This is a genomic window from Chitinophaga ginsengisegetis (genome assembly GCF_900168065.1).
In the GTDB taxonomy this organism is placed as follows: Bacteria; Bacteroidota; Bacteroidia; order Chitinophagales; family Chitinophagaceae; genus Chitinophaga; species Chitinophaga ginsengisegetis.
This window is the reverse complement of the sequence record NZ_FUZZ01000001.1, coordinates 1-57,671: the sequence shown is the minus strand read 5'-3', so window position 1 is coordinate 57,671 and position 57,671 is coordinate 1. Positions and strand designations below refer to the sequence as shown.

Here is a 57,671-nt window from a genome sequence, read left to right as displayed (position 1 = left end):
TTGAAGTCGTCATCTTCCGGACCAACCAGTACCAGCTGCCATCCCGGTCTTTCACTGGCTATCTTTACCAAAACGGAGATATCCAGCCGCAGCGATTTAAGCGCGCCCACATAACCAATGATGGGGCCTTTTCCTGTTGGCACATCATCCGGAACAGGATGTTTGTCGGCCGCATTGAAAAGCCGGAGGTCACATCCCTGTCCAACATAATAGCTGGAAGGATTATACTGCTGCAGCATTTCTTTGAGATATAAGGAATTGGCTACCGCGGCATCGGCCTTGGCGATGTGTTGTGGTTCAAGCCGGAGCCCGTGCTTTTTCCAGTAAGGCACGCCCAGGAGGTAGTCCCTGCTGTAGTATACATAACTGGAAGGCCGTAGCATTTCTTTGAGATAAAAGCCCCGGAAGATGTCGTTATCATTAAATAAAATGATGTCTTTGAAATTCATTTCCCGGACAGCCTCCATAATACTGTCTGCAAACTTTCTGTTATTCCGCTTGTTAAACCAGGAAAATAATGGTGTAAAAGGGAGCCAGTTAATAGACTCCAGTATGGCAGATGGATAATAGTTCCAGAGGTTGTCACTGATGGGAACAATACCCGGAACTTTTTTATGGATGGCATTCAGCTGGTATTGCACATGCGGATCTTGTCTCCCCGTCATAAGGGTATTTCTGTCCAGCGGAGCATTAACATATAATACCCTGTTATGCCGGGCAAATTCCAGCGCAATATTTTTACAGTTGCTTCCAATAGTGGTGTACCATTGTTGCAGCCCTATTACAACGATATCTCTGTTTTGAATTAAAGGCACGATAGCAAAGGTGTAGATGATGTATAACGGTTTCTTGAATTAAATGTGCAGGTCTGCCGTTGGGGATGGTTAAATATTGAAGTTGCTAACTTAAATACAAAGTAAATAAAAAAAATCGATATTATTGAAGTATTACGATAAGAATCGTTCTATAAAAAAAGAGGCTATGTCAGAAACAGTAGAAATAAGAACATTGACCGTCGAGGATTACCTGGACCTGAAAGAATCTATGGTGTCCGCTTATGCCGATATGGCTGGCAGTTACTGGCGGGAGCCAACTATACAGCGGCTCATCAAGCTTTTCCCGGAAGGGCAGATAGCGGTTACGGTCAATGATAAAGTAGTAGGTTGCGCGCTGGCTATTATAGTGGACTATGAAAAATTCGGGGATAGTCATACCTATGAGCAGATCACCGGGTACTATACTTTTAACACACACAACCCCAAAGGGGATACGTTGTATGGAATCGAAGTTTTCGTACATCCCGATTATCGGGGGAAAAGACTGGCCCGCCGGTTATACGATGCCCGTAAAAATCTCTGTGAACAATTAAACCTGCAGGGGATAGTGGCCGGTGGACGCATACCCAATTTTGAAAAGTTCTCCGACCGGATGTCGCCCAGGGAGTATATCGAGAAGGTACAGGACCGGGAAATTTATGATCCCACGCTCACTTTCCAGTTTTCGAATGATTTCACCGTAAAGAAGATCCTGAAGAACTACCTGCCCAACGACGAGGCCTCCAAAGGCTTTGCCACGCTGCTGCAGTGGTTCAATATCTATTATGAAAAGGACCAGGACACTATCCGGTACAACAAATCAACGGTACGCATAGGGCTGGTACAATGGCAGATGCGCGATTATGGCAGCCTGGATGGTTTCCTGCAACAGGTGGAGTATTTCATTGACGCGGTAAGCGACTATGGATCAGACTTTGTTGTTTTCCCGGAACTCTTCAACTCCCCGCTGATGAAAGAGTTTAACCAGATGGACCCCGCCGGGGCTATCAGGGGAGTGGCCCAATACACGGAGCAGTTAAGGGAAATATTCCAGCAGCATGCAGTAGCCTATAATGTAAATATCATTTCGGGGAGCATGCCCATTGTGATCGATGAGGTACTCTACAACATTTCCTACCTCTGCCGCCGGGATGGTACTTACGAGCAATATATCAAGATCCATCCAACTCCCGGTGAGGTAGCTGCCTGGGGAATCAAGGGGGGAAGTGATATCAAGGTGTTTGATACGGATTGCGGCAAAATAGGGATCCAGATCTGTTATGATGTGGAGTTCCCGGAGCCCTCCCGTATCCTGGCGGAACAGGGTATGCAGATCCTGTTCGTTCCTTTTATGACCGATACGCAGCATGCCTATAACCGGGTGCGGTTCTGCGCACAGGCAAGGGCCGTTGAAAATGAGTGCTATGTTGCTATAGCCGGCTGTATCGGTAATTTGCCGAAGGTAAATAATATGGACCTGCAGTATGCGCAATCCTGCGTGTTTACCCCATCGGATTTTGCGTTTCCCGTAACCGGTATAAAAGCAGAATCAACGCCAAACACCGAAATGGTGGTTATCGCTGACGTGGACCTGGTATTGCTGAAAGAATTACACGCCTTTGGAAGCGTACAAACTAAAAAGGATATCCGGCGGGATTTGTATGAAGTGAATTATAAAAAGAAGTGATAATTAGATATATAAATAAGGAGGATTTTTGAATTATAAATGGATGTAATTTGAGTCCTGAAAATAAATAGGGTAACGGCTTGCGGAGGCTTGCTGTTATCCTTTTTTAGTTTTAAATTCAGTGTAAAACCCCTAAGTTATGAAAGATCAAGCCTATTATCCTTCCTGGAAGAATGTATCCAAGTACAGGCAGTATCTTGCCTATTTTAGTGAGTATATCCGGTATAACGACTGGAAATCCCTTCAGGCGTCCCTTAAACTCGTTTTATTAAACAAACCCTCTCTGAGCGAGTGGAAGGCAAAATCAGCGATGGGACTTTTCCGGATCCGCGGAGGTACTACCGACTTTCAGTTTATTAATTACGCCTACGAGAAGCGGGTACGCGACTTCCTCAAGGAGCAGGTGGAAAACAGGAACATCGACGGGTTCATTGATATTGGCGCCTGCATCGGGGAGTATGATGTCTGGCTCGCCGGAAAAGGAATCCCCTGCGTTGCCTTTGAACCTGTAAATTATAAAGCCGTTCAGGAAAACATCGGGCTCAATCATGTGGAAGGCAAGGTGAAACTTTATGCCTGCGGTCTTGGCAGCAAGCAGGAAAAGGTGAACTTCAATATTATGAGCACCGTTACCGGGTCAAGTTATATCGACAGGGATTGTGACAAGGAAGGTAATATTCCTATCGAAAAACTCGATGACCTGATCCCCGAACTGGGATTTGACCTGCGCGGTAAGATCATTGTAAAGCTGGATGTGGAAGGAATGGAGACAGAAGTGCTGGAAGGAGCACGGAATTTTATCAGCAAAGCTGAACACCTGCGTATCATTTTTGAGCGCTATGAAGGTGACAATACTGTAAATGATAAGTTGAGCTCACTGGCCAATTTTACTTTCGACCGGATAGACCAGTTTAACTACCTGGCTACAAAAATATAATCAGTTTCTTTAGGATGATAAGGGCAATACATGTTCATTTGTGTATTGCCTTTCGTAGTTTTACCACCTTATAGGCGTTAAACAGATATTTTTTATTTGTTATGTATAATGAAACATACAATGATTTTAAATAATGAAAATCATGTAAAACATTTCTTCTTTAGTTATTGATAATTAATAAATTGAGAGATTTAATTAAATGAACGCTATAACTAAAACAACCTGTTTTCCATTGTTTGTAATAAATTACACCTGGAAAATGTAGGTTTTAATTGAACCATCACTGTAGATATATTGTTTTAATCAGCTGATAACCATAAAATTAAAAAATAGTAAAAAGATGAGCCATAAGATCAATTTAGCACTGCAAATCATTCCTTCAGTGCCTTCAGAACAGGTATACGCGGTAGTTGACGAAGCAATTGCAGTGATTAAAGATTCCGGTGTAAAATACAGGGTATGTCCTTTTGAAACGGTGATGGAAGGAACCTATGATGAGCTGATGGAAGTAGTGCGTAAAACCCAGGAAGTATGTTTTAAGGCCGGTGCATCCCAGTTATTAGTGTATATAAAAATGCAGATAAGAAAAGACGGGGATGTTACCATTGAAGAAAAAACAGGGAAGTATGACAGCATATAACCATTTTTTTTTATCTTACTCACCGAACTAAAGGAGAGCCATAATATGAGATACGCCGCCCCGTTGGATGATAACTCGAAGATTGTAACGAACCTGGTCATCATTATCACGCTAGTGTTTTTATGCAGACAGATGACGGATGTTTCGCATGATGCCGTTACCACTACCATGTTTTTGTTTATCCTGGTACCAGCCATCCTGGTGGCCTGGTGTCTGAGCCCCCGGTATTATATTCTAACGGCTACGACTATACTTATCAAGCGACCGCTGCATAGCATCACTATCCAGCTGGAAGATGTGGTAAGATTGAGAAGCGTTACGGAAGAAGATCTCGGCACAAGCTCCCGCTTACTGGGAATAGGAGGTATTTTCGGGTACCTCGGTACCTACCGTTCCAGTGAAATAGGGAAGTACCAGCGCTGGTGTACCAGCCGGGAAAACCTGGTGCTGATAGAATCACTCAACAGGAAATGGCTGATCAGCCCTACCGGTGCAGATGATTTTGTAAAGCGGGTGAATGCCACTATTAATGTACCTGCTTAAAATAGCCGGGCTGAACTGAAAAGGGTTCCGGCGCCATCACCTGGCTACCCGGGAGTGGGACCGCCCTTACTTGCCGAATGCTTCTCCAGTGCCCCGGACTTGCGTATATCATGGATCATCCATGCACTATCCATACACTCCTCATGCACTATTAATGCACTCCTCATGGACTCCTCATGCACTATCCATGCACTATCCATGCAAATAGCGTAAAAAAGAGCGGCTGACCCTCAAGCCTCATTTGACTTTTGGATCAGCCGCTGCAATACTCCTTATCATATTATTTAATGGAAGAAGAGATATCCGAGTAATATTGCGCAGAGCATGCCAAAGAAGTCGGCAATCAGCCCGGCGGCCAGGGCATAACGTGTAAGCTTGATGTTTACCGAGCCGAAGTACACTGCCAGTACATAAAAGGTGGTTTCCGTGGTACCCTGTATAATGCTGGCCAGTTTGCCCGCGAAAGAATCCGGTCCGTGCGTTTTCAGGATATCCACCATCAGCGCGCGGGCGCCTCCGCCACTCAGCGGCTTCATGAAAGCTACAGGCAGGGCAGGCACAAAATCCGTATTGAACCCCATTGCCGCAAACAGCAGCCCGATTCCGTTGGTGATATAGTCCAGGCAACCGGTGGTCCGGAATACGCTGATCGCTACCAGCATACCCACCAGGTAAGGAATGATTCTCACAGATACCTGGAATCCCTCTTTCGCCCCTTCAATAAAGGCATCATATACATTGATCTTTTTCACGATTCCCGCCACCAGGAAAATAATGACGATGCTGAAAATGATCGCGCCACCGAGGGAAGCCGTCTTTGGGCCTATCTCCGCAGGAGGTAAACTACGTACCCAAAAATATAAAGCAGCCATGATCCCCGCAAACAGGGTCAGGAATACCAGCACAGGTAATTTAAAGAGATTGATTTTTTGGTAGATGGAAACCACAAACATCCCCATGATAAAAGCCATGAACGTGGATATCAGGGTAGGGATGAAGATGTCTGCCGGGTTAGCCGCGCCTGCTGCCAGCCGTATGGCAATAACAGAAGTCGGGATCAATACCACGCCGGCAGTATTCAGTACCAGGAACATGATCTGCGGATTACTCGCTTCTTCGGGCTTAGGATTGATTTCCTGCAGCTCTTTCATGGCTTTCAGTCCCATTGGCGTGGCGGCGTTGTCCAGCCCCAGCATGGTGGCGGAGAAGTTCATCATCATGGACCCCATCGCCGGATGCCCTTTGGGCACTTCCGGGAACAACTTGGAAAAGAAAGGGTTTACCAGCCTGGAAAACCGGTTGATCATCCCGGCTACCTCGCCAACCCGCATGATGCCCAGCCACAAAGTCATGATACCAGCCAGTCCCAGTGAGATCTCCGCACCGGTTTTGGCGCTGGCAAACATGCCATTCATGATCTCCCCGAAAATAGACGCATCATGTAAAACTACTGACTTGAAAAGTGCTACAACAAATGCAATAAGAAAAAATCCCAGCCATACGTAGTTTAATGCCATTAGATTATTGGTTTATTCAATCAACAAATAAACTAAAATAAACCTATCTTTGCGCAAATTTTAAAAAATGGCTTTGCAAGTTGGAATTGTAGGATTGCCGAATGTAGGAAAATCGACTTTATTTAATGCGGTGAGCAACAGCGCTAAGGCGCAGGCCAGTAACTACCGCTTCTGTACTATAGAACCTAACGTTGGCCAGGTGGACGTACCTGACGAACGTATGCATAAACTGGCAGAGCTGGTAAAGCCTGACCGTGTGGTGCCTACTACCATCGAGTTTGTGGACATTGCCGGCCTGGTAAAAGGCGCCAGCAAAGGAGAAGGTCTGGGAAACAAGTTCCTGGCCAATATCCGTGAGGTAGATGCTATCGTGCACGTGATCCGCTGTTTTGAAGATGAAAACATTCTTCGCGAAGAAGGCGACATCAACCCTGTCAGCGATAAGGAAATCATTGACACCGAATTACAGCTGAAAGACCTCGACAGCGTGGAGCGTAAAGTAGCCCGCACCGAAAAAATGGCTAAAACCGGTGGCGATCCAAAAGCAAAGATCGAATTTGAAATACTGAAAAGATGCCAGGAACACCTGGAGAAAGGCCGTAACATCCGCGAGCTCGGTCTTAGTAAAGAAGAACGGGTAGCCATTGCCGACCTGTTCCTGCTCACCGAAAAGCCGGTACTGTACGTTGCCAACGTAGATGAAGCCTCCCTTCATACCGGTAACAAATTTTCACAGGCCCTCCAGGAATCTGTAAAAGCAGAAAATGCACAGGTAATTATCATGAACAACACCATCGAAGCACAGATCTCCGAAATGGAAGATCCGGCCGATAAAGAATTGTTCCTGGGAGAATATGGTCTCACTGAACCTGGATTGAACCGCTTAATCCGTTCTGCCTATAACCTGCTGGAACTGATCACTTACTTCACTGCCGGCGTGCAGGAAGTACGTGCCTGGACGATCCACAAAGGCTGGAAAGCACCACAGGCCGCCAGCGTAATCCACACCGATTTTGAAAAAGGCTTTATTAAAGCCGAAGTAATTGCCTACGAAGATTACGTGAAATACGGATCTGAAGCTGCTGCCCGTGATAACGGCCGCCTGCGTATTGAAGGTAAAGAATACATCGTTGCCGACGGAGATGTAATGCACTTCCGTTTCAACGTTTAAAAATACTTCTGGATAAGATCCACGAAGGTTACAACAAAAAGACGGGCCGGCCTTCCGGCCCGTTGCTATGTTATCCCTAACGTATATGCATATATTAATTATATAACCCCCGCGCTCCGAATTCAAAATTCTTTTATTAGCTTAGCCACCTATTTTTAATGTTAGCTCATGCGTATTGTCAGGAACGTAAAACTTTTTTTCCGGGAAGGAAACTCGGATAAGACCTATGAAATCGATCTTTGTGAAGTTGGCCCGGAACAGTATATTGTTAACTTCAGATATGGTAAACGCTTTGGTACGCTGAAAGACGGCACCAAAACAGTAAGCCCCGTAACACTATCTGCCGCCACCACTATATTCGATGGTCTTGAAAAAGAAAAAAGAAGTAAAGGTTATCTGGGAGAACAGGAAGCCGTTCAGGATCTGTCGTTTACACCGGTAGACACTACCCTCGTGGAAAATGTGAAGCACCGTGCCATCCTGAAAAGATTACAGGATGCGGTAGAAGGGAAAAGCAGCTTTAAAACTGCCTGGAGAACCTCCCGCGTAATATGGCGGGCCGGTGAAGAAAAGATAAAGGAAGCAGTGCCCTACCTGATCAAGCTCGTGGAAAAAGGCGACGGACTGCAACGCTATGCAGCCCTTTGGGCGCTGGGCAAGTCGGCCGATCCCGCCGCAGCACCGGTGCTCCGCTCTTATGCCGATAACAGCTCCCGCCCGCTGAACATCCGGATGCTGGCCGCCAACGGCCTGTTACTGGTACTGCCGGCGGAAGAACGCGCAGAACATGTGCGTTCCTACCTCCAACGGCTACCCGAAGTTTTCCAGCAGGCGGTTGCCAAAGGAAATACAGAAGAACTGCTGGCACTGCTGCAGCAACGGGTGATCACACAACAGGAGCAAAGTTATCCTTTGCTGGAAGACTTATACATCGTAGCCTTTGAACAGCCCGCAGTAAGGATTGCCATTGGCAATCTCCTTATGCACCTGCCTTTGAGGCCATCCTGGTTCCAGCATATCCGTCATATCTTCAAACAGGCGGAACTACGAGGCGATCAGGGAATCGTTGCCATCCTGGCCGCCCGTTTTGAAAGGGAAAACGCCATGTTTAAGAATCCGGGTACAAGAATAGATTATAACGATAAACCGTTTGTTCCTGCCACTTACATACACGAACTGGAAGAATCTGTACAGGCAGATAAGGAACTGAAAAAGCCCACCAGCAGGGTAGCATTTTCAGACAGAACCCGTAATTACCTTCACTACCGTGTATTCCGTAACCTGCGCCAGTTCGGGGAACAAAACGACGACCATTACGTTCGCCTCGCCACGGCCCTGTTGCTGCAATATGAAGAAAGCAGGGATGCAGCCAAAGAATACCAGACCCGGGAACATACCTGGGTGAATGGCCGCTACGTGAGCTTCTACCGCCAGTTCCCGGCTAACTCGAAGTTGGTATACCTCAACTATATCCTTCGCGGAAACGCCGCCAACCTGCAACTAACGCCTGATCGTAAGGAATGGGTTTTCAAAGACGAAGGAGCACCTAACGCACAGGGACAAACGAAACCGGTACTCGGTGCCAACCCCGACGCTGCGAAGGACAAAGGCGGCCTGCTGAAAAAACTCTTCGGCTGGCTGGGTGGGGAGAAGAACCTCACCGCATCCGCCGTACCGCCCGAATATAAAGCCACACAGGCATCTTCACCTGCAAAACCGGTGAGCGATGTACCTTTTCTGCCGCTATGGCAAAAGTTACCACAGGCTTTTATTCAGCTGCTGGTATCTGCCCGCATGGAAGTGATCCACATCTTTGCGATGGAGCAACTGAAAGCCCACCCGGATTACAATGCCCTGAAAGATAAAATGGATGAAGGCGTGATTGCCGGACTCCTCGCCAACGCATTCTCCATTCCATCTATGTTTGGTCTGGAACTGGCCAAAGAAAGATATGATCCCGCCAATCCGTCGTTGCGGTTATTATATATACTGGTGATGAGCCCACTGGATCTGGCCCGCCTGCAGGGTTTGCAGTGGATCAACGACAATGAAGCCGTTTGCTTTGCAGACATGGACTTCCTCATGCAGCTGGTATTCTCACCATATAAAGAGGTGCGTAATTATGTCCGTAAACAACTCAAACCGGTGCACTTGCCACTGGATAAGATGCGGGTTCTCAGCGCAAAAGCAATTACTGCACTGCTGGCGCTGAAAACATCCACACCAGCGGGTAATGAAAACCTCAACGACGGCTGCGATATCCTGGAACAATATTGCCGCGAGGCACTAACGGAAACGGGTATGCCGGATATAGAAGCATTGCTGCAAAGCCCCGTGCCAGCCGGTCAGGCTTTCGCTGCGAGGTTGCTGCTCCTGAAACAGGGACAGTTTAACTTCAGCGAAGTATCTGACGCTATGCTGAAGCGCCTCATCAGCAACGAGTTCCAGCCGGTAAGAACCGCTGGTGTGAAAGTGCTGGAAGCAATCGGCACGGATGAATTGTTGAGAAGACCGGAACTGGTACTCCATATATTATTAAGTACGTACACAGATGTACGAAACGCGGTGCGTCCCCTCATCAGCCGGTTGGTGCAGCAGGATAAACGCCTCGCTGTTTACCTGGTAAATGAACTGGTGCCGTTGCTCATGCGTAAGGAAACTGCCGAGGGCATGCATGCGGATATTGAAGCCACCCTCAGCAATGAGCTGGTAGACTATTTACAGGACATCGACACGGCTACTGCTTTACGCCTGCTGTACGCCAACTACAGGTCGGCACAGCAGTTCGGATTGCTGGTGCTGGATAAATATATCCCGGCATCGGCTTTATCCCTGAAACAGGTGATTGCCGCCGGTAACCACGAGTTGCTGAAAGTAAGGGAGTGGAGCTGGCATTTCTATTACAACAACGCGGCGCGTATCCGTTTTGAAAGGGATGCCGCCATCGGTATGCTCGATGCAAAATGGGACGACACCCGGCAGGAGGCCATGGAGTTTTTCCGGACGCAGTTTACAGATAACGACTGGTCGCCGGAAACACTGGTGGCAGTGGCGGACAGTGTACGCCCAGATATACAGGCATTTGGCAGGGAACTGCTGCTGCGCTTCTTCCGCGAACAGGACGGGCAAACTTACCTGTTGAAACTTAGCCAGCATCCAAGTGAAAGCATGCAGTTATTTGCCACCAACTACCTGCAGCAATATGCCGCCGGCAACCTGGTGTTTTTGCAGGAGCTGGAACATTATTTCCGGGTGGTACTGAGCCGGGTAAATAAGGCCCGCGCTGCAAAGGAACGGATCTTTGCATTCCTGGAGAAGGAAGCTATGAAATCCACAGAGGCAGCCACTTACATCGGTCATATTATTGCGCATATATCTGCTACAGTAGCCATTGGCGACAAAGCCCGCTGTATCGCCATCATGCGCAGTATACAGGAACGGTATGCCGTGGAGCTGCCTATTGAAATAGTGCCAACAGCGATTAGAGTATCCTAAAAAGTAATCCATTTATGTTATTCAACTACAGATACAGCGGAAACTCCAACGTGTACAGCAATGCCACTGCTGCGGGCATTTCCTTTGCACCGGATACCCGTCGTGATCCCACTTTTTTTGTGGGCAAGCTGCATAAAAAAATAGCCTTCCGGGAAGCCATTTCCGCCCTGCACGATGTAGTGGTGTCTGATCTGCGCTTTAAACCGAAAGATAAAACAGCCTATAAGGAATGGGCCGCCCAGCAGGAAACGGTGTGGCTGGCGGAATTCATGAACGGCTATGACATGCAGGCCGCTGATCAGCGGATAGAGGCCCTGAGGGGAGAGCTCAACAGTATTTACCAGGAGCAGGATAAAGTGATGGCTCCGTTTTATAAAGCCCGCAAACATTATTTCGATTATTTATACCAGAAAGACCGCGACACATGGTTTGTGCTGGACCCGGTAATCAGCGTGCATCCGGATGAACTGTTCTTTGAATGTTTCAGCCAGGATGAATCTACCTACGGAAAGCTGAGTGCCAGTTATAATGTTTTTAAAGAAGTGAACGAATTTGAATGCGGTACTACCAACATTGATTATTCCGCTTCTTTATATAACGAGTTCCAGAAGATCCGTGATTATAAGGAAACAGATTTTAAGATTGATCCGGGAGGCTTCCAGGTGCAAACCTCGCAGGAAGAACTGTATCATGAAGTAAAGATCGACTTACCCGATAGCTGGGTGAGGGGATTTCTGCAGGTAAGCTCTGCGATGACGCTGCCCGCGGCAACGTTTGACCTGCACCCGATGGATGTATATAATTTCTGTTCCTGGCTGCGGCGGTTCAAAGAAAAACGCGGTCCCCGTTCCATCCGTTTTATACTGGAACCAGGCAAGCCGGTACGTGCCGTGTTTGAACCGTGGAACCAGGAAATCGTATGTGCGAGATCGTTATACACCGGCCCGCAAAGCAGGGAAATCAGGATATGGGGGAGAAGACGGTTGCTGATCCTGGAAAGGCTGATTCCAATTGCAAAGAAATTCACGGTGCATCTTACCGGCAACGGGTTGCCATCCTTTTATGTGGCGGACCTCGGCGATATGCAGTTTACACTGGGGCTCAGCGGATGGACCGCCAACGACTGGTCGCGCGCCGGGCAGTTCGACCTCATGGCGCCGAGAGCTGATGTGAATGATCTGGCAAAGCTCACCGTTTATGAAGACCTGAAAACCAGGTGGATGGCCAAACCGGAAACAATTGTGGCCGCCACTGGTCTGGACAGGGCTACGGTATTGGGCGCACTGGGAATTTATACCCAGGCAGGCAAAGTAATTTACGATCTGCACACGGGCTTTTACCGTCTTCGTGAGCTGAGCCGTGAACCATTGCCGCTGGACCAGCTGCGCTTTGCCAATCCACAGGAGGGGGAAGCCACGAAACTGGTGCAGGCCGGAAAAGTGGAGCTAACGGCTACCGACATCCCGGGAGTAGGTTTGCAATTGAAAGGAACTATAAAAGGTGCGCAACGTATATACCATCCCGTTATTACCATTGATGCGGATGAAAGATTGAGTAATGCGCACTGCGATTGTAATTTTTATAGTACGAATAAACTATACAAGGGGCCGTGCGAACACATGCTGGCACTGCGTATAGCGCATTCGGAAAATAAAGCGGTAAAATAATTTAAGGAGGTGTTTTATTTCCGGAAATTATTTTCTACCTTGCTGACTCGTTAATAACAAAGATCTTTGTAAAGAGGAATTGATTGCACTTGCGCCCGAAAAGGGACGAATGATGTTTCGTCATTCAGGTATTCTGACTATACATGCTTCACTAAATGCAATCTTTACTTTGGGAGGGGCCTACTGTACGCATATTTCCAGTAGAAGCCCCGGGGGCTGAAATATGCGTACAGTAGGCCCCTCCCTGGAGTTGATTGATTTAGTCAATGGTTTGCACGAAGGCCTTTTCCTCTTTACAGAATTTTGTTTTCCCCTCTCAGCAGGGCTGCACCGCCGGCCATTTTCCACCTCCTTTTATTTTATACACCCGGATATTTATTACGGATATACTCCGTTATCAAAGTCATGAAACTGAATAAATACAAACATATTTATCATGTCCTTAACCCGTCAACAACTGTACGATAAGATACGTGCATCCTCTAAAGAGGAATATATATTACAGGAAATGACACGCCTGGGTTTCTGGGCCGAAAACGTTGCGCAGCCTTCACCGGCGGCTACGCTCATCCAGAAGGAAAAGGAGGTGCGCCGGCAACTGAACGATCTTCTCAGCGAGCGGCAGAAATACCGCAACAAACGGGCAATGCTGGAAGACATGCGCAAAGCCCGCATGGCAAAAGCCAAACTGAAAAGAGAAGAAACAAAACAACGCCGCGAAGCTGCCCGGAAAGAAAGAGCTGCAGCATGGGCCATTACCAAAGAGCAACAGATTGTATATCTCGGTGAAGAGGTATCTGCCGGCTTAAATAAAGTGACGCCGGATGTAGCGCAACTGCAAAAGTTCGGACTGCCTGTATGGGCCGACGCTACTGCATTAGCCACCGCAATGGGAATCACCATCGGCAAACTGAGGTATTTATCTTTTAATCGTAAAGTGGGGCACCATACCCACTACCAACGTTTTCAGATCCCCAAAAAATCCGGCGGCGCCCGCACCATTTCTGCGCCCATGCCACAGCTGAAAGCCGCACAACACTGGATCCTGGAAAATATTCTCTATAAAATAAAAAATGATGAATCTGCCCACGGCTTCGTACCGGGTAGATCCATTGTTACCAACGCGGCGCCACATACCGGTCAGGATATCGTGATCAACATCGATCTGCGCGACTTCTTCCCATCCATCGCATACAAACGTGTAAAAGGATTATTCTGTAAACTCGGATACGCTGAACAGGTAGCTACCATACTGGCGCTTATTTGTACAGAACCCGAAGTAGATGAAGTATTGCTCGATGGCCGCAAATATTATGTGGCTAAAACAGCCAGGCATCTCCCGCAGGGAGCCCCTACCAGCCCCGCTATTACAAACCTGATCTGTTATAAGCTGGACAGGCGTTTTGCAGGTTTGGCGGCAAAATACGGGTACGCCTATACGAGATATGCAGACGATATGACTTTTTCCGCCAAAGGACCCGCTGCAGATAAAGCTGGGCAGTTACTGCGCGCGGTGAAAATGTTTGTAAAGGAAGAAGGCTTTACCATCCACCCGGATAAATTAAAGGTGATGCGTAAAGGAGATAAGCACGAAGTAACAGGCATCGTGGTAAATGAAAAGCTGAGCCTGGACCGTACTACCCTGCGTAAATTCCGTGCCCTGCTGCACCAGGTTGAAAAAACAGGTTTAGCTAACAAAAGCTGGGGCAAAGGAAAAAATATTATCAGCAGTATGGAAGGCTACGCCAACTTTGTATACATGGTGAAACCCGAGCTGGGCGCAAAGCTGAAAGCCACGCTGGGCACATTGTTACAAAGGGAAGATATTAAAGCAGAAGCCCGTGGTTTGTGGACCGGAGAAAGCACCTCGAAAAAAATTACGCCATTGGTAAATATCACACCGCTCAACAATCCAACCGCCTCATCAGACAAACCCTGGTGGGATGTAGTATAGCAACTGACTAACAAACATAAAAAGCCCCGGGTATTATTTTCTGATCAGAAAACAGTATCCGGGGCTTCTTCTTTTTATAAATTTATAAATTATAACCGATAGAAATATAGCCTTGCATGCCAACAGTAGGATTACCCCACGACTGCACATATTTCTTGTTCAGGATATTGGCGGCGCCCAGTTTTACCGTGGTTTTAGCCTTCGGGAAAAACTTGCTCACCATCGCATCCAGTGTGCCATAGGCAGGAATTTCACTAAGACCTGCAGCATTTAAATTAGGTCCTACAAAAGACGATTGCCATATGAAGGACTCCTGCCATTTCCATAATATATTAAAAGCAAAATTGGAATTGGCAATGTTGCGGTTACCGAAATTCAGGCTGTAGCGCACCTTTGGTGTGTTGTACATGGTCATGAACGAACCCAGGTCCTTTTCATTGGTGAGTTCATTATAAGAGATGTTACCACCGGCGGTGAAATTAAGCGGCAGGCTGTAATCCAGTCCCAATGCCCATCCCCAGGAATGTACTACTTCTGTGGCGCTTACCGGCACAGAGAAGATATTGTTTACGGCAGGATCGTTGGTTGGTTGTACCAGCACCTGTGTACCATTCATATTTTTGAAATCATTTTTATAGATATAAGCATCCACCAGCAATTGTTTTGCGATCACTGCTTTATAACCTATTTCATATGCCTGGATCCTTTCCGGGAGGAACTCACGGAAAACATACTGTTTAGGAGCGCCCGCCTGTACTGACTGGAGGGAGAACACCGGTCCTTTATCCAATCCATAACGTTCGCGGAGGAAAGGTAATCCGCCGATGAGGTGTGCCTGCGGCGTTACGAGATCGATATACTGATCCTGGTTGTGCGGGATGCGGAAACCTGTTTGATAGGAAGCGCGGATATTGTGCGTACCGAGGAAAGTATATACTGCCGACAAACGCGGACTGAACTGGCCTTTGAAGTTCATGTTCTTGTCATAACGCAGGGAGCCGGTCAGTTTTACGTGATCGTCTATCAGCTTTTTCATGATCTGTACATAGCCGCCATATTCATTGATGCGGAATTCCTTGCCGTTGTCGTCCACTGCAAACAGTGTTTTTTCGGAGTTCAGCGCATAGCGGCGGTAGTTACCGCCTACCAGTATTTCTGCAAAGTGAATCAGGTTATGAAAGTTGTACATGAACTCTGCCTGATACAGGTTGGTTTTATCGGTAAACTTAGCGCCAACGCCGGAAGCGTCGCCGGGGATGGGTTTGTTCTTCACCTTATCTGCGGCAGCATCAAACTCCGGTGTGCCGGGAATCAGGCGGCCCTTGTCGGCGTTGGTTCTGGCAGCGCCGATGAAATTGGCCTGTTGCGACTGAACGGCGGCCTGGGCGGCAGCAAATGCGGCAGGAATTCCTTGTCCGAGGTTATTGGTAAAAGTTGTTTTAAAAAGATTGCCTGCGGCAAGGCCGTAAGTACCGAAGTATTCAGTATACCATTGCTGGCTGGTTTTCCAGGCTTCATTGATACCGGAAGCCAGCGTACCACCGGCGTAGCTGTCGCCCGCCCTTTCCTGCGTAGTATATAATCTTACATAGAAGTCAGGGCTCTTCAATTCCACTTTATACTGACCCATGTTGAAGTTTTTCAGGGAATAGCGGTCAGCTCCCGTGTACACGGTGGTACCGGAACCATAGCTGCCCTGCAAAATGGCTTCGAGATTGGTGGTTAGCCGGTAATGCAATGCTGCGTTGAGTTTCAGGTTTTTGGTGGTATAATCTACTACGTCCGCTTCATTGTAACCGGTGCGGGTTACGTTCGACATATTCTGCGGAGGCAGGATAGCGTTATATAATTGATCCGGTGTAAGGGCGCCTCCCAGTTGCTGTGATAATGCAATCATTTGTGGCATCAGGGAAGGTTTCAGGCCGGTGTACATATTTACCGTATTCTCATCTCCATACACATTCACCCCGTTATAGCCTTCATTATTGGCGCGGGTACCGTTTTCGAGGGTATGACCGTTTGCCAGGCTCTGATCCCGGTGGTCATATGCCTGCCAGTCCTTCGCCTGTAAATAGCCTACGTTCAGCTTAAAGGCCACCTTATCACTAAAGGCATGTGCGTAACGTACAGACACATCGTAATAGCCGGTAGTGGCGGTGGAGCGGCCGGCATCGTTCAGAAAGCCGGTTTTTACGAGGGCGCTTAATCCCTGGTACTGGAAAGGGTTTTTGCTGTTCATCAGCAGGATGCCGTTGAGGGCATTGGGGCCATACAGTGCGGAAGCCGCGCCGGGAATGAGTTCCATGTTGTCGAGGTCCACTTCAGGAATACCCACCATGTTGCCCACCGCGAAATTGAGGCCAGGCGCCTGGTTGTCCATTCCGTCGTTCAGTTGCAGCACGCGGGTGTTACCATTGCTGTTAAAGCCGCGGGTGTTCACTGATTTAAATGTTAAGCTCTGGGTGCTCATTTCAACGCCTTTGAGGTTAGCCAGCGCATCGTAATAAGAAGGTGCGGGAGAGGCTTTCAGGGCGCGGGTGTCCAGCTTTTCGATAGACACCGGTGATTGCAGGATGCTTTCCTGTGTACGGCTGGCAGCAACTACTACTTCCTGGCCGAGGATTTCGGTGGAGCTGAGTTCTATCGCCACTTTATCAGTAGCGGAAGAAATTTGCTGTTCCTCCGTTTTAAAGCCTACGTAGGAAAATACCAGTGTTAACGGGAACGCATGTGTGGTTCTGAGCGTGAAAGCGCCTCCGCTGCCGGTGATCGTACCGGTATTGGAGCCTTTAACTGCTACGGTTACACCAGGCATGACGTTGCCGGAACCTTTTTCGCGTACAGTACCATTAATGGAGACAGGGTTTTGGGCCGAAATTATCTGGGTTAGGGATAATAAAAGCACCAGACAGCCAATGAAGGCTTTGATTAGAATGCTTCTCATACACGATGGATTTATAAAAGGTTTAGACTCGGTTTAAATAAATATAACGAAAAAAAACCGCATATAGCCATCGGGAGTGCAGGGGATTAAAATAATAATGCAGCAGGGGCATCCTGCTGCATCTATCTTATTATAATACCTTAAAAATCAATGTGCTGTTATTGCATCCATTCCTGTAATATGTTCCCGATTTTTTCAAATTCTATCAGGAAACCATCATGCCCGTACGAAGAATCTATTTCATGATAAGTAGCATGTGGCAGATGTGCGGCCATGAACTGCTGTTCTTCCGGCGGGCACAGAATATCGCTGCTGATACCTATCAGCAGGGTAGGTTGCTGAATGTGCGAAAGGGTAGTGGTAATATCTTCATGACGGCCACGGGCAATATTATGACTGTCCATTGCTTTTGTGAGCAGCCAGTACGACTGTGCATTAAAGCGTTTCACGAGTTTGTCGCCCTGGTAAATGATATAGGAAGAAGCCCTGAAATTATCGGTCTTCTCTTTATCTTCATCGGATTGGGCGCGCACAAAGGTCCGGTAGTTGCGATAGGTGAGCATACCGATAGCCCTGGCGGCTTTCAGCCCTTTCGATCCTGCGCTGTGGCAGTTGTCTTTCCAGGTATCATCCGCTTCAATGGCCAGTCGCTGTGCCGTATGAATGGCAATACCCCAGGCGCTTTCTGCAGCTCCGGTACATAACAGGAACAGGCGATCAATAACAGCCGGCTCCTGCAACGACCATTCCAGTGCCTGGTAACCGCCCATAGAACCGCCGATCAGCAGGTGGATACGGGGAATTTCCAGGTGCTGCCTGAGCAGGATATGCGCCTGTACCATATCGCGGATAGTGATGGTAGGGAACTGCCGGTACCACGGATGGCCCGTTTCCGGGTTGATAGTATGAGGGCCGCTGCTGCCATAGCAGGAGCCAATGATATTGGCGCACACAATGAAGTGCCTGGCAGGGTCAATCGCTTTGCCGGAACCAATTAAGCCGGTCCACCAGTCAGCCACATCACTGTTGGCGGTTAAGGCATGACATACCCAAACCACGTTACTGCCATCTTCTTTCATCGTACCATATGTATGGTACGCGATATGTAATCCCGGTAATACTTCCCCGGATTCTAACCGGAATGCTGTTTGACTGTGAAATACCTTTGCCGACAATGCTTCTTCGAATTTGCGCAAAACTACAATATCAGAATTAAAAATTACAAAATACAGCCGATGAATTACGAATTAGGGAGGAATGACGGCCACTGCATAAATCCTGATGGTTTTATTTTATCTTTGTTGAAGATAACCTAATAATCATGAAGATAGCATTACAAAGAGTAGATGACGGATTTAATATGGAGGCAGTAGATGAAGGCGGCCACAAAGTACTGATGGACTCATCTCTGGAAAATGGCGGTAAGAATAACGGAGTAAGACCTATGCAAATGGTGATCATGGGCCTGGGTGGTTGCTCTGCCATTGATGTGATGATGATCCTGAAGAAACAACGCCAGGAAGTAACAGATTTCCGTATTGAAATAGACGCAGAAAGAGAAAAAGGAAAAGAACCTTCTCTCTGGGAAACAGCTCACCTGGTATTTCATCTCAAGGGTAATATTGATCCCGATAAAGCAGCACGCGCTGTAGAATTGTCTATGAACAAATATTGTTCTGTAGCGGAAACCCTGCGTCAGGGTAATACCAAACTGACCTGGGAAGTGAAACTGAACGCTTAAAATGCTGTAATTACCATATCCATGAGCAAAGATAGAAATCAATACCAACCGGATACCAATGCGGTAAGAATGCAGACGCCAAAAACGGACCAGATGGAACATTCCGTACCCATGTTCCTGACCTCCAGTTTTTGTTTTGATAACGCAGAAGAAATGCGCGCTACCTTCGCGGATGAAACAGACTTTAATATCTACAGCCGTTTCAGCAATCCCAATGTAGACGAATTTGTACAGAAGATGTGTGCCCTCGAAGGGGGAGAAGCCGGGTATGCCACCGCATCGGGGATGAGCGCTATTTTTGCCAGCTTTATGGCACTGCTCAAAGCCGGCGACCACCTGCTGTCGGCCCGCTCTATCTTTGGATCTACCCACACTGTGATCACGAAGTTCCTGCCAAAATGGGGTATTGAAACTTCTTATTTTGATATGACCGATCCCGCCGGTATTGCCGCCATGATAAAGCCCAATACCCGGATGATCTTCGTGGAAACCCCGTCCAATCCCGGTCTTGAGATCATTGACCTGGAACTGCTGGCCGGCATTGCCAACAAGCACAATATCATTCTGAACGTAGACAACTGCTTTGCAACGCCTGTATTGCAACGTCCTATTGAATACGGCGCCCACCTGGTTACCCATTCGGCTACCAAATGGATCGACGGGCAGGGACGCGTACTGGGTGGAGTAGTAGTTGGAAAGGCAGAACTGATTAAGGAAATCCATACTTTTTGCAGAAGCACCGGCCCGGCCATGTCGCCATTCAACGCCTGGGTGCTGAGTAAAAGCCTGGAAACCCTGTACGTGAGGATGGAGCGTCATTCGGCCAGCGCCCTGAAACTGGCGGAGCGCCTGCAAAGTAACCCGCACCTGCTGTCGGTGAAATATCCTTTGCTGACCAGTCACCCGCAATACAACATTGCAAAGAAGCAAATGAGCGGCGGTGGCGGTATCGTATGCTTTGAGCTGAAAGGCGGTCTGCAACAGGGCGTTCGTTTCCTGGATGCATTACAACTCCTTTCGCTTACTGCTAACCTGGGAGACAGCCGCAGTATTGCTTCCCATCCTGCCAGCACTACCCACGCAAAGCTTTCTGAGGAAGAACGGGCAATTGCCGGTATAACGCCAGGGCTGATACGCATTTCCGTGGGACTGGAAAATATTAAGGATATCGTGGAAGATATAGAACAGGCATTAGAGAAGAGTAAATAAAAATAATCACGGAGCTGGCTGAAAGGGAACACGGGATAACAATCCTGTATAACTTTTTAGTCAGCTCCGGTTGCAAAACCCCCACAGTACTGGCATGAATGTCCCGATGCACCGGCATGTGAATAAAGAGCCCCTTCAACCATTTGAATAAATAGTTTGTAGTATCACTGTGAACACAGCATCTTTCCCCACGGATTTTTAAAAGGTGCAGAAAACAATTCCTTTATTGCAACTAACCCTCCTCATTTTTGAACTTTTCTACTTATATTAGAATCATGAAATCCTTTGCCCATTTTCTCCTGATCCTTCTCCTGGCTTATGTAGCAGGTATGGTGCTGCCCTGGTGGAGCGTAGCGCTCGTGGCCTTCCTGGTAACGTTGCTGATGCCTTTATCACCGGGTAAATCATTCTTCAGCGCCTTCATGGGCATATTTGTGTTATGGATGATCCTGGCTTTTTATATGGATGTAAGAAATGATCACCTGCTGGCCAATCGGATGAGTGAAATGATATTGAAGGTACGGAGCGCGCCGCTTATGGGTGTAGTGGGTTCGTTTATCGGCGGACTCGTAGCCGGCTTTGCCGCCAGTTCTGCTGCGTTTATCCGTGCCGCAAAAAAGCCCGCCTGATTACTTATCCAGGCTGTTAAAATTCTGATAAAACAGTTTATGCAGATACCCCGTAAGCTGTTCGCCGTTACATTTGGAATATGAAGAATTACCTGTCTGCCCTGTTTTGCATTTTCATTTCCAGCTACTGCCAGGCTATTGCGGTGAAAGGCCGCGTAACGGATGATAAAGATCAACCGCTCCCATTTGCTACCGTTTTCATAAAAGGAACCACCACCGGCACTACTACCAACGCTGCCGGCCAATACCAGCTTGACCTTGCACCCGGCCAGTATACCGTGGTATGCCAGTATATCGGTTTTAAAAGAACAGAACTGCCACTTAACGTAAACGCCTCAACGCAGATACTCGACTTTCACCTGCAGCCCGTTAATATGCAGATAAAAGAAGTAGTGGTGAAAGCCAACGGAGAAGATCCCGCCTATGCCATCATCCGGCAGGCCATTAAGAAACGGCATTTCTACCAGGAACAGGTGAAAGAATATACCTGTATGTCTTATATCAAAGGCACCATCGGGATGAAAAATGTTCCGGGAAGATTCATGGGACAGAAAATAGATAAGAAAGAAATGGGGGTAGACAGTACCGGTCAAGGCATGATATTCCTGTCGGAATCTGTCACTAAAATATCGGCACGGTTGCCGGATAAAATAAAACTGGAAGTAATTTCCTCCCGCAAAAGTGGCGGCGGATTTGGTTTAAGCTTCCCTGCCATCATCAGCTTCTATGACAACAATGTTTCCGCCGTTATCACGCAAATGGGCCCCAGGGGCTACATTTCTCCCATTGCAGAAAACGCATTGGCCTATTACAAATACAGGTTGGAAGGCACTTTTACAGAAGAAGGTAAAACCGTAAATAAAATACAGGTGATTCCCCGCCGGAAGCAGGAGCCCCTGTTTTCAGGCTATATCTTTATTACAGACGACGACTGGCGCATTCACAGCACAGACCTGATCCTCACCAGCGAATACCAGCTGGAACTGATGGATACACTGGAGATCCGCCAAACCCATGTACCCGTTACTGCCGACATCTGGCGCGTAAAAGACCAGGTGATGCACATCTCATTTAATAAGTTTGGTTTCCGCATGGGTGGCAGCTTTGTAAATGTATATTCCGGTTATAACGTACATCCTGATTTTCCTCCTAAGTTTTTCGATAATACTTTCCTTAAATATGACTCCGCTTTTGATAAACAGGGACATACCTACTGGGACAGCATCCGGCCGGTGCCGCTGGAAACCGCTGAGGTAAAGGATTACCACGAAAAAGACAGCACCGCCAAAGCCGCGCGCGACTCTTCTTTTTCCCGCTATCACCTCGACTCCCTGCAACGCAAACAGAAACCGGTGAAAGCAATGGATGTACTCTGGAACGGCGTAAAACATAAATACTATTTCCGCCGCGACAGCTCCATACAATATCATTCCCTCGGCGTAAAAGGACTGCTGAAATCGCTGAAGTATAATACCGTGGAAGGACTGGTCATTGCACTGGAACCGGATCTCAACATCTATACCGGGGAAGAAAGCAGTTTACGTATCACCCCTTTTTTACGGTACGGATTGAGTAATACTCACTTCAATGCCTATACGCAAATTGACTATAGTAACAGGAGTAAAGTACAAAAGCGTTATGGCCGTAACGACTGGTCGCTGGCAGGAGGGAAGCGCGTTTCCCAATTCAACCAGGACAATCCCATCGACAATATTGCCAACGAGTTTTATACCCTGTTCCTGAAGGAAAACTATATGAAGCTGTATGAAAACTGGTTTGGTAAACTACGCTACACACGTACATTCCAGACCAATGACCGCCTGTCGCTCGGCGCTACCTATGAAAGCAGGAACCCCGTAGAAAATACCACCGACTTTGTAATCTTTAAAAACGACCGTAAACAGTTTACGCCCAATCATCCTTATGAGCTGGCCAATGTGCCCTTTGAAAAGCACCAGGCGTTGATACTGGATGTGGATTTTACCTTCCAGCCCGGTCAACAGTTTGTGGAATTGCCCGACCGCAAAATTCCCTTTGGCTCCAAATACCCCACGTTCAAAGTGGGCTATAGCAAGGGGATACCCAATGTGGCAAACAGTATTGTTGATTTCGATAAATGGAGTTTTTCCGTGCAGGATAATATGAACTTTAAGTTGCTGGGTGAATTCCGCTACCGCCTCGGAGCAGGTGGATTCCTGAACGACCGGAATGTACAAATACCCGATTACCAGCACTTCAATGGTAACCAGACCTTCTATAACATGAAGTACCTGAACAGTTTTCAGCTGGCGCCGTATTATCAGTATAGTACTACCGCTCCGTTTTATGCTACCGCCAATGTGGAACATCATTTTAATGGTTTACTCACCAATAAAATTCCATTGTTCAACCGCCTGAAATGGAACCTGGTAGCCGGCGCCAACGCATTTTATGTAAACAGCGATAATAACTATGTAGAAGTTTTCGGGGGTATTGAAAATATTCTGAAGATGATCAGGGTAGATGTGGTAGCGGGTTATCAGAGTAAAGAAGATACCCGTATAGGCGTCCGGGTTGGCTTTGGTGGTATCCTGGGTAATATGGTGAAGTTTAAAAACTAACCGGCACTGATTCCGGGGACCTGTTACCACCTGTTATTGCTTGCCAGGTAACAAAATCCCCGTATCTCATCATTCACAAGACCGGTTCTAAAATTTCTTCCTGCTCTTTATTTCTTTCTTTTCGTCAAAGAAATATGCCAGTAACCTGTAAATCCAGATACCAACAACTGCATAAATAAAGTAAGTAATGTAAATACTCATAAAATAACATTTTCGGGTTAAACAATATTGCTTCTCTTAGTCAATTTTCAAAAAGGGTGCCAATTGGGGTTGTAACGTGTCCGCAAAGATATATACAATAATTATCAAATAGTTATAAAAAGATAAATATTTTTTAGATCTCCGGTGAACCTTTGGTTGAGTTAATTCGTTAGTAAGGTAAGTATATTTTGGCCCAGCGTAGTACACATTTTACTCACACGTTGGTGCCAGAATGAAGCGTCATCCTTTGAACCATCCGGTATGAGAAAAATCGCCCTCATTGTGCTGTTGTCGGGAATTATCCTGGCGGTAGCCGCCTACATTACGGAAACAAATGACCTGCCCGGTGCGGCAGAACTGAGAACTCCCGGCTTTATCGGTTACATCTTCATTATCAGCGCAATAGCCTGGTTTTCCTTACATATTCTTTACCAGTGGGCGAAGAAATCAGATCCTTATCACTACTGATATTCAGTGAATTTTGCTACCTTTGCGGCCTAAATCAATTGTTCTTTTACGATTAAAGAGGGTTGATTGGAGTTTTGTTCGCGACGCAGGCGTCCTTAAAATTTCAAGCAATTATGGCATTACACAACAGAGTATCTGCCGCCGAACTGAAAGTACGGCTGGCCAATGAAACGTTTAAACGCGTCACTGTTTCTTTCTACCAGTACGCAAAAATCCCCGATCCACAGGCATTCCGTGATCAACTGTACGAATCGCTTTTCCAACTCGGCACTTTCGGACGTATTTATGTAGCACACGAAGGCATTAATGCCCAGGTGAGCGTTCCCGAGCATCACTTTGAGGCATTTAAGCAACAACTGTATGCTATCGACTTCCTCAATGGCATCCGGCTCAACATTGCCGTGGATGATGACGGCAAATCCTTTTTTGTGCTGAAAATCAAAGTCCGTGAAAAGATCGTGGCCGACGGCATTGAAGATCCCACCTTCGATATGGCCAACCGTGGCCGTTATGTGGATGCCGGTACCTTCAACGAACTCACCGCCGATCCGGATACCGTGATCGTGGACATGAGAAACCACTATGAGTATGAAGTCGGACATTTTGAAGGCGCCATAGAAGTGCCCTCAGATACTTTCCGTGACCAGCTGCCGATGGCGGTGGACATGCTCGCAGATAAAAAAGACAAGAATATCATCATGTACTGCACCGGGGGAATCCGCTGTGAAAAAGCATCGGCTTACATGCTGCACAACGGCTTTAAAAATGTATTCCACCTCGAAGGCGGTATCATTGAATATACTAACAAGGCCCGTCAGCAAGGACTTCCCATTAAGTTCAAAGGCAAAAACTTTGTATTCGACGACAGGCTCGGGGAACGCATCAGCGATGATATTATCAGTCAATGCCACCAGTGCGGAGCGCCCTGCGACACACATACCAACTGCCTGAATGATGGCTGCCACCTGCTGTTTATTCAATGCGAATCCTGCGCAAAAAAGTATGATGGCTGCTGCAGCGAATCCTGCCAAACCACCCACGCATTACCTCCGGAACAACAGGCGGAACTGCGCAAGGGAGTGGAAAAAGGACTGATGTTCAACAAATCCAGGAGAAGAAAAATAGAATAAAAAAATCCGCCCCGCGTTGTTTCTTCTCGGCAGGGCGGAGTAGCTGACCATAAAATTGAATCGGCCGGATCACTCCGGCCTTTTCTTTTCTATGACCATTCTATCAACCTATATGCGAACTAAAAATGTAAGCGTGTAGCCCTCTGCGTTATAAAGTACTAAATGAAACGACTACACGCCATTCAATCCATTACATCTGATCCTTCTTATTTTTATAAGCACCGTAGAAAATGATCGGGAATACCAACAGCGTAAGTACCGTTGCGGTAATAAGCCCGCCAATTACTACGATGGCCAGTGGCTTCTGTGTTTCAGATCCGATACCATGTGATATAGCTGCCGGAATCAAGCCTATGGCGGCCATCATGGCTGTCATCACCACCGGCCGTATACGGCTCTGCACACCCAGTTTAATCGATTCATTCAACGATAGTTTTGCCTCCAGGTTTTTATGGAATACGGAAATGAGGATCACTCCATTCTGAATACAGATACCAAACAATGCAATGAAACCCACACCTGCGGAGATGCCAAAGTTCATATTGGTAACATGCAATGCCAGGATACCACCTATCAGTGCAAACGGCACGTTCATTAACACCAGCCCTGCATCCTTTACACTGCCCAGCATAATAAACAACACCATAAAGATGGCAATGATACTGATAGGCACTACCTGTCCCAGTCGTTGTGTGGCGCGCACCTGGTTTTCAAATTCACCCGTCCAGCCAATGCTGTAGCCTTTCGGTAGTTTCACCACCCGGTTGATTTTCGCCTGCGCTTCAGCAATGGTGCTGCCGAGGTCGCGGTCACGAACAGAGAACTTCACGCCGATAAAACGTTTGTTACTGTCGCGGTAAATGAAAGCCGGTCCGGTAATGGTTTTGATCTCTGCGATCTCTTTCAGCGGTATTTTATTGTTGTTGATTGTAGGCACCATCAGGTTGGCCAGGTCATCTTCCGTTTTGCGATAGTTCTCATCATAACGGATACGGATATCGAATTTTTTCTCGCCTTCATACAGCTGGGTAGCCGTTTTACCGCCAATAGCCATTTCAATAACTGCCTGTGCGTCACCGGTGGCTACGCCATACTGGGCCATTTTGTTGTCGTCGAGATTGATACTCATTTCAGGCTGACCAATATTCCGGATCACCCCAAGATCTTTAATACCCTGCACTGTTTTCAATTGCGCTACTACCTGTTGTGAGAGCGATTCCAGCTTCACGAGGTCATCTCCAAAGATCTTTACACCGTTGGCGGCCTTGAATCCGGCTACTGCTTCAGAAACGTTGTCGCTGATAGGTTGTGAGAAGTTCAGGATGATACCCGGGTATTTCTTCAGGCGCTGTTCCATCTGGGAAATCAGTTCGTCCTGCGTAATCTTGCGTTTCCATTCATCCTTCGGCGCCAGGTCTACCTGGTATTGTACAAAGTAGAAACCGTTGGGATCTGTACCATCATTGGAGCGGCCTACCTGCGATAATACCCTTTTTACTTCAGGGAACCCGCCGAGGTCCTGGCGGATATCATGCGCCATTTTGGTGCTTTCTGTGAGCGACATACTCATGGGCAGTTCCGTGGTTACCCACAGGGAGCCTTCATTCAGTTGCGGAAGGAACTCTGTTCCCAGGAATTTGGCCGAAACAAAGGTGAGCACCATGAAAGCCAGTGCCAGCGTAAGACTCAGGCGTTTATTCCGGTAGGTCCATCCGAATCCTTTCATTACAAAACGGTCAAAGAAATTCACCAACGGGTTGTTTTTCTCTTTCACGTTTTTATTGAGCAGTATAGAACACAGTACAGGCACCAGTGTTAAGGTGAACAGTAATGCGCCCAGTAAAGCAAATCCCAGCGTCCAGGCCAGTGGCGAAAACATTTTACCTTCTACTTTCTGGAAAGAAAATATGGGGATCAGGGAGATGATGATAATGAGTTTAGAGAAGAAGATGGCTTTGGCCAGTTCTCCACCGGTTTGCTTGATCCAGCCCAACTTCGCCATTTTGTTGAACCGCTCCATGCCAAACTTGTGGGCCTTATGGTCCAGCATCACGAAGATGCCCTCCACCATTACCACGGCGCCATCTATGATGATACCGAAGTCGATCGCCCCCATCGACAGCAGGTTGGCGCTCATGCCTTTCAGGCGTAAGCACATAAAGGCAAACAACAGGGCCAGCGGAATAATGATGGATACAATCACGGTAGTGCGCCAGTCGGCCATGAACAGGAATACGATCACCGTTACAAAAATGATCCCTTCAGCAAGGTTGTGCATCACCGTATGGGTGCAGAACTCCATGAGGTTATCACGGTCGTAGAACGTTTCCATTTTAATATCATCGGGCAAAATGGTTTCATTCAGCTCTTTCAGCTTCTCTTTCAGGCGGGCGAGCACTTCTGTCGGATTTTCTCCTTTACGCATTACCACAATCCCTTCTACCAGGTCGTCGTTGCTGCCTATGCCTACCTGGCCTACACGCGGCGCCGAGGCTTCGTGTACGTTAGCCAGGTCCTTCACCAGGAGGGGCACGCCATTGATATTCTGAACAATGATGTTATTGATATCGGGAATACTGTTCAACAGGCCGATACCACGCACTACATATGCCTGTCCGTTCTTTTCAATTACGTCGCCGCCTACATTCACATTACTTTTGGTAACGGCCTGGTATAATTCCAGTGGCGTGATATCGTATTTGGCAAGTCTTACCGGGTCAGCGGAGATCTCATAGATCTTTTCCTGTCCGCCGAAGGCCACTACGTCGGCAACGCCGGGCACGCTGCGGATCTGCCGGTCTATCACCCAGTTTTGCCAGGTGAGCAGGTCGCGGGAGTCGCGTTTGCTGCTTTTCAGGTAGTACCGGAATATCTCACCGGTAGGGCCATAGGGGGGCTGTACTTCGGGATCGGCGCCCTCCGGCAAACTGATACTCTGCAACATGTTGTTGACCTGTTGCCGGGCGAAGAAATCTTCTACGTCATCGTCAAACATGATCTTTACTACAGATAATCCGAACATGGTAACAGAGCGTACGCTGGTTTTCTTCTGTACCGCATTCATAGATACTTCTATGGGCAGCGTTACAAAGCGTTCCACTTCCTGCGCGCTGCGGCCGTTCCATTTGGTTACAATCACGATCTGTGTATTGGTAACGTCGGGGAAGGCTTCAATGGGCGTATGCAAAAATGAGAATATGCCTGCTGCGATCAGCGTAGCCACACTGATAAAAACAAACAGTTTGTTTCTCAGCGAAAAAGCGACAATATTTCTAATGAATTTATTCATAAGTCCTGTTCTTTAGAATGCCACTCTGGTCCTTAACCCGATGATATTTACCGGTCCGCGGTCCCTGTTATAGGCAGGGTGCATCACAAACTGGTAGTCAGGGCTTAAGGCTATATGTAGCCTGGTAATGTTACATTGATAGAAAACTTCGGCGATCATTTCCGGTGCGTAGTTCAGCTGGCCGTCGCCGATCATGAAGCCGGTGCCGCCTGCCGCCAGGTAGTTGCGGTGTTCTGCTGATAATCCGTTTACCACCACCGCTACGCCGGCATTGTCTTGCGCCCGGTGCCAGCACTGGCCGTTTTGCAGCCATCCGGCGCTGATGGAACGGTCGATTTCTGTATAGGCCCAGGTTTCATTACGACCATCATTCCACGATGCTTTCAGGAAAGCGCCGCCGCTGTTGGTCAGCTCCTGGTCTATATTGATACCGAAACCATATTTGGTGCGTCCATCTCTTCTTACGGAATTGATGTCGGGTGTGTCTTTTGCCACGCTCACCGCTTCGTTATAATTGCCCATAGGGGCCTGGTTAATAAATGCCATTAACCGCACATTTCCTTCATGCTTATTTAGCGTATGCGTGTGTGTTACTTCCACTACTTCGCCGTTGGATTTACCGTAGTGGTAGTTCAGCTTCGGTCCGTTGGCTTCTTCCGGCTCCAGAGAGGTAGCTGCCTGCAACAGCCAGTTATCTTTCCGGTACTGAACGGTCAGTGCCATCGTATAACCGCGTACATCTGCGGGATAGTCCCACGCGGCGTTACTCATCAGCGACCAGTTCATAAACTGGGTGCGGGGATCATGACTATACGCATTCTGATCAAAGAAATCCGCGAGGCAGTATTTCCCGCCAATAAACCGCAGATAATGAGTAGGAGTGACGCCGCCTACATGATTCAGATCATCGCCATCCGCTTCTGTAGCAGAAGTTAACGGTAACGTATATACGCCATAAGCGCGGGCCAGGTAAATTTTTGGTTTAGGATCGCCCACACGAAAGGTTTCTCCGTTCGGGAAACCCGCAATGCCGGTGGCATGGCTGAGACCTTCACCACCGGCGAGTTCCGGGTTCACGTATAATTCAAAGTTCTTCCACGGACGGATACCGGCATAAACTGTACTGGTAATAGACGTAGCCCCTTTTTCATGGGTGCGGAAACTGTTGGCGCCTGAGTACTTCGCGGAGAAATCAGGATGCCATTGCGTTACCAGCGTTTGCTGAAAATGGAACGTGTACGGGATAATGCTATCCGTTTTCTTTTCCTGTGCCAGCAGGCGGGTACTGCCCAGTGCCAGTATTCCTATGGAGAACAACTGCTTCATTGCCGGATTAATCTTTAAGTGCATCGTAAATGAGCAATTGGTTTTTGGAGATCACTTTCTCTTCTGCTGCTAAGCCGGAGGAGATATAAGTAATATCACCAGCTGTTTTATCTACTTCCACCTCGCGTACGGCTATATTAAATTTGTCTTTAAATACCAGCACGTAATTTTTGCTGTTATCAAAGATGACGGCGGCAGAAGGGACGGCTATTTTCTGGTCGTTATCCTGGTATTTTACATATACCGTGGCAAACATTTCCGGCTTCAGCAGCATGTTTTTATTATCGATGCTGATCCTTACCTGCATGGTTTTGGTAGCGGGGTCCAGGAAGTTGTAGATCTTGTCGATTTTGCCACGGAAAGGCTGATCAGGGTAACTTACTGTTACCACGTCTGCTTCATAGCCTTCTTTGATGCGTGCGATATCTGTTTCAAAAACATTGGCCATCACCCACACATCGTCCAGCTCGGAGATGGTGAAAATATTGGAACTGTTATCGGTACGTATCTCCATGTTATTATTGATATTCTTCTCAATAATATAACCGGAAATAGGGGCGGTTACCAGGTAGGTAGCGCCTTTACCTTTACGGTATATTTTAAACAGGTCGTTGAGCCGGTTAATTTCTGCATCAGATTTCTGTACTTCTCCTTTGGCATTTACTACATCTTTATCTGTGTTCAAACGGCTGTCGAACAGGTCCTGGGCTACTTTGAGGTTTTTGTCTGCCACATTGCGGTCCGACTTAGCCTGTGCCAGCTGCTTTTCGTAATCAGCAATTTCAGCACTGTGTATAACGGCCAGTACCTGGCCTTTCTGTACATAGTCGCCCAGCTGAACTTTGATATCTTCCACATACCCGCTCACCAGTGGATATACTTTCAACACCTTACCGCCGTTGGGAGTAACCTTACCGGATAAACGAACTTCATTCACCACCGGTTGCAGATGTGCGGTATCGATACGGATATTTTTCAGCATGGTATCGCTGAGCACAAAGGTGGTTTTCTCCTGATCTTCTGCCTGGCTGTGTTTACAACCACTCCATAGAATGGTTGCCAGCAGCGAAAAGCCAATAAAAAGGAAAGGCTGTTTCATGCGCTTAATTTTTAAATAATTCTTGTCCTGTTGCATAGTTGAGTTCTTCGTAGGCATTTACCCGGTTGGATAAAAACTTGTTGATATTTTTTGCGTTATCGCTGTAACTGTTGAAGTAATCGATGAATTGAAGAAGGGAGATATTTCCTTTGCTGAAATTCTTGGCCACTTCTGCAATCAGGGTATCAAATTCTCCCTGGAACTGGTGCAGGTCAAATCCTTTGTAACGCTTTTCCAGTGCTAATATGCGCTGATAAGCATTCAGCACTTCCGATTGTGCGATGGATTGTTGCTGCAGCAGTTGCTGTTGCTCTGACCCGATCTGGAGCTGCGCCGCGCGGATATTTCCCTGGTTACGGTTCCAGGTGGGTAAGTCAATGCCCAGTGTTAAACCAACGAAATTTGGCGTGTAACTGCCTTGTTTGTCGTAGGTAGCGCCTACATGAAGGTCCGGTACTGCCATTGATTTCTGGAGGCGGTAGTTCAGCTGTGCGGTTTGATACTGCATGTCGGCCATCCGTACATCCGGCCTGTTCTGCGCTACGCTGTCGAGCAGCGGTTGCAGCTGGATTTTATCCAGGTTATATGAAGCCAGGTCCGCAGGTTGCAGCCGGGCTTCATAAAAAACACTGGTATGTAACAACTGTTGCAGGTTTTTCTGTGATTCCAATTCCTGTTGTTTCAGATCGGCAAAGTCGTTTTCAATGCCTACCTGCAATGCCTGCAGCCTTACGAGATCCGCGTGGGCCACGCTTCCTTTTTTATCTGCCGTTACATATGCATCCACAATTTTCTGCAGGTTATCCAGCTGTTCTTTCAACACGGTTTCGCTCTGTTGCTGGTAGTATACATTGTAGAAGTTTTCCCGGAGTTGTAAGCGGAGGGTACGCACGAGTTCATCGAAGTTGGCTTCGCTCATTTTAGCTGCTGCTGCCGCCAGTTGTATGGTTTTATTCCGTTTGCCTGCCAGCTGGATCAGCTGATCCAGGTTGTATTGTGTTTCGCCACCGGCGCCCACATTAAACGGCTTGAAATTATTGGTGCTGCCAAAACCCAGTACGGTGCTGAAGGAGGGGTTGTTCCACATCTTCGCCTGCCGGATCAGCGCTTTGGAAGCGTCTACCTGGTAGCGCTGCGCCAGTAATAAATAGTTTTTTGTAAGAAATGAATCTTCCACTGCCTGCAAGGTGACAGGTTGAGAAGTGATTTGCGCCTGCACATGTTGAATATAGCCCAGGCCGGAAATACACGCTGTTAGGAACAGCATCCTGATAGTTCGCATAATGCCAGATTTCATGGCACAAAGCTCAGAAAGGTGAATTAAAGCGGCCTTTAAGGAAGATTAAAAAAAACTTAAAAGAAATTTAAACATGTGGGAGGATCACGGAGAAAGTGGTGCCGCCTTCGGGATTGGAAGTAACAGTGATATGCCCGTTATGGATCTGCACAATTTTTTTACAGATAGATAAACCCAGGCCATGACCGCGGATCTGAAGGGCATTCTGACCACGGTAAAAGGGTTCAAATATTTTGTTAATGTCGTCCGGTGGAATACCGATGCCAGAATCTTTTATCTGTACGAGGATATGCTTCGTGTAAAAATCTATCGACACATGCGCCGTGTTATTTTCGGAAAACTTACACGCATTATCAATCAGGTTCAGGAAAAGTACCTTTAATAAATTCTCGTTTCCATAACAGGTTACCAGCAAATCATTATCGGGCACCTTCATAAACTGGATCTCTACTTTGCTGGAGGTTTTTTGTTTCAGCCGGATCAGGGTGGTCATCTCCATCAGTAATTCATCGATCCTTACATTACCCAATACAAATTCCTGTTGCCGCATTTCCGACTGCGCCAGTTGCAGCAGGCCATTGGAAAGGTCGGAGAGGTTTTCTGCATCTTCCAGCACGGAAGTAAGTAGTACCAGGTATTCTTCTTTGCTACGGTCTTTGGATAGTGCCACCTGTAACTGGCTGATGATGGCTGCCAGGGGAGTACGCAGCTCATGGGAGGCGTTGCTCACAAAGCTTTTTTGCAGATGGAACGACTCGCTGAGGCGTTGCAGCATGGTGTTGAAGTTGGCGCCCAGCTTAGCTATTTCATCTTTCCCTTTCACGGCTACCTGCGTATCCTGCATGTTGTTGGCATTGATACTATCTACCTGCTGTACCAGCTGATCGATAGGCTGCACCATTTTACGGGCAAAAAAGTAACCTACGCCCACCAGCACTATCACGGCGGTAATCAGCTCCAGCAGCAGGATCTGGCTGAGGTTCTGCAGGTTTTGAAAACCATATTTATCAAAGGAAGATACAATTACGATGACAGACACATTGCCTTCTGTATAATAAACGCCTACAACTTCACCGCTGCCTTTGTCGTAGCTGTACAGTTTATTTTCTTTGATGTAGTCGAGTAAACTGGGATGTGTGCGGATGGTGGTGTCTTTCAGATTGCTGTACAGCAGGTCGTAACTGGGGTTGTATACGAGGATCGTTTCTTTATAAAGATCCTGGAAGGTGGTCCGGTCCAGTTTCCGCAGCAAATCCACCTTTACGTTGCCGTCTTCAATAATCACGTTGGCAATGGAGCGGGCGCGGTATTCCAGCCTTTCCAGGTATTCCGCCTTCCGTGATTTGGCGGAGAAATAATACGCCAGCACGGCAAATGCAACGAGCATCAGCGTGGCCGAGAGGGTATAATAGAGCGCTATTTTATATTTGATTTTCAACCGGGCGTGTTATTCTTCAGAAAGATAATAACCCATACCTGTTTTGGTGTGCAGGAGTTTCTGATCAAAATCCTTGTCAATTTTTTTGCGGAGGAAGTTCATGTACACTTCAATCACGTTGGTACCGGTATCGAAGTCGATATCCCATACTTTTTCGGCGATGGTGATTTTGGAGATAACCTTGCCTTTATGCATGGCCAGAAATTCCAGCAGCTGGTATTCTTTGGCGGTGAGGGCAATTTTTTTGCCGCCACGGGTTACGTCTTTTTTCTCCCGGTCTATTTCCAGGTCGGCGATGCTGATTTTGTATTGGGTACCGTGAGTGGCATCGGAGCCGGCTCTTTTCAGGAATACCCGGATACGCGCCAGCAGTTCGCGGAAGTCGAAAGGCTTAACGAGGTAGTCGTCCGCACCCAGCTCAAAAGCCTGCATTTTGTCTTCCATGCCCCCAAGTGCAGTGAGCATGATCACGGGAACGCGGTTGTTTTTATGGCGGATTACTTCACACAGCTCGTAGCCGTTGTTGTGGGGCAGGTTGAGGTCCAGGATCACCAGGTCGTAATCGTTGCTGGTGGCCAATCCTTTGCCTATACGTCCGTCGTAGGCCACATCTACATCAAAACCGTTTTCTTCCAGTCCTTTCTTCACGGCATTGGCTACTTTAACTTCGTCTTCAACAACCAGTATTTTTTGCATACTTCAGAAAGGGTTTAAGTGTTGTTATACAGGTATCCCGAAAGATACCTGTATAACAAAATTACTAACTGATAAGGTTCGCTTCCAGCTGCATTATTTTCTCAAATAACTGCTCATATTGCTGATTGGCCCTGTCCAGGTATTTCTGAACATCCTGGTATTCGCTTTCTACCTGGGCAAATTTAGCTTTATCGTTATAGATTTCAGGAGAACCCAGGCTGGCTTCCAGGCCGGCTTTACGTTCCTTCAGGCTGGCCACCTGGCCTTCTACCTGTGAAAACTGTTTTTGTTGTTTCTGCAGTTCACGCTGTACGTCTTTGTTGATAGCGCCTTTGCCTGCATCTGCAGCAGGGGCGGAGGCTTGCTGGCGGCTTTCTTTTTTCGTATCTGCGTTATTGTTAGTGGCTTTGGCATTGCCGGGCTGTTGCTGGGCAGCCATTCTCTTTTTCCACTCTTCGTATTCGTTGTAGGTACCTTTGAACTCCTTGATTTCACCGTCAACGATTTCCCAGATCTTGTTGGCGGTCTGGCTTACGAAGTAACGGTCGTGCGATACCAGTACCAGGCTGCCGTCGTATTTGTTAAGGGCATCTATCAGCATTTGCACGGAGTTCATGTCCAGGTGGTTCGTGGGCTCATCCAGCATCAGGAAGTTGGCCTGGCTGATAATGGTTTTTGCCAGCGCCACACGGGCCTTTTCACCTCCGGACAGGATCTTGATCTTTTTAAATACATCATCGCCGGTAAAGAGGAAGCAGCCTAACAACTGGCGTAGTTCCAGCTCTGTACGGCCGCTGCCAAAGTTTTTCAGTTCATCCAGTATTTCGCTGTTCATGTCCAGTGATTCCAGCTGGTGCTGTGCATAGAAGCTGGTTACCACGTTATGACCGGGTACCCGTTCACCTTCCATCGGCTCCATACCAAAGATGATCCGCAGCAGGGTAGACTTACCCTTACCATTGGCGCCGATTAAGGCTATTTTATCACCACGGTTGATTTCAGCGCTGGTATTTTTTAAGATCTCTATCTTGCCGAAGCTTTTACTGATATTATTCAGGGTACATAAGATCTTACCAGGCGTTTTATCTACGGTGAAGTTGATTTTAATTTTAGAGGGACCGTTATCGGTTTGTTCCACACGCTCCAGTTTATCGAGCCTTTTGGCGATACTCTGTGCCTGGGCTGCTTTGGATGCTTTGGCTTTAAAGCGCTCAATAAAACGTTCCTGCTGGCGGATATAGTCCTGCTGGTTTTCGTAAGCACGTTGCTGCATTTCGCGGCGCAGTTCCTTTTCCACTTCATAGTCGGCGTAAGAACCGGCGTAGTGGTGCAGCTGCTGCTGGTATACTTCCACGATCTTGTTCACCATACGATCCAGGAAGAAACGGTCATGCGATACAATGATCACGGCGCCGTTGTACCCTACCAGGTACCTTTCCAGCCATTCGATGGAGGGAAGATCCAGGTGGTTCGTGGGCTCATCGAGCATCAGCACATCCGGTTGCTGCAGGATAAGACGGGCCAGGAGCACACGCATACGCCATCCACCGGAAAACTGGCTGTATGGCCGTTCCAGGTCGGAGGTGGTAAAACCAAGACCTTCCAGCACCTGTGCCGTTTTGTGTTTCATGTTGTAGCCGTCGAGCGCTTCAAATTCATGCAGTTTATCGCTGAATTCGTGCAACAGTTCTTCTGTCTGGCTGTCTTCCAGTTCCCGGGTAATACGCTCAATGTCTTTCTCCAGCTCCAGCGCTTTGCCAAAGGCCATCATGCCTACGGTAAGGATAGATTCATCGGTTTCAAAGCTGAGCAGGTCCTGGTTAAAGAAGCCAATCGTCAGACTTTTACTTTTATTAACACTTCCTTTGGAAATGGAATATTCCCCATTGATAATGCGCAACAGGGTAGATTTGCCGGTACCATTCAACCCGATAAGCCCCACACGGTCGCCCGGTTCTATATGCCACGAGGAATTTTCCAGAATAACCCTGGACCCAAACTCAAACGTAATGTCCTGTAATGCGATCAACATAAAAAATAAAAAAATTGGATAAAAAACGTGCAAAGTTAAGGAAAAATGCGGACTTTAACCTACTCAAATTCAGTACTCCTGAGAAACAATCCGGTCATTTTATTTAGTTTTGTTGCAAAGTGTAAGATTATGAATTTTAAAGTATGCGTTCCGGTTGGCTTACTGATGCTGAGTGCGGCCCTGTTTGCCTGCAACCAGCAGGCCGCCCCGAAGGAGGAGGCAGCAGCGGCAGGCGCTTCTACCGCGTTACAGGCGCCATATAGCCACGTATTTTACGACTCACTCGGCGCCACTATGCAATCGTATTATAAACTTTCGGATGCGCTGGTACAGGCCGATAGCACCGCTGCCAACACCGCTGCTGCGGCGCTCAAAGGGCATGTGGACAGTCTCCCGGTGAACCTTTTACAGATGGATAGCAGCCACCTGGCCAATATTACCGGCATCACCGGCAGCGTAAGCGCCGAATTAGCCGGGCTGGCAGGAGAAACGGAACTCGATGGTAAAAGAGCGGCTTTCCAGATGGTATCCGATATGCTGTTCGACCTTGTGAAGAATACAGGCCTGAAAGGTCATACTATTTATCACCAATACTGCCCGATGGCCTTTGATGACAAAGGCGCTTACTGGCTCAGCGACAAGGCAGACATACAGAATCCTTACTTCGGTCATAAGATGCTCACCTGCGGTGAAACCAAAGATAGCCTGAGCTATAAATAATAAGTAATCGTTGGATCGTGCGCAGTAAATCGTAAATTACTTTTGCATTTGCTGCTCATGATTTACGGTATGTTCACACGATATAGTCCCTTTTTATTGTTCTTCTTTTTGCTATGTTTCTTTAATGAAACAGCGGGACAACAATTTACCGTAAGCGGTTTTATTAAAGACAGTACCAATGGTGAATCACTCCCCGGCGCCACCGTGCAGGTGCTGCACTCCACCAACGGGGTACATACCAATAACTACGGATTTTATTCTATCACCCTGCCGGCCGGCAATTACATCCTGCTGTATTCTTTTCTGGGCTATGAATCCAAAGCAGTAGCGCTTACCCTGGATGGGAATACCACCCAGCACCTGCAACTGTACCCACGTTCGTACCAGGCAAAGGAAGTGGTGGTCACCGACAAAAGAAAAGACGCCAATGTAAAAAGTACCGACATGGGCAAGGCGGAGTTAACGGCGGTACAGATAAAGAAACTGCCCGCATTAATGGGAGAGGTGGACGTGCTCAAAGCCCTGCAGCTTATGCCGGGCGTACAGGCCGCCGGTGAAGGGAATGCCGGTTTTTATGTGCGTGGTGGCGGAGCCGATCAAAATCTTATCCTGCTCGATGAAGCCCCGGTGTATAATACAGGCCATCTCTTTGGCTTTTTCTCTGTCTTCAATGCAGATGCCATCCGGAGCACCACCCTCATCAAAGGTGGTATGCCAGCCAATTATGGCGGCCGGTTGTCGTCTGTGGCGGATATCGCCATGAAGGAGGGGAATAATAAAAATTTCCAGGGAGAAGGGGGAATAGGGCTGATCTCTTCCCGGCTGTCTTTCCAGGGACCGCTGAAAAAAGATAAAGCCTCCTTTATCGTCAGCGGCCGCCGAACTTATATCGACCTCGTTACAAAACCATTCATTAATAATACTTCGTATAAGGGTTCGGGTTATTACTTCTACGATCTGAATGTAAAGATGAACTACGCTATTTCTGATAAAGACCGTATTTACCTGAGCGGTTATCTTGGGAAAGATGTATTCAGCTTTAATAACCAGGACCGTTCCTTTGATGTAAAGATTCCCTGGGGCAATACCACGGCTACTTTGCGGTGGAATCATGTATTCAGTCAGAAGCTGTTTGCCAATACTTCCCTCATCTACAATGATTATAAATTTCAGTTCAGCGCGCTGCAGAATAATTTTGATATCAGGTTGTCTTCCGGCATCAGCGATATGAACCTGAAAACAGATTTCGATTACTATGCGCATGTAAAGCACCACATCCGTTTTGGCGGCAACTATATCTATCACACTTTTACGCCGTCTACCATCAGCGGGGAGCAGGATTCCACCAGGTTCTCCCCGGAGAACGTGTTTAAGAAATATGCCCATGAGGTGGCGTTGTACCTGATGGACGACTGGGAAATATCTCCCCGGCTGCAACTGAACGTGGGCGTGCGCTACAGCGGCTTTATGCAGATAGGCCCCTATACCCGCTACACCCGTGATGCCGCAGGGAATAAAACAGATAGCATCGTGTACCGGCGCTGGCAGCCGATATCCCGTCATGGTGGCTTTGAGCCGCGGGTCCTCCTGCGATGGTCGTGGAACGAGGAAAGCTCCGTAAAAGCTTCTGCCACCCGTAATTACCAGTTTATTCACCTCGTATCCAATGCCGGAACTACTTTGCCTACGGACGTTTGGGTGCCCAGCACTTACGTGGTGCAGCCGCAGATTTCCTGGCAATATTCCGCCGGGTACTTCCGCAACTTCAACAACAATATGTATGAAGCCTCTGCAGAGGTATACTACAAGAGCCTGCAAAACCAGATTGAATACCGGGAAGGATATACGCCTTCCTTGAATGATCCGGAACTGGACTTCGTTTTTGGGAAAGGCGAGGCTTACGGTATGGAATTATTTGTAAACAAAAAGAAGGGGCGGTTTACGGGCTGGCTGGGCTATACGCTGGCCTGGACGTGGCGGCAATTTCCTGCGCTGAATGATGGCAACCGTTATCCCGCAAAGTACGATCGCCGTCATGATTTGTCGCTGGTAGGCACTTACGACCTGAGTAAACGGTGGACTGTGTCGGCTGTGTTTATTTACGGCAGCGGTAATACCACTACGTTACCGGAAAAGTTCTATTTTATAGAAGGCACGCTGGTACAGGGTTACGGCAGCATTAACTCTTACAGGCTGGATGCCTATCACCGGCTGGACCTGTCGGCTATATACACGCCGGTGTCTAAAAGGCCCAATAAGCGTGTTAAAGGCAGCTGGACGTTTTCTGTGTATAATGTTTACAGCAGGAAAAATCCTTATTTCATTTACTTTGACCAGGAGGGGAGTGCGATAGATGGCACGTTGAAGGTGAGTGCGAAGCAGGTATCGTTGTTTCCGGTGTTACCGTCGGTGACGTATAATTTTAAGTTCTGATCCGGAATTCAAAGGGGTGATAGTACAGTGAATTCAGGAAGGGTGATAGTACATACAAATGGGGTGATAGTAGCGGGGCATTATCTCACCAGGCAGTACCTGATGATTCCTACCAAAGCAGCCACTATAGCAATAAACTGGGCAATGGCGGCGTAGTGTACCGATTTGTGAATCGTGTTGATCAGCTCTGCTTTGACATGGTTGATCGTGTCAGTCAATTCTGATTTAACCTTCTGGATATCCATTGTCAAGTCCGTTTTAACTTTTTGGATGTCCACAGTCAATTCTGATTTGACCTTCTGGATATCCAGCGTTAACCCTGTTTTAACAGCCGACAGCTCCTCTTTAGTGGCCATCAGATCCATGCGGGTAGCCAGCGTGTGGATTTCCTGCTTAAGTTCATTTTTAACCTCTGATAACTCCTCTTTAGTGGCCATCAGATCCATCCTGGTGGCGAGCGTGTGGATGTCCTGCTTTAGTTCGTTTTTAACGGCCAACAACTCGCCTTTATTAGCCAGTTGCTCAATTTTCGCGGATGATTTCCTCTCATAATGATCATCCATTGCGTTTACAACTTCCAGGGCTTTGTCGTCCGACAAATGCAAATCCTTGCGGAAGATGTCATACAGTTTTAAGTTTCCAATTGTCATATGTAATGTTTTTTTATTACAGGATTAAAATTAATTTATTCTTTATTCCGATATCGCAGTTATTACAGATATTTCTTTTAAATATATCAAATGCGATTTCCCATTATTATCTTCTAAGTACGAATGATATTTTGAAATAAATGAGCTAAGAACAGCACTTGGATTATTGCCTGGATTGTACTCCCGAAAGGATTTTGAGCCTCATATGCCCGATGATTCTGCAGATGTTACCCGACTATGGAACTGGTTCTACGCAGAGGAGACCTTTACAAACCTTATATTACACTTATAATACAGACACTGATAAACCATAGATAAACCGTATCTTATAGGTATGGCTTATATACGGCTTAACTACGGCTTATATACGGGTTATCTACGGCTTATCCTATAAGGACGGATGCCTGGGTATTGCGGCAGCGATAAGTAATAGTACCTTTGTTGTAATGATTTGTAATTATAAATGTATAATTCAACTGTGTTCACACCGCTGTATAAATATTTATTTTTAAAATCCTTAAGTTCAAGGACATGGTTATCTAAATGCTAACAAACTATTTCTTAACTTCGCAAACATTTTATAAAGGAAATATAGCCCATATGAAAAAGTATGGCGCTAACAGCAAAACGTATGATAAATATCACTTTTCCGGATGGCGCAGTTCGTCAGTATGAATCAGGAGTAACTGCATTGGACATTGCCAAATCCATCAGCGAAGGATTGGCACGCAAAGTATTGGCAGCAAATGTTAACGGGCAGGTAGTGGATGCTACACGCCCGATTTTGACGGATAGCACGCTGCAGCTGCTGACGTGGGTGGATAAGGATGGTAAAGCAACAATGTGGCATTCCTCGGCGCATCTGATGGCCGAAGCACTGGAAGCCCTGTACCCCGGCGTAAAACTCGGCTATGGCCCTTCAATTGAAAACGGATTCTATTACGATATTGATTTGGGCGACCGCACCATTTCTGAAGAAGATCTGAAAGCGATCGAAGCAAAAATGGTGGAGCTGTCTAAACACAACAGCGAATACGTGCGCAAAGAAGTAAGTAAGGCAGATGCACTGACTTATTTTACTGAAAAAGGCGATCCGTATAAAATAGAAACGATCAATGAATTACCTGACGGAAGCATCACTTTCTATACCCAGGGCGGATTCACAGATCTTTGCCGCGGACCGCATATTCCGAATACCGGCTTTATCAAATCCATCAAGCTTACCAGCATTGCAGGCGCTTACTGGCGCGGCAGTGAAAAAAATAAGATGCTTACCCGCATCTACGGCATTACCTTCCCTAATCAGAAAGAGCTGGATGAATACCTGGCCCTGATAGAGGAAGCCAAGAAACGTGATCACCGCAAACTGGGTAAGGAACTGGAACTGTTTGCCTTCTCTGAAAAAGTAGGTTTGGGTTTACCGATGTGGTTACCCAAAGGCGCCATGTTGCGCGAACGCCTGCAGCGTTTCCTCCAGGAAGCCCAGCTGGCCAGCGGTTACCTGCCGGTAGTAACACCGCATATCGGGAATAAAAATCTGTACGTGACTTCTGGTCACTACGAAAAATATGGTAAAGACAGTTTTCAGCCGATCCATACACCGGAAGAAGGTGAGGAGTTTATGCTGAAACCCATGAACTGCCCGCATCACTGCGAGCTGTATAAGGTATCGCCAAAGTCGTACAAAGACTTACCCGTGCGTTTTGCCGAATTCGGTACCGTATACCGTTATGAGCAGCATGGTGAACTGCATGGCCTTACCCGTGTAAGAGGATTTACCCAGGATGATGCGCATCTGTTTTGCCGTCCGGACCAGGTGAAGGAAGAATTCCAGAAAGTGATAGACCTGGTGATGTATGTATTCAACAGCCTTAGCTTTACGGATTTCACTGCCCAGATCTCGCTGCGCGATAAAGATGATCGCAGCAAGTACATCGGAACCGATGAAAACTGGGATCTGGCGGAGCAGGCCATTATTGAGTCTGCAGCAGAAAAGGGCCTTAACACCGTAGTGGAATATGGCGAAGCGGCCTTCTATGGTCCTAAGCTCGACTTCATGGTGAAGGATGCGCTGGGCCGCAAATGGCAGCTTGGTACCATCCAGGTGGATTATAACCTGCCGGAACGCTTTGAGCTGGAGTACATCGGGGCAGACAACCAGAAACACCGCCCGGTAATGATCCACCGTGCGCCATTTGGTTCACTGGAACGCTTTATTGCTGTACTGATCGAACACTGTGCCGGTAAATTCCCGTTGTGGTTAGCGCCAACACAGGTGAAGATCCTGCCTATCAGTGATAAAAGCCAGGCGTATGCAGAAAAAGTAGCAGAATTGCTAAAAAAAGCGGAAATTCGCGCTGAAATAGATGACAGAAGCGAAAAAATAGGTAAGAAGATCCGGGAAGCAGAGCTGGCAAAGATTCCGTACATGCTCGTACTCGGTGAAAAAGAAGCAGCTGATAATGTAGTAGCCGTTCGTCGTCAGTCAAAAGGTGATTTGGGAACTATGCAACTCGGGCAGTTTACCACTATGATAAACGAAGAGGTAGCAAACCGGAAGCCAATTGAATAACATCGCATAAATGTGGAAAAAAGGTATATAAAACAATGAACATTACTCGATTGAGGTATGTTAATTGCTGTAATTTTCCCCGTATTTTTGTAAAGATTGTTTTTGGTCCCTGGACGATATGTGGACCACGGACTAAATGGACAATTAATTAATTAATTTTATTTTTCTTAATGCAACAAAGACCCAGACCAAGCAGTTTTGGCGGCAACAACCGGGGAAGAAACCCCAACTTCCGCAGGGAACAACAACAAGAACATCGTACTAACAGGATGATACGCGTTCCTGAGGTACGACTTGTAGGTGAAAATATTGAGGTAGGTGTCTACAAAACAGAGGATGCGCTGCGTATGGCTGAGGAACAGGGTTTAGACCTGGTGGAGATTTCCCCTAATGCTGTGCCTCCCGTTTGTCGTATCATCGACTACAATAAATTCCTCTACGAAAAGAAAAAGAAGGAAAAGGAAATGAAGGCGAAGGCGCACAAAAGTGAAGTGAAAGAAATTCGCTTTACGCCTAACACCGACGACCATGACTTCGATTTTAAAGCGAAACATGCTGAAAGCTTCCTGAAAGACGGTAACAAGGTAAAAACCTATGTACAGTTTAAAGGACGTGCTATCATGTTTAAGGAACGTGGTGAATTGATTCTCCTGAAGTTTGCTGAAAGGCTGGCAGAAGTAGGTGGTCTGGAAAGTATGCCTACCATGGAAGGTAAGCGTATGATCGCCATCTTTGCTCCTAAAGCAGCGAAAAAGAAGGAAAAAGAACCTAAGGAACCAAGAGAACCCAAGGAACCGAGGGAGCCAAGAGAACCAAGAGAAGCAAAGGCGCCCGTTACGCCTCCAGCCGCTGACGCAGCAGGAGATGCTAACGCATAGCCGATGGTTATATCACATTAAAAAAGCAGCACAGCAGGGTATTATACCTTGTTGCGCTGCTTTTGCTTTTAGCGTGTAACCCGCTATTGTATTTCTTTCAACACTCTCCGCGCCCTGGAACGGATGCCAGGCGTGGGATTATTTTCCAGCTCTGCTGCTATCAGCAGCCGGATCTCGTTTTTGATGTCGGGATAATCTTTTGCCAGGTTAGCCAGTATCGTCATGGAAAATGCTTTCACCGCTACGGTTTCCAGCGGATCTTCCAGGAAGGCAAAACAACTGTTCATCACCGGCCCTTGCAGGGACTCAGGGATGCGCAGGTATTGCAATACCCTTAATACATTCCTCCTCACTGCTACAGGCATACCTGTTTCCTCCATCCTGGCTACCATCGCCGGCAGGTGAGGGGTAAGCAACTCCGGGTGCCTTTCTGCCACAAAGCTCACAATCCACGCCGCCCGCTGTACCACGCGGTATTCGTCGTGCAGGAATAAATGTATCAATGCGGCAAACCGCTCCGGATGAGGGCCTATCCATGCAGCAATGTGGAGTGATTGGGCACGGGAGTGCTCCGATAAAATTTCAGCGCGCAGATCCATAGACCTGCAATTTAATACACAGGTGCTAATTATTATCAGAAGTACTGTTTGCCAGCAGGTAAGCAAGCGTTTTCTCGCGCATCCGCTCTACGTCTTCGGGATTTACCGGCATATCCGTTTCCTTGCCCATATCATCCCAGATCCTGATCTGGATGTATTGATGAAATAAAGGATCACTGCGGAATGCCAGCGCCTCTTCTTCGCTCATGGGGCCACCCTGGTATTCCAGGGTTTGTTTGCTGGCTTCAGAGAGTGTGTCGTAATAGGCGCTGTCGGACCAGGTGAGGTAGCGTTTCGCTGCAACATGACTGCCTACCAGCTGTGCCATCCGCTCCGGAAAGCCGCATTCCAGCAGGAAAGCGCTGCCCAGGTCGTCGTGTGCGCGGGTACCGAGACCGCCCATCTGGGGGGCATTTTCAAAAAAGTGACCAATGTCGTGCAGGAATGCGGCGACGATCATTTCATCGTCAAAGCCGGTGCTTTCTGCTATGAGCGCCGCTTGCATCATATGCATCAGCATCGTTACCTGCTCACCGTATTCCTGGTGGCCATATGTATTATACAGGTCGAAAATTTTATTGATTACAGATTGGGCATGTGATTCACTACCGGTCATTTTCGTACGTTTATAAGGGTTAGTACAGTTTTTTCATAGTATGCCGTGGCATTATCGCAAATGTAATAGCTGCAACTGCTTTATCAGCATGCCTTATGTTATGTTTTTATTAATACCCGGAGTGGTTTTCAAACGCCAATAATCCTTTACCTTTGCCCTTTACTATTACACAAAACTGAACCTTTGCTAAAAAAAGAACTGCGCGTCATACTGGTGTCGCTGATTGTTAGCTTTATTCTAACGGTGGCGAAATTCTCGGCGTACTTTATGACCCATTCGGTGGCCATCCTTTCTGATGCCCTGGAATCCATTATCAACGTAGTGGCGGGAGGTTTTGCCTGCTATAGTATTTACCTCGCCAGTCAGCCGAAAGATGCCAATCATCCTTACGGGCATGGCAAAGTGGAGTTCTTTTCGATCGGCTTTGAAGGCGCTATGATCTTTATCGCCGGTGTGTTGATCCTCGTGAAAACGTTCCAGTATTTTATCCTGCCACGTGAACTGCACCGGATAGAAAGCGGTTTATGGGTATTAAGTGCTACCACTCTGGCCAACCTGCTGCTGGGACTGTATTTGGTGCGCTCCGGCAAGCAGCTTTCTTCTATTACTATTTCGGGAAATGGCCAGCATATCATGACCGATGTATACAGCAGCGCCGGGTTGATTGCAGCGTTGATTGTTATTCATTTCACCGGCTGGACCTGGCTGGACCCGGCAGTATCACTGGTGATGGGCGGATTGATCCTCGGCAAGGGATACCAGTTGTTACGCCGTTCTATTTCCGGGTTAATGGATGAAACGGATATGAAAATAGTAGACAAAGTGATCACTATTTTATCGGCCCACCGCAGGGAGAACTGGATTGATATTCATAATATGCGTGTACAGCAATATGGTAACAACTATCATATTGATTGCCATGTAACGCTGCCTTACTACCTGGAGCTGAATGATGCGCACGATGAAATGAAGAAGATTGAAAAGCTCGTGAATGAAGGGTTTGCGGGCAGCGAGGTGGAATTTTTTATTCATATGGATCCCTGTATTCCTTCCTGCTGCCACTATTGCCTGAAAGAAGCATGCCCGGTCCGGAGCCATGCATTTACCGGCGAAATAATATGGACCCGCGATAACGTGCTACCCAACAGAAAGCATGGATAGTAACACATCTCACTAAAAAAAACCAGCATAACTTATACAAGCTATGCTGGTTTTTTTATAGTAAGATGTTTAACTGTTTATTCTTCTCCCGCTTCTTCACCATCACCATGACCAATGATATCGCGTATAGGTTTTACTGCCTGGTAAATACCGCGGTTGTATTTGTTTCCTAAGATAACAAGGGTGGTAGAATCCTGTATGAAACGATAGAACACTGTATTGTTACCATGCCACCAGCCATTGTGATAAATGATATTTTTTGTACTGTCGGGATACACCATGAGCCGCCATCCCAGTCCGTAATTGCGGACACCTGGTTTTTCATTGCTGTAAGGCGTGTAGGCGGCCTTTAAGGTTGCTTCATTCAGGAACTGGCCGGAATAAAGCGCCTGGTCCCATTTGAGCATATCCCTGGCACTACTGTAAATGCCTTTATCGCCCATTACGCCGTCGAAATAAGTATCCGGTTCAAACTGTCCGTTATATTTATGGCTCTGGGTTTGATGTACGCGCACAGCAGAGGAGGGGTCGTATACAAAAGTGCTGGTCATATGCAGTGGCCCGAAAATGGTTTGCTGCATGAAGTCGGCATATTTTTGTCCACTTACCTTTTCAATAATAGAAGCAAGGAGGAGATAGTTGGTGTTGCAATACTGGAAATGCGTACCCGGCAAATGTTGCATGGCGGGCTTATGTTGTTCCATTAATTTGATCACCTCACCATTGGTAATAAAGTTGGCTTCCTCTTTCCATAAGCTATCGCAGAAATAAAGATAGTTAGGCAGGCCGCTCCGGTGGTTCAGGAGCATACGGACATTGATTCCTTTATAAGGAAATTCGGGAAAGAATTTTTGCAGGGAATCTTCCAGGCTCAGCTTCTCATTTTGTACCAGCCACATCACTGCTGCGCCGGTAAAGGTTTTTGTTACAGAAGCCAGCTGAAAAGAAGAACTATCTATCACCGGTGTTTTAGTCCGGGAGTTTTCATAGCCATGATATTTTTCAAAGATAACCACCCCTTTTCTTGCCACTATGATGGAGCCGTTAAAGCCGCTGCGTAGCAGCTTCCCGTTGTAAAACGCTTCCAGTTCCTGTTGCATTTGTTTCGTACGCGGTGATTTAAGGATGGCTTCTTTTTCCGCGGCTGATAGTCCTATAGTAAAGCGTACTGAATCTGCTGCTGCTTTCCTTTTACTTTCTTCCCTTCTTGCTGCATTGCTCTGACAGCTGGAGATAATTGCAATACCCGATATGGTTAAGATAATACTTAATGCTTTCAATCGCTTCATTAGAGGAGTTGTGACTACTTTCTTAATTCAATTTTCTACCCAAAAAATACAAAGCGCTAAATTTAGACTCAAAGTAAAAGACTGCCAAATAAAAACAGTGATTTGTGATTCTTTTAATTGATTTTTAAGCAAAAAAGCGAGAAAAACTTTAAAAATCAGCTCTGATTGTTCTGTTTTTTTGATAAAATCGAATTTGATTCCCCTGCTATTTGAATATTCCTCAACTTCGAGTAGGTTTGTGCCCTGTTTCCCCGCTATCAGCAATTATTAAGCCAATTGCAACACAGAGATACACATATAACTTAGTATAATATTATGGACCAGCAAAAGTCGACAAGTTATCCGAAAGAGAAGATCAGCATTTTATTATTAGAGAACATCAGCGATGCTGCGGTGGCAGAATTTACCACGGCAGGATACCAGGTGCGCAAACTATCGGGCGCACTGAGTGAAGAGGATCTTATCAATGAAATCAAGGACGTTCATCTACTGGGCATCCGATCCAAAACCAAAGTTACCCGTAAAGTGCTGGAATCGGCCAGAAAACTGCAGGCCATTGGTTGTTTCTGTATCGGTACCAACCAGGTTGACCTGAAAGCTGCTACAGAACATGGTGTAACCGTTTTTAACGCACCTTATTCCAATACCCGTTCAGTGGCTGAGCTGGTAATAGGCTTGTCTATTATCCTCATCCGCCGTATCGTGGATAAAAACAATGCCGCACATAACGGCATCTGGCTGAAAGAAGCCACCGGCAGCTATGAGCTAAGAGGTAAAACACTGGGGATTGTAGGTTACGGCAACATCGGTAGCCAGGTGAGCGTACTGGCAGAAGGGATGGGGATGAACGTGATCTATTACGATGCAGAAACCAAACTGCCACTCGGTAATGCAGAACAGCAACGCACCCTGAAAGAACTCTTCAACAAGGCCGATATTGTTTCCCTGCACGTACCTTCCAGCAAAACCACGGCGAATATGATCACCGCAGAAGTGCTGGCAGATGCAAAACCCGGCGCTATCTTTATTAACTATGCCCGCGGTGAAGTAGTAGACCTGGAAGCGCTGAAAGATGCACTGGAAAGTGGCCGCCTGTCCGGCGCCGCCATCGACGTATTCCCCGTAGAACCGGAGAAGAATGGCGCCGCATTCAGTACGCCGCTGCAAAAATTATCCAACGTAATCCTGACGCCGCATATCGGCGGAAGCACAGAAGAAGCGCAGCATAACATCGGCCTGGACGTGAGCAGTAAAATGCTCAACTACCTGGAGAAGGGCGCCAGCTTTGGTTCCCATACGGTGCCGGCTATCAGCGTGCCGCCTATTGAAAACACACACCGTATCCTGCATATTCATCAGAACGTGCCGGGAGTATTGTCTGCTATCAATACGGCTTTATCTGCCAACAAAATCAATATCCTGGGGCAGTACCTGAAAACCAATGACCAGATCGGTTATGTGGTACTGGATGTGGATACCAGGTTATCACAGGAAGCGTTGGCTTTGCTGAAGGAAGTAGAGCATACGATTAAAACGAGATTATTGTATTAATAAAAGCAACAACGGATTTGCGGGTGAACAGTTTCAGTTCCCCGCAAACCCGCCATGCTCACCCGCCATATCCCCCCGTTCACCGATTCTTTTTGCTCATATACATTTTTTCTGCCCGTATTTTCAAAATTCTTTGTTAACCTTGTAGTGCAACTGAAAAAAATAGCACATGAAAATGAACAGGGCACTGACGGCAGGAGCAGGGGTAATAGCCGGTCTTTTGTTGTATGTAAATGCTTCCGCACAAGATAGTGAACCAAATAAATGGGCGCCAGCCAATATTAAAATCGACGGACAGGCTACTGAATGGCCCAAACCCCTGCAGTTCTATAACAACGTAACCAAGTTATTTTACACCATAGCCAACGATCAGGAGAATTTATACGTAATCGTTAGTGTTCCTGATCTGCAGAGCCAGATGAAAATTATGCGTTCCGGCCTTACTGTTTCCATCAACGCTACCGGGAAGAAAAAAGGCGGCGCGGGGATTACATTTCCGCTCACCTATAATATAAATACCGGCGCGCCCGATGTGCCGGAAGAATCCAGGGCGCTCATCGCAGGCGAATTAAAGAAACAACTCCTGGCGAACGTAAAGGAGATTAAAGTAGAAGGATTCGACAGCATCCCGGATGGCAATATTCCGGTGAAGAATACGTTTGGTATTCAAACCACCTCTTCTTATGATGCCGCCGGTAACCTGGTATGTGAACTGGGAATCCCATTGAAAGTGCTGGGCATCCCCGCCGGAAGTGATAAGCCCATTGCCTATCATTTCAAGGTAAATGCCATGAAGAGAGAGGATAAAAAAGAACTGGAGGCTAAACGGGCCAAAGGAGAAAAGCCCCCAATGCCGGGTGAGTATGCGGATAATTTCGCCTTGTACTATTCAGCCGACTTCTGGACACGCCAAACACTGGCCACCCAAAAGTAAGCCAGTCTGACTACCATCGTCTTAACTGTTTTTATGTATAAAAAACTGTTTTCTGCGGGAACTACAACGATATTGGCGGGTGCCTTGTGTTCAGGCGCTTTTATGTCCTGTCACAAAGATAAAGCCGCCTCTCCGCCACCTGTTGACATTACAGACGCCCTGAAGAAGGATTCCCTGAAATACCTGATGTACCAGATTATGCAGGTAACCTACGGCGATGGCGGACGAACCGCCAGCAAAGGACTGCCTACTTACTATTGGTATTCCAGCGTACCGCAGCTGGATCCCCTGGCCAGCAAGTATACGGATGCAAATGCCCTGCTGACAGAGATGAAGGGGTATGCCATTAATCCGGCTACCAATGCAGCATACGATCATTACAGCTTCCTCGATGAAGATGGCACTATCACCAATCAGCTCATGAACGGTGTATCGGAACAGAATGCCGCCGCCAATCCCTCTAAACTGGGATTTGACATCGGGTTCGCCGCAGGAGCAGACGCCAGTAAAGTGAGATTGTTTGTAAAGTATGCAGATAAGAACAGCCCGGCCGGTAAAGCAGGGGTTTTAAGAGGGTGGGAGATCACTTCCGTAAACGGCAATACCAATTTCTCCAGCGCCTCATCTGCCATTAACTCGCTTTATAATACTATTTCAACGGCATCCACTATCACGCTGGGATTCAAAAAACAGGACCAGACCGCGGTTACCCTTACGCTCAATGCAGCTACCTATAACATCAACCCGGTGCTGTTTGATACGGTTTATACCGTTAAAAATACCGCCAACATAGATATCAAGGTGGGCTATTTTGTGATGTATACTTTTTCAAGTGTGACCAACGATGCGGGCAATGCTACTGCCACGAAAACGGCTTTGGATCAGACAATCGCCAAATTCAAGGCACAGGGCATAAAGCAGCTGATCGTGGATTTCCGGTATAACGGCGGTGGAGCTACGTCTACAGCGGAGTACCTCGACAATGCCTTTGCTCCTTCCGCTGCTGCGGGTAAAGTGATGTATACCTACAAGTATAACGATAAGATCATGCAGAACCTGGCCGCTACCAAACTGGATGCACAGGTGAACTATGCCGCTGCCACAGGCGGCATGGGACTGGATAATATATTTTTTATTGTATCCGGCGAAACTGCTTCTGCCAGCGAATTAACGCTGAATAATCTTAAACCCTACATGAATGTAAGGCTCATCGGCAAGAAAACATATGGGAAACCAGTTGGCTTTATTGATTTCAATATTACGATGTATGATAATGATCATAAGCCGGTATACCTCGCGGACCTGTATGCCATCAACTTTGAAACCACGAATGCCAACGGAAACGGCGGCTACTACACCGGTATCCCGGTGGATGCAGAAGCTGTTGACTATGTAAATATCGCATGGGGTAACACTACTTCAGATCAGAACCTGCAACAGGCCATGAACTATATTTCAACAGGCAGTTACCTGAACCTTCGCAGCAGCGCGAGGATCAGTGCTGCGGCCGGTAATGATTTACGTGAGGCGATTCCCAATATCACGCCCGCCAGAGGGTTTAACGGAATGGTTGACTTTAGGCTGAGCAAGAAAGTAGCAGGACTTCAATAACATATAACCTTTAGCGTTAGCTGGTTAATTAAAAGCCGCGCAGATCGAAAGATCTACGCGGCTTTTCTGTTTTTGGAGATAATAAAAAAGTCCGGGTACGTATACCCGGACCCGTTAGTTGATTAAAGAAGATGTATCAGCGGTGACCCAGTTTACGGATCATATCTTCAGCCATATCTTCTGAATAAACACCATACCCGTACATCAATACGCCTTTGAGTCCTGATTTGGTTTCAATGGCATACACTACTGCCTCATCGCCGGGGTCAGTATCTCCTTCAAAACGATAGGTTTCTGTAATTTCAAAATCCTCTGGACGCACATTCCCGCTGTTACACTGAATACTGTCGAAAACAAGATTGAAATCGGTGGTGTATCCGCGTTTGCGCAGATCTTCCATGGCCGCTGTTACGGTGTCGAACACTTTCATATAAAAACAATTTCCGGTTTGCAAATGAAACGGTACTAAGTTATAAAACAAAAAGCATAAAGCCGGGTGGCCTTATGCTTTTTGTTTTATGATTGTATCCGTTATTACCGGATAACGGTAACTTCTCCTTTCAGTACGTTGGAGGATCCGCCGGCTACTTTCTTGTAAGAAAGCCACCATACGTATGTACCAACATCCACCGGAACTCCCTTGTATTTACCATCCCATCCTTTATGGTTGTCGGACGACATAAAGATCAATTCGCCCCAGCGGTTAAAGATCCGCAATTCGTAGTCGAACATTTGTCCTCTTACTACTGGTCTGAACACATCGTTACGTCCGTCGCCGTTTGGTGAGAAGGCGTTTGGCAAGGTTGGTTTAGGTTCACATTCTATAAAGCCTACTGTGATGTCGTCGGTAGCCGATCCGCAATCGTTGAATACAGTTACGGTATAAGTACCTCCGTTGGTAACGGTGAGGGATGGTCCGCCGGAACCGTTATCCCAGCGTACACCGGTAATACCACCACCTTCAGCGCGCAGTATGAGTGTTTCACCTTTACACAGGGTAGTATCTCTTCCCAGGTTGATAACCGGCAAACCGGTGATGTTTACTTTCACGCTGTCCATGAACACACGTTGACAGTATTTATCCATCACAGCCAGTTTATAGCTGCCGGCCTGAGAAATTTGTTTAACCGGGTTAGGATCGCCGTCGTTCCAGAGATAAGAAACTGCATCCGGGTTGGTACCGTCCAGGGTAATGGTGCCACCAGGGCAGATGTTCCTGTCGGGTCCCAGCTCCATTGTGAGCGCTGGTTTCATTCTCACGTTTACGGTATCTCTTACCACACAATTATCCCTGCTTACAGCTACCCAGTATCCGCCTGGTTTGTTTACCACGATAGAGTTGCTGGTTTCACCTGTCTGCCATTTGATGCGGCCGCCGTTTGAATTAACGGTGAGCATAATGGACTGGTCAGGACAGATAGAGGTGTCGCGGCTCAGGCTAATATCCGGTGGAGGATTCACGCTCACTTTCACGGTATCGATGGTGATACATCCTGACTTCATCACTTTCACCCAGAATTGTTCCTGTGTTCCTACCAGGATAGAAGGTTCGGTAGAACCGTTACTCCAGAGATAGGAGCCACCATTTACATAAGCATCCAGTTTCACGGTTTGGCCGCGGCAGATGGTCGTATCAGGGATATCGACCAGTGGCGTTGGTACCAGACCTACATGAATGGTATCGGTAGTGGCACATTCGCCGTTGCTTACATTTACCCAGTAGGTGCCTGCCTGGTTAATATTGATCCGCTGCGTGGTTGCGCCGGTAGACCATTTAATCTGGTAGGCGAAGTTAGCAGGACCAGCATCCAGTACCAGGTTGTTGCCGCCACAGATAGTGGTATCGTTACCCAGGTTCACCATTGGTTTCTGAATGTAGTTCAGGTTATAAGTCACGGTATCGGAAGAGCAACCTGTTCTGCCATCTGTAATAATAAAGGAAGCAGAAGTAGCGCCGTTCAGGTTGAACACGTTGTTGCTTTGTGTTCTTGGTAATCCTGTTACCGCGTTGGCCGGCGTAACTGCTACCAGCGTATAGCTAGGCAGGTATACATTGCCAACTTTGCGTAAAGCGATCCTGCCGTTGTCGGAACAGTTGGATGGCAGGGTGGCTTCCAGTTGCGGTTTATCGCAAGGCTTAATAATTACACGTTGGATTACGTCGTTGGCTTTATTGCCGCAGGCATCCATGATAGTCCATCTTCTTACAATCGTATATCCGTTACAGATATCTTCCACATATGGATCTTCTGTATAGATAGCTCTTTTCGGGAAGCTGTTATCACAGTTGTCTGTTGCGGTTAATACCGGTGCTGCCGGGATTTTATCCTGACAGTAGATTTCCACATCTGCAGGTGCAGGCATGATCACAGGTCTGGTTGTATCTTTTACAGTTACCACCTGTGTAATGGTAGCGGTATTACCACAGGCATCTTTAGCAATCCAGGTTCTGATGATGCGGTAGTTACCGGCACATTCGCCTGGTGTTCTTTCTGTAGTGATCCTGCGTGATACGGTAAGACCATTTCCGATGCTGCTGCAGTTATCAGACACCTGTACATCGGTAGCAGGAGCAGGGATGTTATCACAGCTCACTGTTGTGTCGGCAGGAGGCATTACGGTGAATACCGGTTTAGTGGTATCCTGAACGGTGATGATCTGCTGCATCACTGATTTATTGCCGCATTCGTCGGTAGCGGTCCAGGTTCTGGTTTCCTGGAAGTTCCTGGCGCAGTTGCCTGGTAATTTCACGGTTTTGGTACTGGTGAATACCTGGATGCTGCCGCTGCAATTATCGGTGGCGGTGATCGCAGGCCATGCCGGTACCTTATCGCAATCTACTACGGTATCTTTTGGAGCAGGCATGCTGAATACCGGTCTGGTAGTATCCTGTACCCTGATGATCTGTTGTACTGCACGTGCATTACCACATTCATCAAAGGCGGTCCACTTACGATAGATCACGTAGTTGTTATTACAGTTGTTAGTATTGCGGGCCGCAGAGTCTTTCGGCACTACTGTAATTACGCCTGGCGTACAGTTATCGGAAGCCGTGAGATTAAATCCGGCCGGGATCTTATCGCAATCCACGGTGGTATCAGCAGGTGCTGCCATGTTGAATACCGGTGCGGTCATGTCTTTCACGGTGATCACCTGTTTCAGGGTCACGCCTGTGTTACATTCGTCTTTCGCAGTCCAGGTGCGGATCAGCAGGTAGTTGTTGGAACAGTTGCCTGGCAGATCCTGGCGAACTTCCACTACAGGGATAATGATTTCCCCTGCGCAGTCGTCGTTGGCTTTCTGATCTGTTTTAGCAGGCACTTTATCACAATCTACGGTGGTATCCGCAGGCGCCGGTGTAGTGAATACCGGTGCTTTGGTATCCTTCACGGTGATGGTTTGTGAAGCGCTTACTGAAAGACCGCATCTGTCTGTCGCTGTCCAGGTACGGGTAATGGTACTGAGGCAAGGCGAAGTAACCACGGTTACATCATTGTGAGTAATGGTCAGAGGCTCGTTGTTATAAGGCGCATGACTGAACGCCGGATCTCCGAAGAGGGTGGTGTAGTCTTTACCTCTTTCACATTCCGTTGTAATAGCCGGAGGAGTGAAAGTAACAATCGGGCTGATGGTGATAGCGGTGATTTTCACCACGTTGCTGATGTTGTTGATACAAGCTCCGGAAGCTACCACTCTTCTGTACCAGGTGTTGGCTGCAAGCAAACCAGGCTGGTAAGTAGCGCTGGTGGCGCCGGTGATGTTGGTGAATGGTCCGTTTGCACCGGCAGTGCTTTGTTGCCACTGGTAGGTGTAAGTACCATTACCACCGGTCAGTGCAATACTACGTATAGCCATTGGCGTTTCTGTTACGCAAACTGTCTGATCATCCTGGATGGTGTTACCGAGTATCGGTTTACGGTTAATCAGGGTGACACTGGAGCTGGAAGCGTCGCATACGCCGTTGCTTACTACCCACGTTAATTGGGCTGTTTCGCCGGCAGGAACCGTGATGGTAGCATCTTTCCGGTTTATATCACTGATATTGATCAGTGCCGCGTTGTTGCTGGTTACAATCCAGGTACCTTTTGCACCTGCAACACCAGGATCGCTGGCATTCATGTTAAAGGTAGCATTATCGCAATGTTCCTGATCGCTACCTGCATTGGCAGGTACCGGTAATCTGTAGTTGATGAGTGTTACATCATCCCAGGTAGCGCTGCACACACCGTTGGTCACAGTCCAGCGTAAAGTAACCGTATCACCTACGTTGATGTTTACATTGGAAGTAGGACTGTTGATAGACCTGATTGCCGCATTTCCTTTAATCACAGACCAGAAACCTTTGGCACTTGGTACAGATACCGGATCTGCTGCCAGGGTGAAGTCGCCGGTGTTGTTACACATTTCAATGTCTGTTCCTGCATTTGCAGCAGCAGCGGTTTTGTAGTTAATAAGCGTAACTGTGCTGCTGGTGCTGGTACAGCTACCGTTTGTTACGGTCCATTTCAGGATCACGGTATCGCCAACCGGAACGGTTACTGCGGTATTCGGATCATTTACCGATTTGATAACGGCATTACCGGGAACACGGCTTACATCTGTCCAGGTGCCTGTTGCACTGGAGGCTCCAGGCTGACTGGCTTTCATGATGAAGTCGGCAGCGGTGTTACATTTTTCCTGGTCAGGACCGGCATTTGCCGTGATGGCTGCTTTATAGTTGATGATCGTTACCCTGCTGAAGCTGGTATCACATACACCATTTGCGATAGCCCACTGGAGTATTACGGTATCGCCTACAGGCACTGTTACCGCGGTAGTCGGACTATTTGGTGATTTGATCTTTGCTTTTCCAGGTACCGGGCTGATATCAGTCCAGGTGCCTTTTGCAGTTGGTACGCCCGGCACATTTGCCGCCATGATGAAGTCGCCTGTATTGTTACAGAGGGCCTGGTCAGGACCGGCGTTTGCTTTATTGGCGTTCGCGTAGTTGGTAAGCATTACCGTATCATAAGTAGCGGCGCAGGTACCATTGGTGATTTTCCACACCAGTTTTACGCTAACACCCGCTGCAACAGTTACGGTTGTGTTGTATTGATTTGGAGATGAAATATTCACCCCGGCGGTACCGGCAGGATTTGTCCAGGTACCGGTTACATGTAAACCTGCAGGTTTGCTGCCATTCAGGATAAAGTTGACATCATCACATTGTTCCTGGTCGGGGCCAGCCGTGGCGGCAGCAGGTGTTTTGTAGCTGGTGATCCTTACGGTATCTGCCAGGTCTGCCGCGCATTTCGGGTTGGTGATCTTCCAGGTAAACAGGATGGAGCTGTCTGCCGGAACAGTAACGGATGTTTTAGGATCGTTGATGTTGGTAATTTTCACGGAAGCCGTAGCCGGTGAGAAGGTCCAGGTACCAATGGCGCCCAGCTCTGTAGGAGCAGTTGCGTTCATGGTGAAGCTGGTTTGCTCACATGCTATTTTATTGGTGCCGGCATCACGCATTACCGGTTTTTTCAGACTGGTGATCCTTACGGTATCGATGTTGTCGGCCGCACACTTCGCGTTGGTGATTTTCCAGGTAAACAGGATAGAGCTGTCGCCCGGAACGGTAACGGTAGTTTTAGGATCGTTGATGTTGGTAATCTTCACAGAAGCCGTAGCTGGTGAGAAGGTCCAGGTACCTTTAGCGCCCAGCTCCGTAGGGGCGGTAGCGTTGAGGGTAAAGGTAGTTTTCTCACATTCCATCTGATCGGCGCCTGCGTTGCGCATGATTGGTTTGAGCAGGCTGGTGATTGACACGGTATCCACGTTATCAGCCGCGCATTTCGCGTTGGTAATCTTCCAGATCAGCTGCACTGCGGTGTTTGCAGGAACCGTTACATTGGTTTTCGGATCATTCTTATTCACAAAGGTCACCGCGGCAGTAGCAGGGAGGAACGACCAGGTACCTTGTGCGCCCAGCTCAGTAGGAGCGGTAGCGTTGAGGGCAAAGGTAGTTTTCTCACACTCCATCTGATCGGTACCTGCGCTGCGCATAATTGGTTTGAGCAGGCTGGTGATTAATACGGTGTCCGTATTATCGGCCGCACATGTTACGTTCGTGATCTTCCAGATCAGTTGCACTGCGGTGTT

39 protein-coding genes (1 of these 39 running past the window's edge) are annotated in these 57,671 nt (G+C 47.4%); 22 read left to right on the top strand and 17 right to left on the bottom strand.

Annotated features, from left to right (window positions below; genetic code table 11):
* Window positions 1-815 carry the 5' portion of a glycosyltransferase gene (locus tag B5Z18_RS00200; protein ID WP_079467408.1) on the bottom strand. It extends 391 nt beyond the left edge of the window, so only the first 815 of its 1,206 coding nucleotides appear in the window; the start codon lies at window positions 813-815; its stop codon lies beyond the left edge, outside the window.
* A gap of 166 nt (window positions 816-981) precedes the next feature.
* Between B5Z18_RS00200 and B5Z18_RS00195 the strand changes: the two genes are divergently transcribed.
* From B5Z18_RS00195 to B5Z18_RS00180, 4 genes are all read left to right on the top strand, one after another.
* Entirely contained in the window at window positions 982-2,502 is a 1,521-nt protein-coding gene (locus B5Z18_RS00195; protein ID WP_079467407.1) for a bifunctional GNAT family N-acetyltransferase/carbon-nitrogen hydrolase family protein, read from the top strand.
* Window positions 2,503-2,641: 139 nt separating this feature from the next.
* Window positions 2,642-3,439: an FkbM family methyltransferase gene (locus tag B5Z18_RS00190; RefSeq protein WP_079467406.1), complete on the top strand. Its 798-nt coding sequence runs from the start codon at window positions 2,642-2,644 to the stop codon at window positions 3,437-3,439.
* Window positions 3,440-3,779: 340 nt separating this feature from the next.
* Entirely contained in the window at window positions 3,780-4,079 is a 300-nt protein-coding gene (locus tag B5Z18_RS00185; RefSeq protein WP_079467405.1) for a thiamine-binding protein, read from the top strand.
* Between the two features lie 45 nt (window positions 4,080-4,124).
* Entirely contained in the window at window positions 4,125-4,622 is a 498-nt protein-coding gene (locus tag B5Z18_RS00180) for a PH domain-containing protein (protein WP_079467404.1), read from the top strand.
* A 284-nt stretch (window positions 4,623-4,906) separates the two neighbouring features.
* On the opposite strand, the gene B5Z18_RS00175 is transcribed toward B5Z18_RS00180, so the two are convergent.
* The gene (locus B5Z18_RS00175) at window positions 4,907-6,139 is read right to left on the bottom strand and encodes a nucleoside recognition domain-containing protein (RefSeq protein WP_079467403.1); all 1,233 of its coding nucleotides are present in this window, start codon (window positions 6,137-6,139) and stop codon (window positions 4,907-4,909) included.
* A 67-nt stretch (window positions 6,140-6,206) separates the two neighbouring features.
* Here B5Z18_RS00175 and ychF point away from each other — a divergent pair, with 67 nt between their 5' ends.
* The 4 genes from ychF (at window position 6,207) to B5Z18_RS00155 (ending at window position 14,426) form a co-directional block, all read left to right on the top strand.
* Window positions 6,207-7,310, top strand: a complete 1,104-nt coding sequence (gene ychF / locus B5Z18_RS00170; protein ID WP_079467402.1) for a redox-regulated ATPase YchF — start codon at window positions 6,207-6,209, stop codon at window positions 7,308-7,310.
* A gap of 168 nt (window positions 7,311-7,478) precedes the next feature.
* A complete protein-coding gene (locus B5Z18_RS00165; RefSeq protein WP_079467401.1) occupies window positions 7,479-10,805 on the top strand; it encodes a HEAT repeat domain-containing protein in 3,327 nt (1,108 codons plus the stop codon).
* 14 nt (window positions 10,806-10,819) lie between these two features.
* Window positions 10,820-12,472 (top strand): hypothetical protein, encoded by a 1,653-nt coding sequence (locus B5Z18_RS00160; protein ID WP_079467400.1) that lies wholly within the window; start codon window positions 10,820-10,822, stop codon window positions 12,470-12,472.
* A 436-nt stretch (window positions 12,473-12,908) separates the two neighbouring features.
* A complete protein-coding gene (locus tag B5Z18_RS00155) occupies window positions 12,909-14,426 on the top strand; it encodes a reverse transcriptase family protein (RefSeq protein ID WP_079467399.1) in 1,518 nt (505 codons plus the stop codon).
* Between the two features lie 82 nt (window positions 14,427-14,508).
* Here B5Z18_RS00155 and B5Z18_RS00150 read toward each other — a convergent pair whose 3' ends face one another.
* Both B5Z18_RS00150 and metX read right to left on the bottom strand, forming a co-directional pair.
* Window positions 14,509-17,370 (bottom strand): TonB-dependent receptor, encoded by a 2,862-nt coding sequence (locus B5Z18_RS00150; protein WP_079467398.1) that lies wholly within the window; start codon window positions 17,368-17,370, stop codon window positions 14,509-14,511.
* Window positions 17,371-17,528: 158 nt separating this feature from the next.
* A complete protein-coding gene (metX, locus tag B5Z18_RS00145; protein WP_200817177.1) occupies window positions 17,529-18,566 on the bottom strand; it encodes a homoserine O-acetyltransferase MetX in 1,038 nt (345 codons plus the stop codon).
* A 125-nt stretch (window positions 18,567-18,691) separates the two neighbouring features.
* Between metX and B5Z18_RS00140 the strand changes: the two genes are divergently transcribed.
* From B5Z18_RS00140 to trhO, 6 genes are all read left to right on the top strand, one after another.
* On the top strand, window positions 18,692-19,111 hold the full coding sequence (locus tag B5Z18_RS00140) for an OsmC family protein (RefSeq protein WP_079467397.1): 420 nt from the start codon (window positions 18,692-18,694) through the stop codon (window positions 19,109-19,111).
* A gap of 21 nt (window positions 19,112-19,132) precedes the next feature.
* The gene (locus B5Z18_RS00135; RefSeq protein ID WP_079467396.1) at window positions 19,133-20,320 is read left to right on the top strand and encodes an O-succinylhomoserine sulfhydrylase; all 1,188 of its coding nucleotides are present in this window, start codon (window positions 19,133-19,135) and stop codon (window positions 20,318-20,320) included.
* 275 nt (window positions 20,321-20,595) lie between these two features.
* Window positions 20,596-20,949 (top strand): hypothetical protein, encoded by a 354-nt coding sequence (locus tag B5Z18_RS00130; RefSeq protein ID WP_079467395.1) that lies wholly within the window; start codon window positions 20,596-20,598, stop codon window positions 20,947-20,949.
* Between the two features lie 80 nt (window positions 20,950-21,029).
* Entirely contained in the window at window positions 21,030-23,549 is a 2,520-nt protein-coding gene (locus B5Z18_RS00125; RefSeq protein WP_079467394.1) for a DUF5686 and carboxypeptidase regulatory-like domain-containing protein, read from the top strand.
* A 462-nt stretch (window positions 23,550-24,011) separates the two neighbouring features.
* On the top strand, window positions 24,012-24,218 hold the full coding sequence (locus B5Z18_RS00120; RefSeq protein ID WP_079467393.1) for a hypothetical protein: 207 nt from the start codon (window positions 24,012-24,014) through the stop codon (window positions 24,216-24,218).
* A 113-nt stretch (window positions 24,219-24,331) separates the two neighbouring features.
* On the top strand, window positions 24,332-25,348 hold the full coding sequence (gene trhO / locus B5Z18_RS00115; protein ID WP_079467392.1) for an oxygen-dependent tRNA uridine(34) hydroxylase TrhO: 1,017 nt from the start codon (window positions 24,332-24,334) through the stop codon (window positions 25,346-25,348).
* Between the two features lie 190 nt (window positions 25,349-25,538).
* Here the strand turns inward: trhO and B5Z18_RS00110 are convergent, their stop codons facing one another.
* The 7 genes from B5Z18_RS00110 to B5Z18_RS00080 all read right to left on the bottom strand — a co-directional run bounded on the left by B5Z18_RS00110 (window position 25,539) and on the right by B5Z18_RS00080 (window position 36,525).
* A complete protein-coding gene (locus B5Z18_RS00110) occupies window positions 25,539-28,637 on the bottom strand; it encodes an efflux RND transporter permease subunit (RefSeq protein ID WP_079467391.1) in 3,099 nt (1,032 codons plus the stop codon).
* 12 nt (window positions 28,638-28,649) lie between these two features.
* Window positions 28,650-29,963 carry a carbohydrate porin gene (locus B5Z18_RS00105; RefSeq protein WP_079469919.1) on the bottom strand — a complete coding sequence of 438 codons (1,314 nt, stop codon included), beginning with the start codon at window positions 29,961-29,963 and terminating at the stop codon, window positions 28,650-28,652.
* A 7-nt stretch (window positions 29,964-29,970) separates the two neighbouring features.
* Window positions 29,971-31,062, bottom strand: coding sequence for an efflux RND transporter periplasmic adaptor subunit (locus tag B5Z18_RS00100; RefSeq protein ID WP_079467390.1), 1,092 nt, complete (start codon window positions 31,060-31,062; stop codon window positions 29,971-29,973).
* Window positions 31,063-31,066: 4 nt separating this feature from the next.
* On the bottom strand, window positions 31,067-32,344 hold the full coding sequence (locus B5Z18_RS00095; RefSeq protein WP_159454129.1) for a TolC family protein: 1,278 nt from the start codon (window positions 32,342-32,344) through the stop codon (window positions 31,067-31,069).
* A gap of 82 nt (window positions 32,345-32,426) precedes the next feature.
* On the bottom strand, window positions 32,427-33,797 hold the full coding sequence (locus tag B5Z18_RS00090) for a HAMP domain-containing sensor histidine kinase (RefSeq protein ID WP_079467388.1): 1,371 nt from the start codon (window positions 33,795-33,797) through the stop codon (window positions 32,427-32,429).
* Between the two features lie 9 nt (window positions 33,798-33,806).
* A complete protein-coding gene (locus tag B5Z18_RS00085; protein ID WP_079467387.1) occupies window positions 33,807-34,493 on the bottom strand; it encodes a response regulator in 687 nt (228 codons plus the stop codon).
* A gap of 64 nt (window positions 34,494-34,557) precedes the next feature.
* The gene (locus tag B5Z18_RS00080; protein WP_079467386.1) at window positions 34,558-36,525 is read right to left on the bottom strand and encodes an ABC-F family ATP-binding cassette domain-containing protein; all 1,968 of its coding nucleotides are present in this window, start codon (window positions 36,523-36,525) and stop codon (window positions 34,558-34,560) included.
* A gap of 129 nt (window positions 36,526-36,654) precedes the next feature.
* On the opposite strand from B5Z18_RS00080, the gene B5Z18_RS00075 reads away from it, so the two are divergent.
* Entirely contained in the window at window positions 36,655-37,245 is a 591-nt protein-coding gene (locus B5Z18_RS00075; protein ID WP_159454128.1) for a DUF3347 domain-containing protein, read from the top strand.
* 69 nt (window positions 37,246-37,314) lie between these two features.
* Window positions 37,315-39,678, top strand: a complete 2,364-nt coding sequence (locus B5Z18_RS00070) for a TonB-dependent receptor (protein ID WP_079469918.1) — start codon at window positions 37,315-37,317, stop codon at window positions 39,676-39,678.
* Window positions 39,679-39,758: 80 nt separating this feature from the next.
* Here the strand turns inward: B5Z18_RS00070 and B5Z18_RS00065 are convergent, their stop codons facing one another.
* Complete coding sequence (locus tag B5Z18_RS00065; RefSeq protein ID WP_079467384.1) at window positions 39,759-40,328, bottom strand: hypothetical protein; 570 nt, start codon at window positions 40,326-40,328, stop codon at window positions 39,759-39,761.
* Window positions 40,329-40,959: 631 nt separating this feature from the next.
* Here B5Z18_RS00065 and thrS point away from each other — a divergent pair.
* Window positions 40,960-42,900 (top strand): threonine--tRNA ligase, encoded by a 1,941-nt coding sequence (gene thrS, locus B5Z18_RS00060; RefSeq protein WP_079467383.1) that lies wholly within the window; start codon window positions 40,960-40,962, stop codon window positions 42,898-42,900.
* Window positions 42,901-43,070: 170 nt separating this feature from the next.
* Window positions 43,071-43,778: a translation initiation factor IF-3 gene (infC, locus tag B5Z18_RS00055; RefSeq protein WP_079467382.1), complete on the top strand. Its 708-nt coding sequence runs from the start codon at window positions 43,071-43,073 to the stop codon at window positions 43,776-43,778.
* Window positions 43,779-43,861: 83 nt separating this feature from the next.
* Here infC and B5Z18_RS00050 read toward each other — a convergent pair whose 3' ends face one another.
* Together B5Z18_RS00050 and B5Z18_RS00045 are read right to left on the bottom strand one after the other, a co-directional pair.
* The gene (locus B5Z18_RS00050) at window positions 43,862-44,377 is read right to left on the bottom strand and encodes a hypothetical protein (protein ID WP_079467381.1); all 516 of its coding nucleotides are present in this window, start codon (window positions 44,375-44,377) and stop codon (window positions 43,862-43,864) included.
* 25 nt (window positions 44,378-44,402) lie between these two features.
* Window positions 44,403-44,993: an HD domain-containing protein gene (locus B5Z18_RS00045; RefSeq protein WP_079467380.1), complete on the bottom strand. Its 591-nt coding sequence runs from the start codon at window positions 44,991-44,993 to the stop codon at window positions 44,403-44,405.
* A gap of 183 nt (window positions 44,994-45,176) precedes the next feature.
* On the opposite strand from B5Z18_RS00045, the gene B5Z18_RS00040 reads away from it, so the two are divergent.
* A complete protein-coding gene (locus tag B5Z18_RS00040) occupies window positions 45,177-46,154 on the top strand; it encodes a cation diffusion facilitator family transporter (protein ID WP_079467379.1) in 978 nt (325 codons plus the stop codon).
* 77 nt (window positions 46,155-46,231) lie between these two features.
* On the opposite strand, the gene B5Z18_RS00035 is transcribed toward B5Z18_RS00040, so the two are convergent.
* The gene (locus B5Z18_RS00035; protein ID WP_227024529.1) at window positions 46,232-47,443 is read right to left on the bottom strand and encodes a serine hydrolase domain-containing protein; all 1,212 of its coding nucleotides are present in this window, start codon (window positions 47,441-47,443) and stop codon (window positions 46,232-46,234) included.
* A 315-nt stretch (window positions 47,444-47,758) separates the two neighbouring features.
* Between B5Z18_RS00035 and serA the strand changes: the two genes are divergently transcribed.
* The 3 genes from serA to B5Z18_RS00015 all read left to right on the top strand — a co-directional run bounded on the left by serA (window position 47,759) and on the right by B5Z18_RS00015 (window position 51,539).
* Complete coding sequence (serA, locus tag B5Z18_RS00025; protein WP_079467377.1) at window positions 47,759-48,994, top strand: phosphoglycerate dehydrogenase; 1,236 nt, start codon at window positions 47,759-47,761, stop codon at window positions 48,992-48,994.
* Window positions 48,995-49,163: 169 nt separating this feature from the next.
* A complete protein-coding gene (locus B5Z18_RS00020; RefSeq protein ID WP_079467376.1) occupies window positions 49,164-49,928 on the top strand; it encodes a hypothetical protein in 765 nt (254 codons plus the stop codon).
* A 33-nt stretch (window positions 49,929-49,961) separates the two neighbouring features.
* The gene (locus tag B5Z18_RS00015) at window positions 49,962-51,539 is read left to right on the top strand and encodes a S41 family peptidase (protein WP_079467375.1); all 1,578 of its coding nucleotides are present in this window, start codon (window positions 49,962-49,964) and stop codon (window positions 51,537-51,539) included.
* Window positions 51,540-51,675: 136 nt separating this feature from the next.
* Here the strand turns inward: B5Z18_RS00015 and B5Z18_RS00010 are convergent, their stop codons facing one another.
* The gene (locus B5Z18_RS00010; protein ID WP_079467374.1) at window positions 51,676-51,969 is read right to left on the bottom strand and encodes a hypothetical protein; all 294 of its coding nucleotides are present in this window, start codon (window positions 51,967-51,969) and stop codon (window positions 51,676-51,678) included.
* Between the two features lie 104 nt (window positions 51,970-52,073).
* A partial coding sequence (locus tag B5Z18_RS00005) for an HYR-like domain-containing protein (RefSeq protein ID WP_079467373.1) occupies window positions 52,074-57,671 on the bottom strand: 5,598 nt, incomplete at its 5' end.

Coding starts and splice junctions, on each gene's coding strand:
- B5Z18_RS00150 (WP_079467398.1), bottom strand. CDS start 17,370: ATGAGAAGCATTCTAATCAAAGCCTTCATTGGCTGTCTGGTGCTTTTA.
- B5Z18_RS00125 (WP_079467394.1), top strand. CDS start 21,030: ATGAAGAATTACCTGTCTGCCCTGTTTTGCATTTTCATTTCCAGCTAC.
- B5Z18_RS00035 (WP_227024529.1), bottom strand. CDS start 47,443: ATGAAGCGATTGAAAGCATTAAGTATTATCTTAACCATATCGGGTATT.
- trhO (WP_079467392.1), top strand. CDS start 24,332: ATGGCATTACACAACAGAGTATCTGCCGCCGAACTGAAAGTACGGCTG.
- B5Z18_RS00120 (WP_079467393.1), top strand. CDS start 24,012: ATGAGAAAAATCGCCCTCATTGTGCTGTTGTCGGGAATTATCCTGGCG.
- B5Z18_RS00100 (WP_079467390.1), bottom strand. CDS start 31,062: ATGAAACAGCCTTTCCTTTTTATTGGCTTTTCGCTGCTGGCAACCATT.
- B5Z18_RS00130 (WP_079467395.1), top strand. CDS start 20,596: ATGAAATCCTTTGCCCATTTTCTCCTGATCCTTCTCCTGGCTTATGTA.
- B5Z18_RS00010 (WP_079467374.1), bottom strand. CDS start 51,969: ATGAAAGTGTTCGACACCGTAACAGCGGCCATGGAAGATCTGCGCAAA.
- B5Z18_RS00065 (WP_079467384.1), bottom strand. CDS start 40,328: ATGACAATTGGAAACTTAAAACTGTATGACATCTTCCGCAAGGATTTG.
- B5Z18_RS00165 (WP_079467401.1), top strand. CDS start 7,479: ATGCGTATTGTCAGGAACGTAAAACTTTTTTTCCGGGAAGGAAACTCG.
- B5Z18_RS00110 (WP_079467391.1), bottom strand. CDS start 28,637: ATGAATAAATTCATTAGAAATATTGTCGCTTTTTCGCTGAGAAACAAA.
- B5Z18_RS00135 (WP_079467396.1), top strand. CDS start 19,133: ATGAGCAAAGATAGAAATCAATACCAACCGGATACCAATGCGGTAAGA.
- B5Z18_RS00075 (WP_159454128.1), top strand. CDS start 36,655: ATGAATTTTAAAGTATGCGTTCCGGTTGGCTTACTGATGCTGAGTGCG.
- B5Z18_RS00095 (WP_159454129.1), bottom strand. CDS start 32,344: ATGCGAACTATCAGGATGCTGTTCCTAACAGCGTGTATTTCCGGCCTG.
- B5Z18_RS00085 (WP_079467387.1), bottom strand. CDS start 34,493: ATGCAAAAAATACTGGTTGTTGAAGACGAAGTTAAAGTAGCCAATGCC.
- infC (WP_079467382.1), top strand. CDS start 43,071: ATGCAACAAAGACCCAGACCAAGCAGTTTTGGCGGCAACAACCGGGGA.
- B5Z18_RS00105 (WP_079469919.1), bottom strand. CDS start 29,963: ATGAAGCAGTTGTTCTCCATAGGAATACTGGCACTGGGCAGTACCCGC.
- B5Z18_RS00070 (WP_079469918.1), top strand. CDS start 37,315: ATGTTCACACGATATAGTCCCTTTTTATTGTTCTTCTTTTTGCTATGT.
- ychF (WP_079467402.1), top strand. CDS start 6,207: ATGGCTTTGCAAGTTGGAATTGTAGGATTGCCGAATGTAGGAAAATCG.
- B5Z18_RS00175 (WP_079467403.1), bottom strand. CDS start 6,139: ATGGCATTAAACTACGTATGGCTGGGATTTTTTCTTATTGCATTTGTT.
- B5Z18_RS00050 (WP_079467381.1), bottom strand. CDS start 44,377: ATGGATCTGCGCGCTGAAATTTTATCGGAGCACTCCCGTGCCCAATCA.
- B5Z18_RS00190 (WP_079467406.1), top strand. CDS start 2,642: ATGAAAGATCAAGCCTATTATCCTTCCTGGAAGAATGTATCCAAGTAC.
- B5Z18_RS00045 (WP_079467380.1), bottom strand. CDS start 44,993: ATGACCGGTAGTGAATCACATGCCCAATCTGTAATCAATAAAATTTTC.
- B5Z18_RS00080 (WP_079467386.1), bottom strand. CDS start 36,525: ATGTTGATCGCATTACAGGACATTACGTTTGAGTTTGGGTCCAGGGTT.
- B5Z18_RS00020 (WP_079467376.1), top strand. CDS start 49,164: ATGAAAATGAACAGGGCACTGACGGCAGGAGCAGGGGTAATAGCCGGT.
- B5Z18_RS00155 (WP_079467399.1), top strand. CDS start 12,909: ATGTCCTTAACCCGTCAACAACTGTACGATAAGATACGTGCATCCTCT.
- B5Z18_RS00015 (WP_079467375.1), top strand. CDS start 49,962: ATGTATAAAAAACTGTTTTCTGCGGGAACTACAACGATATTGGCGGGT.
- B5Z18_RS00180 (WP_079467404.1), top strand. CDS start 4,125: ATGAGATACGCCGCCCCGTTGGATGATAACTCGAAGATTGTAACGAAC.
- B5Z18_RS00195 (WP_079467407.1), top strand. CDS start 982: ATGTCAGAAACAGTAGAAATAAGAACATTGACCGTCGAGGATTACCTG.
- thrS (WP_079467383.1), top strand. CDS start 40,960: ATGATAAATATCACTTTTCCGGATGGCGCAGTTCGTCAGTATGAATCA.
- serA (WP_079467377.1), top strand. CDS start 47,759: ATGGACCAGCAAAAGTCGACAAGTTATCCGAAAGAGAAGATCAGCATT.
- B5Z18_RS00185 (WP_079467405.1), top strand. CDS start 3,780: ATGAGCCATAAGATCAATTTAGCACTGCAAATCATTCCTTCAGTGCCT.
- B5Z18_RS00140 (WP_079467397.1), top strand. CDS start 18,692: ATGAAGATAGCATTACAAAGAGTAGATGACGGATTTAATATGGAGGCA.
- B5Z18_RS00160 (WP_079467400.1), top strand. CDS start 10,820: ATGTTATTCAACTACAGATACAGCGGAAACTCCAACGTGTACAGCAAT.